The following is a 56760-nucleotide window of genomic DNA, read 5'->3' as shown; positions in this document are numbered from 1 at the left end:
GGACCCGGCATCCACCGGAATGACCTCCGCGCCGTGCAGGCGCATGCGGTACACGTTGGGCTGCTGGCGGGCGACGTCCTTGGCACCCATGTAGATGACACAGTCGAGCCCGAGCAGAGCACACACGAGCGCGGTTGCCGTGCCGTGCTGGCCGGCGCCCGTCTCGGCGATGATGCGGGTCTTGCCCATCTGCTTGGCCAGCAGCGCCTGACCGATGACCTGGTTGGTCTTGTGTGCGCCGCCGTGGACGAGGTCTTCGCGCTTGAGGAAGATGCGGGCGTTATCGCCGGTGACCGCGTTGCGCACCTCGGTCAATGGCGTGGGGCGGCCGAGGTAATCCTTGAGCAGGCGTCGGAACTCGGTCATGAACTCCTCGCTGGCCCAGGCGTCGATGAACGCCTGCTCCAGCTGGTCCAGGGCCGGGATGAGGGATTCGGGCACGAACTGCCCGCCGAACTCCCCGAAATAGGCGGGGAGTTTCGGCTGGCCGCCGATGCCGTCGTACGTGGGTGAGGTGTCGGTCATGATTGTCCTTTAGTAGGAGAACTGTCGGATGGTCTGGAAGATGTCGGTGAGGGCGCCCGTGTCCTTGTGCCCGGCCCAGGCGCCCGCCCCGGCGGGGTACTCGACGCCCGAGTTGAGGTCGACCCCGGCGCATCCCGCGGCGAGCGCGTCCCGGATGTTCCCCGGGGAGATCCCGCCGGCGAGCAGCGACATGGTCTTCACCTCGGCCGGGATGGTGTTCCAGTCGAAGGAGGTACCCGTTCCGCCGTCCCCGGCGTCGAGCACAAGCCGGGTTACTGCACCAGATTCAGCGAGATGCTTGGCGACGTCCGGCCCCTGCTCCCCCGTCATGGACACCGCGCGCCAGATTTCCACGCCCTCGCCGACCTGCTGGCGCACGTTGGCGATGAGCTTGAGTTCGGCGTCGATAGATCCCTGGTAGGGGGAATGGATCTGGAGCGCGTGGATGCCATCAACGAGCCGCTCCGCCCAGCCCGATGTTTCACGTGAAACAGCCACGTATGCGAGATCTGGTTCGCGGGCGATAATCGACGCCGCTGTTTCACGTGAAACATTGCGACGCGAGGACGGGTCGAAGATCAGGCCTCCGTAGACCGCGCCTGCGGCCCGGGCTGCCTGCGCGGCGGACCAGGATGTGAGGCCGCAGACCTTGTTCGGGCCGTAGACCAGCTCGCGGGCAGCCCGGTCCACGTCCGGTTGACCGGTGAGCTGGGAGCCGACCAGGAATCCGTTGGAGTGCCCGCCGAGACGGCGCACCGTTTCCGAATCGCGGATCCCCGACTCGGACACGACGACGACATCGTCGGGGATATTGACAGTGAGGGTCTTCGAGCGGGACAGGTCGATGGAGAGATCGTGCAGGTTGCGGTGGTTGATGCCCACGATCTTCGGCCCGAGTCGCAGGGCGCGCTGGACCTCCTCCTCGGTGATCGCCTCGGTGAGCACGTCCATGCCCAGGCGGGTCGCCTCGTCCGACAGCGAGCGGTACTCCTCGTCGGAGACGACGGAGAGCATAAGCAGGATGGCGTCGGCGCCGAAGTACCGTGCGGCATGCACCTGGATCTCGTCGACGATGAAGTCCTTGCACAGCACGGGCAGGTGGGTTGAGTTGGCCACGGTGGCGAGGTGGTCGTAGTCGCCGCCGAAGCGGTCCGGCTCGCAGAGCACGGAGATGCCGGAGGCGTAGCGGGAGTAAACCCGGGCGATCGCTCCCGGCTCGTAGTGCTCGCGGATCATCCCCAGGGACGGGGAAGAAGACTTGCACTCCATGATGAACCGGTTGAGCCCCCGCCCCTCTCCCCCGCCGAGGGAGTCATAGAGCGAGCGGGTGGACACGGGCAACGTGGCGGGATCGACGTGGGCGATGCGCTCGCGGATCTCCGCGAGGTGTCCCCGCCGGCCTTCGACGATGCCCTCCAGAACGGTGGGCAGGGAGCTACTCGCCATAGTTGGCCTCCTCGTGGGTGCGCAGCCATTCGGCGACGACGCGGGCGTCGATGAGTTCCCGGGCCTGGTCGGCGCCCTCGCGGAAGGAAGGTGCCTTGCCGTAGAGATAGAACATCGCGCCAGTCGTGGCGATGATGGCGTCGCGGTGCGCGGGTTTGCCGCGGCCCTCGAACACGTCGTAGAGCAGGCGCGCGTTCTTCTGGCCGTCGCCGCCCTCGAGGTCGGCGAACGTGTGGGTGCCCACGCCGAAGTCGTCCGGCGTGAGTTCGTAGTGCTGGATTTCGCCGTCGCGGGTGAGCTCCCAGACGAGGGTGCGGCCGGTGACGGCGATCTCGTCGGAGCCGTCGCCATGCACGACCAGCGCGCGGCCGCGCCCGAGCTCCCGGAAGGTCTCGGCGATCATCTGGCCCTGCTCCGGCCGGGCAACGCCCATGATCTGGAACTCCGGGCGGGCGGGCGAGAGGATGGGGCCGAGGGTGTTGAAGATCGTGGGGAACTTCAGCCCCCGGCGCACCGGCTGCACGTGGCCGATTGCGGGGTTGTAGGCCGGGGCGAAGAGGAAGGTGAAGTTCGAGGCCTCGAACTGGCGCACCGCGCGCTCCGGGTCGAGGTCGAGGGGGATCTTCATGCTCTCCAGCACGTCGGCCGAACCGGACTTGGAAGAGACGGAGCGGTTGCCGCACTTGACCATCTTCACGCCGCCCGCGGCAGCGGTGAGGGAGGCCGCGGTGGTGATGTTGATGGTGTTCTTGCCGTCTCCACCCGTGCCCGCGGTGTCCATGATGCCCTTGCCGGTGATGGGGAACGGCCGGCCGGCCTTGAGGAAGGCGTGGGCGGCGCCGAGGAGATCGTTGGCCGTCTCCCCGCGGACCTTCACGGCGGTAAGCAGCGCCGCGATGTGGATGTCGTCGTAGTCGCCCACCGTCAGCGGGGTGAACGCCGCGGTGACCTCCTCGACGCTGGGTGCCGGGTTGTCGATGAACTGCACCAGATTCTTCAGGGTGTCCGTGCTGGTCATAATCCTGGGCTCCTTCTTTGATCTATCGGGTCAATAGTTGGTCGATGCAACGGCTGAGCATGATCGGCCCGGCGGGCGTGAGGATCGACTCCGGGTGGTACTGCAGGCCGAGCGCCCGGCCGTCGATAGTTTCCGCCGCCATGACCACGTCGCCGATCTCCGTAGGCGCGGTGGCCAGGAACACCATGGATTCCGGAACCCGCGCGCACCCGAGAGAGTGGTAGCGCGCCACGGGAACCTCGCGGCCGGGACGATCCGGGTGAGCGGGATCAGCGTCGATCGCGAGGCCGGCGAAGACGGGGTGGCGGGTGCCGACGTCGGTGAGCGTCATCGGCAGCGACTTCCCGTGCTCGGGGCCGCAGGCCACGACGGAGCCGCCGTGGTGCTCGAGCAGCGCCTGGAAGCCGAGGCAGATGCCCAGGATCGGGGTGGTGGGCAGGCAGGCGTCGATAAGCGCCATCATGTTGCCGGCCTCCCTGGGGTGGCTGGGTCCGGGAGAAAGGATGATGAGGTCGGGTTCGGTCTTGAGGACCGATTCGACGGGGACCGTGTTGCGGAAGACCGTGAGATCGTGGCCGGTCTGCGCGGCGGCGTCGACAAGGTTGTAGACGAAGCTGTCGTGGTTGTCGATCAGTACGATGCGGGACATCAGCGCACCACCTCCAGGTCGGCGCCCGCCGCGAGGGCGATGGCGTGAAGAACGGCATAGGCCTTGTGCAGGGTTTCGTCGGCCTCGGCCTGCGGGCTGGAGTCGCGGACGACGCCGGCGCCTGCTTGCACCGCGGCCACTCCCCTGCTGACGTAGGCGGAGCGGATGACGATGCAGTTGTCCATGAGACCGTCGCCACGCAGATAGCCGACCGCGCCGCCGTAGGACCCGCGACGTGTCATCTCCACGCCGCGCAGCAGCTCCACCGCCTTGAGCTTCGGGGCTCCGGTGAGGGTGCCCATGTTCATGCAGGCGCGGTAGGCGTCGAGCGCGTCGAGATCCTCGGCGAGGGTGGCCGTCACCCGCGATACCAGGTGCATGACCCGGGAGTAGCGGTCCACCTGCAGCAGATCCGCCACCTTGCGAGTCCCGGGAACAGCGACGCGGGCGAGGTCGTTGCGGGCCAGGTCGACGAGCATGGTGTGCTCGGCGATCTCCTTGGCGTCCGTGCGCATGGCCAGCTCCATGCGGATGTCCAGCTCGTCGTCGACTGAGCCGTCGGGACGCAGACCGCGCGGGCGGGTGCCCGCGATGGGATACAGCTGGATCTCCCGGTCGCGGGGGTCGAACTTGAGGTTGGACTCCGGGGAGGCACCGAAGAGCTCGTAACCCTCCCCGTCGCGGTCGAGCCCTCGGGCGTAGAACATGTACGGGCTCGGATTGGTCTCACGCAGCTGCCGGTAGGCCGCAAATGCATCCGGACACGGCGCAGTGAAGGTGCGGGCAGGCACCACCTGATAAACGTCACCGTTACGAATATGGTGTTTGAGGTCCTCGACCTGCGAGCGGAACTTGTCGTCGGTGATGTCCACCTCGACGGTCAGTGTTGACGACTCGGTGGGGGTCGGCTCATAGGCGTGCTCGGCGCCGGGCTCTGCCGCGGCGATGGCGTCGACCAGAGTGTCGAGACGCGAAGACAGCGTATCGACGCCGTTTCCAGCCGCTACGCCGTGGAGCTTCGCCGTCCGCTCCTGATGGTTGATGGTCAGCACCACCTCGGCGAGGACAAACTGGAAATCGGGGTAGGTGTTGATGCTCTCCCCCACCGCCGGGAGCTCCTCGAAGGTGGCCAGGTAGTCGAACGCGAACCCGCCGGCCAGCATCGGCAGCACATTGGCCTCGCCTGCGTATTCGGCGCCCGTGGTCAGCGCGCGCAGCACCTCGACGCTGGAGACGGCGGACAACCGCGCTCGCTCATCCGCCGCGTCGGAGGGCGGGAACGTGAAGCGGCCGGAGCCCTCGTGGAACTCGGCGAGCTGGGACGCAAGGCGCTCGGCGAAATAGTCGCCGCTCGGACTCAGGGGCTCGGCGGTCACGGTGTCGCCGTCGCAGGTCAGGCGCAGTGAGGACTCCAGCACCGCGACGGAGTTGAGGCCGGACTTGGTGGTGATGTCCGCGGACTCGAACAGCACCGAGTCGGTGGCGTCAGCGGCTCCGAGGTGGGCGAAGAGGCTGGACGCGTCCTCGTGATAGCGCACCGGACGGCTGAGCGTGACGGGGCGGGCAGTGGTCGGCATGAGAGGGGCGACTACCTTTCTTCTGCTGCGGGGCGGATCGGTGGGGCTTCGAGAGTCCTGCGCCGCGTGAGGGTAGTTGTCCTCTGCTGGGCCAAAGGAGAAGGCCCGCGACGCAGTCCTGTGGGTAAGGACGCTGGCGGGCCTAGATTCGGCAACAACTGCTGGGTGGCTCGCCTGTTAAGCGCGCCACCACCACTGGGAGTGCTTTGTGTTGCTCACAATACAGCAGCTTAGCCGCGCCTCGGGTGGGCGCGCAACCTGTCAGCGCTCTTCGTGCCGGTCAGCCTGGGAGGCGGCGCGGCGAAGCGCCTCGAGATCCACGGCGGGCGCGGGAGCTGCGGGCTGGCTCTTCTTCTCCAGCTCCTCTGCCACGTCGATGGTGGCCGCGGCGCGGGCACCGGCGTTGGCCCCGGCCCCGACGGCGATGAGGGCGACCAGGACGGTCGCGGCGGGGATCAGCCACATCGACCCCTCGGCGCGGAAGGCCACCAGCGCGCCGAATACCAGTGCCACGCCACCGACGAGCCAGAACATGCCGGCCACGTGGTGGGCGGCGTCCCAGATTTTCCGGGACTTGCGGACCTCGGCCACGCGGATACCCACGACGGAGTTACCCGGAAGTTTCCTGGCCGCGGCCAGCCCCCCGACGATGAGCAGGACGACGGCGAGCAGGGCCAGGATGGTGCCGAAGACGATCATGGTTAGAGAGTCTATCGGGCCGGCTTTGCAGCCGGACGAGGGAGCCACGACTGGGGGACCGGATGGAACCGGGGCGAAAACTGCCACACACGTCCAGGCTTTGTTAGGTAAAACACTTTGGGCCGGTGTAATTTTAGTGGGTACTTTGTGTGAGCCTCCGGCCGCGTCCGCGCCGCGCTGACCCGTCAAATCTAGAAAGCAGTACACCATGACAACTAAGGGACTACTGAACTCCCTGCTGGCGCGGATCGTCGTCGCCATCATCCTGGGCATCATCTGCAGCTTCTTCTTCCCCGAGTGGCTCGCCCGCATCTTCACCACCTTCAACGGGCTGTTCGGCAACTTCCTCGGGTTCTTCGTGCCCGTGCTCATCTTCGCGCTCATCACCCCGGCCATCGCCGGCCTGGGACGCGGCGCCGGCAAGTGGCTGGCCATCACCATGGGCATCGCCTACGGCTCGACCATCGTCGCCGGCACCGTCGCCTACCTCGTCGCGCGCGCGCTCTACCCGTCCATGCTGGGTGGCCAGAGCATCGGCGGCGTCGCCGACATCTCCGAGGGCGCGCTGCCCCCCTACTTCGACCTGGAGATGGAGCCGCCGTTCGCGGTGATGACCGCGCTTCTGCTGGCCTTCTGCGTGGGCGTGGCGATGACCGTCGTCAAGTCCGACACCCTCTACGCGGCGTCGCGCGAGCTCGAAGCGGTGATCATGAAGATCATCGAGAAATTTGTCATCCCGCTGCTGCCGATCTACATCTTCGGCACCTTCCTCGACCTGGGCATGAATGGCAACCTCGCGGACGTGCTGGTCACGTTCGGCAAGGTGCTCGTCCTGGCGATCGTGCTCACCATCCTCTTCATCGTGGTGCAGTACCTCATCGCCGGCGCGATCGGCGGGAAGAACCCCCTCTCCTCGCTGAGGAACATGCTGCCGGCGTACTTCACGGCACTGGGCACCTCGTCCTCCGCGGCGACGATCCCCGTCACCCTCGAGGCGACCCGGACCAACAACGTGAGCAAGAACGTCGCCGGTTTTGTCATTCCCCTGTGTGCGACCATGCACCTCTCCGGCTCGATGATCAAGATCACACTGTTCGCCTTCGCCATCGTGTTCATGTCCGGCATGGAGGTCTCCGTCGGCCTGGCCATCGGCTTCCTGCTCATGCTGGGCATCACCATGGTCGCGGCCCCCGGCGTTCCGGGTGGCGCCATCATGGCGGCCGTGGGCCTGCTGGGGTCGATGCTCGGATTCGATGAGTCGATGATCGCCCTCATGATCGCCGCCTACATCTCCATCGACTCCTTCGGTACCGCTGCCAACGTCACCGGCGACGGCGCGATCGCCATCATCGTGGATCGTTTCGCCAAGGATTCCATGGGATCACGCGAGGAGCAGGACGCGGAGGAGGCAGCGCTTGTCGACGCCGGTTCCACCGCCTCCTCTGAAACCAACCTGGAGCGCTAACCCGACCCAGCGACGCCGACAGCCCCGCCCCAGAAATTCTGGGTGCGGGGCTGTTTCACGTGAAACATTGCAGTTTCTAGTTGGCGTAGAGCATGTCCTCCGCGCCGCAGATACGGAGCGATTCCTTCCCCTCGGGCGGAACCGGCGCGTGAGCGTCGATGGTTTCCCGCAGGTAGCAGTCCTCCGCCAGTCCCTGCGCCTGGGAGCGGCCGTCTGCCTCCAGCCACTGCCAGCGATCATCCACGCGCACCGCCCAGCTGTTCACGCCGGTGGACTGGAGGGCCACGTTGGCCCAGTGACCGTCGCAGGACTCGAGTACCATCTGGTCCTGTATGGGCTGCTCGCCGACGTCGGCGGCGATGGTGTCCACGCTGCACTCGGCGGCGGGGGCCGTCTGCTCACCGGGAGATGCGGATGCCCCGGGAGCGGGAGCTACCGGGGCCTCGCCCGGTCGGTCGATCGTCGAGGTGGGCTCTTCGCTGGTCCAGGGCCGGTCGCTCTCGCTGGGCTGAACCACGGAAGACGGGGTGGTGGATTCCGCGGCCTGCGGCTGGGTCGTGCCCACGGCACCGTCGCTGTTGTCCGAGCTGCAAGCGGTGAGGGTGGCGGCCGACAGCGCGGCGGCAGCGGTGAGCGCGAGGAATCGGGAGGTCATGCTCCCGACTTTAGCCCGGCCTTCAGCTTTTGCGCAGGCAGGTCGCGAGCAGAACCTGGATGTCCTTCAGTGCCTCGTTGTCCCGGATCTCCATCGTCAGGATCGGGGTGATTGAGGACGAAATGTAGATGTAGAGTTCGCTGTCGCGGTCCAGGTTTCCGGCGGTCTCCACCGAGAATCGACTGATGGAGGAGTAGGGAATGGTCTGGTACGACTTCTTCTTACCGGTCAGGCCCTGCACGTCCACGGAGATGATTCGCCAGTCGGTGAAGACAACCAGGTCGCGGAAGAGGTTGAACGCGTTGAAGACCTGCTCGTCCGGAAGGAGGACACGATCCTCCGCGAGCCTGCGCACGACCTCGCGGGGATCGACGTTCGTGGCGTTGCCCAGCATGTTGTCGAACAGTCCCATCGTGACCGCCCCTTCTCTTGGTTGTGTACGCGGTAGGTCCCGGTATCACAGCGGAGTCTATCCCGGTCACGCCGTATTGGGGCAGGTTCTCACTCCCTAACCAAGAACCTGGTTGAACACCTCGGAAGTGCTGGGATGGGTGTAGATTCCGTCCCCCAACTCGGCGGCGGAAACTCCGTGTCGCATGGCCACAGCCACGGTGTTGATCAGCTCCTGGGAGTCCACGCAGAACAGCGTCGCGCCGAGGATGAGTCCAGTCTGTGTGTCCACGATGAACTTCGCCATCCCGTCGGTCTCCCCCACGATTTTCGGCCGCGGCACGATGGGCATGTCCTTGATGAGGCCTTGGCGAACCTCGATGTCGTAACCCGCGTCAATGGCCTCCTGTTCGCCAAGACCGATGGTGGACAGCGGCGGTTCGAGGAAGGTTGTCGTGGGGAAGATCCGCTCGTCGGTGGAGTGGCCCTCGCGGTCCGCCAACTGCGCGAGCACGATGCGGTGGTCGTCATAGGAGATGTAAGTGAACTGCGGGCCGCCCGTGACGTCCCCGACCGCCCAGACCCCGTCGACGGAGGTGCGCAGATGCGTGTCGACGACCACCTCGCCCCGCTCCCCCACCTCGATGCCTGCGTCCTCGAGCCCCAGGCCGGCGGTGGCCGGGTGCCGGCCGATGGCGACGAGGGCGGCGTCGACAAGCGTCTTTTCCTCGCCGTAGCTGACCTCGAGGCCGGAGCCGGTGTCGGAGAAGCCGCTGACGCGGGCGCCGGTGACGATGTCCACGCCGCGCTCGCGCAGCAGGTCCGCGCCGAGCGCGGCGACGTCCTGGTCGAAGGCACCGAGCGGGCGGTCGCCGGAGTCGAGGACCGTGACGCGGGCGCCCTGGCCGGAGAACAGCGTGGCGAACTCCAGCCCGATCGGGCCGCCGCCGACGATGGCGAGGTGCCGCGGGGTCGGGGTGATGTGCTGGATGGAGGTGGAGTCGTAGACGCGGGGGCTGTCGATACCGGGTATGTCCGGCCAGTTCGGGGCGGATCCGGTGTTGATGATCACCCGGTCGGCGGTAAGCCGCAGCTCGTCGTCGCCGGCGGAGACCGAGATCTCCTTCGCGGCGAGGAAGCGCGCGTCGCCGGTGATGACGGTGACCCCGGCGTCTTCGGCAAGCTTCAGGTTGGCGGCGTTGAGGGTGCCGATCAGCGTGTCGCGCGCCTCGACGGCCGCGGGGAAGTCTGCGCCGGAGGCCGTCTCAAAGAGCAGCTTCTTCGTGGGCACGCAGCCGATGTTGATGCAGGTGCCGCCGTACATCGTGGGATCGCGCTCGATGAGCGCCACGGAGTCACCTGCCGTGGCCCGTTTCATGGCGATCGTCTTGCCGGCTTTTCCGAATCCGACGACGATGAGGTCGAAGCTTTTCTCCATGAGTTCCCTGCGTTTCCTTGTCGTTTGAGCACTGAGCTGTGAACGTCGACGCCAGGCTAGTCGTGTCCACCCCACCTACTAGACTTGGCGGACATGACGAACCCGAGCTCCACCCAGGGCCCCGAGCACCGCTACACCGCGCAGGTGGCCAACACCATCGAGAACCAGTGGCAGAAATACTGGCTCGACAACGGCACCTTCCACGCCCCTAACCCCGTCGGCGACCTCGCCCCAGCGGCGGGCGAGACCCTGCCCGAGGACAAGCTCTTTGTCCAGGACATGTTCCCCTACCCCTCCGGCGCGGGCCTGCACGTGGGCCACCCGCTCGGTTACATCGCCACGGACGTCTACGCGCGCTACAACCGCATGCTGGGTAAGAACGTCCTGCACACGCTGGGTTATGACTCCTTCGGCCTGCCCGCCGAGCAGTACGCGATCCAGACGGGAACGCATCCGCGCACGACCACGATGGCCAACATCGAGAACATGCGCCGTCAGCTCGGCGCCCTCGGCCTCGGCCACGACGAGCGCCGCTCGGTGGCCACCACGGACCGTGAGTTCTATCGCTGGACCCAGTGGATCTTCCTGCAGATCTACAACTCCTGGTTCGATGAGGACCAGCAGAAGGCTCGCCCGATCAGTGAGCTTATCGACGAACTGCGCACCGGTTCGCGGAAAACCAGGGACGGGCGCGACTACAACTCCCTGAGCCCGGCGGAGCAGCAGGAGGCCGTCAACGACTTCCGCCTGGTCTACCGCTCGAACTCCATGGTCAACTGGTGCCCGGGCCTGGGCACCGTCCTGGCCAACGAGGAGGTCACCGCCGACGGCCGATCGGAGCGCGGCAACTTCCCCGTCTTCCGCAAGAAACTCTCCCAGTGGATGATGCGCATCACCGCGTACTCGGACCGCCTGGTCGATGACCTGGACAAGCTGGACTGGCCGGACAAGGTCAAGTCCATGCAGCGCAACTGGATCGGCCGCTCCCGCGGTGCCGAGGTGACGTTTACCGCCGGAGACGTGCCCATCACGGTGTTCACCACCCGCGCGGACACCCTTTTCGGTGCGACCTTCATGGCCGTGGCCCCGGAGGCGGAGATCGCGGAGCGGCTGGTTTCGGACGAGGAGTACGGAGCGGACGTCGATAAGCGCTGGACGATGGGCGAATCCTCGCCCCGTGCCGCGCTGGCGAAATACCGCCGCAGCATCGCCGCGAAGTCGGACGTGGAACGCCAGGAGAACAAGGAGAAGACCGGCGTCTTCCTGGGCACCTACGCCACCAACCCCGTCAACGGCGCGCAGATCCCCGTGTTCGCCGCGGACTACGTCCTGGCCGGTTACGGCACAGGCGCGCTCATGGCCGTGCCCGCGCACGACGAGCGCGACTACGAATTCGCCCGCGACTTCGGCATCGACATCATCCCGGTGCTCGACGGCGACGTCTCCGAGTCCGCCTTCACCGAGGACGCCCCGCACATCAACTCCGCCAACGATCATGGCCTGGACCTGGACGGTCTGGGCAAGCAGGAGGCCATCGACGCCACCATCGACTGGCTGGTCGTCGGCGGGCACGGCGTGGGCAAGATCCAGTACAAGCTGCGCGACTGGCTCTTCGCCCGCCAGCGCTACTGGGGCGAGCCCTTCCCCATCGTCTACGACGAGGACGGCAACGCCCACGCCCTGCCGGAGGAGATGCTCCTCGTGGAGCTGCCGGAGGTGGATGACTACGCGCCCGTCGCCGTCGACCCGGACGACGCCGACTCCGAGCCGCAGCCGCCGCTGGCGAAGGTCACCGACTGGGTCAACGTCGAGCTCGACCTCGGCGACGGCCCGAAGACCTACAAGCGTGACACCAACGTCATGCCGCAGTGGGCCGGTTCCTCCTGGTACCAGCTGCGTTACGTGGATCCGACCAACTCCGAGAAGTTCGTCGACCTGGAGAACGAGCGCTACTGGACCGGACCGCAGTCCCCCGGCGACGTCGGCGGCGTGGACCTCTACGTCGGCGGTGTCGAGCACGCCGTGCTGCACCTGCTCTACTCGCGTTTCTGGCACAAGGTGCTCTTCGACCTCGGCCACGTCACCTCGTCCGAGCCCTACCGCCGCCTGTACAACCAGGGGTACATCCAGGCCTTCGCCTACACCGACGCCCGCGGCATCTACGTCCCGGCCGAGGAGGTCGAGGAGAAGGACGGAAAATTCTTCTACCAGGGCGAAGAGGTCACCCAGGAGTACGGCAAGATGGGCAAGTCCCTGAAGAACGCCGTCGCCCCCGACGACATCGTGCGCGACTTCGGCGCCGACACCCTGCGCGTGTACGAGATGGCCATGGGCCCGCTCGACACCTCCCGTCCCTGGGCGACCAAGGACGTCATCGGCTCGCACCGCTTCCTCCAGCGGCTGTGGCGCCTGGTGGTCAACGAGGAGACCGGCGAGGTCGTCGTCACCGACGCCGAGCCCACCGACGACGACCTGAAGGCCCTGCACCGCACCATCGCGGGCGTGCGCGAGGACTACGCCGCGCTGCGCGACAACACCGTGGTGGCCAAGCTCATCGAGTACGTCAACTACCTCACCAAGGCCTACCCCGCCGGCGCCCCGCGCGTGGCTGTCGAGCCCCTGGCACTCATGGTCTCCCCCATCGCCCCGCACATCACGGAGGAGCTGTGGACCCGACTGGGCCACGACGGCACCATCACCTTTGCGGCGTTCCCCACGCACGAGGAGAAATGGCTTGTCGACGACGAGGTCGAACTCCCCGTCCAGATCAACGGCAAGGTCCGCGCCCGCATCCTCGTCCCGGCCGACGCGGCGCAGGCGGACATCATCGCCGTCGCCCTGGCCGACGAGAAGGTGGCCGCGCAGCTCGAGGGCAGGAACCTGATCAAGCAGATCGTTGTCCCGGGCCGCATGGTCAACCTGGTGGTGAAGTAGGCCGGGCAGAACCAGACACCACCTCCTAGACTGTGCCGCGTGACTGAGAAGAGAACCTGGCTGGCCCGCACGCTGTTTCCGGACGGCACCGAGCCCGATCCCAGGTTCACCCTGGCCAACGAGCGCACGTTCCTCGCCTGGGTGCGCACCTCGCTGGCGTTTCTCGCGGGCGGGATCGCGCTGCAGGCCTTCGACATCCCGTCCCTGTCCACGAGGGTGCAGCACTTCGGTGCGCTCGTCGTGGTCGCGGTCGCCCTGCTCATCGCCGTGATCTCCGCCGCGAGGTGGGTCAACGTCGAGCGGGCCATGAGGCACGGGCGGCCCCTGCCGGCCCCGTCGCTCGTCCCGATCCTCGTGGTCGCCCTGATCATCGGGTGCACGATCGTTCTGGTGGGCCTGCTGCAGTGAGCACCGCCCACCACACCGATCCTGGGCTGCAGCCCGAGCGCACCACGCTGAGCTGGACCAGGACCGTGCTGTCCCTGGTGGTCTGTTCGCTGACCATGCTGCGCTGGGGCCACGCCTATCCGGGCGCGATCTACGCGCTCGCCGTGGTGATGGTGCTCGTCGGCGCCGCGGTGGTGGCGAGCACCCGGCGCAGGTACGCCGAGCAGGACGAGGGGCTCGCCGCGGAGAAACTGCCCCCCGCGCCGGGCGCGGTGTTCCTGCTCGCCGGCTCCCTGGCGCTGTTCGCGGCCTCCGAGCTGGTGCTGATTCTGGTGAGTAGTTAGGCCGACTAAACTCCCCAGTCATGTCGGAGAAAAAGATCCCCACGATGTCCATTCCGCTCGAGGACTCACGCGCGCCGTACGTCCTCGGCCTGGACGTCGGATCAACCGCCTCCCGCGGTGGGCTTTACGACGACTCCGGCCGGCCGGTCAAGGGTTCCAAGCAGCGCATTTCCCACGATTTCACCACCGCGGCCGACGGCACGTCCGCCATCGGCGCCGACCAGGTCGCCGAGGAATGCCGGGAGGTCGTCTCCGAGATCGTGGGCTTCGCCCGGGACAATGACCTGGAGATCGCCGCGGTGGCCATTGACTCCTTCGCGTCGTCGTTTGTGCTTGTGGACGCCTCCGGCAACGCCCTCGGCAGGGCCCTTACCTACGCCGACTCCCGGTCCCCCCCTACGTCACCCGGTTGCGGGACCAGATCGACGAGGTCGAATACCACGCGCGCACCGGCGTGCGCCTGCACACCTCCTACCACCCGGCGAAGCTCGCCTGGGTGCAGGCGGAGCATCCGGAACTGTGGGCGCAGACCGAGACGGTGATGACCATCGGCGAGTACGTCTACCTCAGGCTCGCGGGCATCCGTGGCCTGGCCACCTCCACCGCGGCGTGGTCCGGGGTGTGTGACCTGCGCACGGGGGAGCTGGATGAAGGAATTCTGGCTGCGGTAGGCGTCGATAAGCGGTACTTCTCCGAGCTGCGGGATCCTTCCGAGCCCGCCTTCCCGGGAGACACCCAGTGGGCCGAGGTGAACGATAAACCCTGGCTGCACGCGATTCCGGATGGCTGGCCCTCGGACGTCGGGCCGGGTGCCGTGGACGAGATGACCGTGGCGGTGGCGGCGGCGACCTCGGGCGCGATGCGGGTGATCCTGGCCGAATGCCCGGACCGCGTCCCAGAGGGTTTGTGGTGCTACCGGCTCTCGGCGAAGCAGTGGATCGTCGGTGGCGCGCTCAACGACGTCGGGCGGGGTGTGTCCTGGCTGGAGCGGGTGCTCGCGCCGGTGGAGGCGGGGGAACTCGCGGGCGTGCTGGCCGCGGCGCCGTCACAGGACACGCCCGCGGTGCTGCCGTTCTTCTCCGGGGAGCGGGCCACCGGGTGGGCGGCGGACGCGAAGGCGTCGTTTGTCGGTGTCACGGACGACACCTCGGCGCTCGACCTGTGGCGCGGGGTGATCGAGGCGCTGGCGTTCTCCTATCAGCGTGTGTGGAACCAGGTCGACGACACCCCGGCAGATCCGCGGCGGGTGGTGGCCTCCGGCCGGGTGACCACCGATCACCCCGACTGGCTGCGCATTCTCGCCGACAGCCTGCAGACCCCCGTCATTCCCTTGGCGATGAAACGGGCCACCCTGCGCGGCACCGCGCTCATCGCGCTGGAGGTCATCGACGCAGGTGGCGAGCGTGCCACTCCCCCGTTCGGCGAGGCGCTCAAGCCGCGTCCCGAGCACGCGGGGTACTACGCGGAGCTGGGCGAGCGGTTCGAGAGGTTGTGCGCGCAGCTGGTGTGACTAGCGGTGGCTGGGCTGGCGCCCGCAGGAGGAGGCGAACTGCGCGCTTGCTTCCTGGTCAGCGCGGTAGAAGCCGTGCATCCAGTTGACCACCCAGGCGGTGGCGAGGGCGAAGAACACCAGCGCGAACAGTCCCTACGGCATGAAACCGGTGACCAGGAGAAGGACCGGCATCACCGCAAGCGTGGCGATGATCAACTGTCGTCTTCCCGGCCACCCGTCAGTTACTCGTTCCGTATCCATGCCCTACACCCTAGGACTCCCTCGACGGGGTGCGGGGACGAAAAGGCAAGATGTGACGGCATCGTCATGAGAGTACCTTTAATCCCGAAGCAACCCGGGGTTATTCCGCAGGTAACCGCGACGTGATCCGTTTCGCCACCTGGCGGGCAAACGGACCCACGCCGGTGATCGTCGCCGAGCCCGCGCCGGTCCAGTCGCCGTAGCCGACGAGGTGCAGGTTTTCCACGGTGGGTTGGCGGGAGTCGTCGAGAAGCTCGCTCACCGGGCCGAGCGCGGGGCGGTAGCCGGTGGCCCAGATGAGGTGGTCGACGTCGAGTTCGTCGAGCGAATCCGGGACGTCTCGCCAGGTCAGACGGCCTTCCTCGCGGGCGCGTCGGATCGCATCGGTGACGATGATGTCCCCCAGTTCGCCGACGGAGGTTTCGGAGATCTCCTCCCCGCGCAGCTCCTGCAGCGCGCGGCGTTTGCTGCGGCGAAAGAGCTCGGTGCCGTCGATCTCGTCGGGCATGAAGTTCGGCTCGGCGCGCACAAGCCAGGTCACTTCCGCCACCTCGGAGAGCTCCGCCGCCAGCTGCGCGCCGGAGTTGCCCGCTCCCACGACCGCGACCTTCTTTCCCCGGAAGGTGTCCGCGCCGGGGTAGTTGGCGGTGTGCCAGTACTGGCCGAGGATGCTCCCGGGAATCGAGGGCACGAACGGCCGCGACTGCGTTCCCGTGGCCATGACCACGTGTTTCGCCAGGTAAGTCTCCCCGTCCGTGGTGATGCGGAAGTGCCCGTCCTCGTGGGTGACCTTGTCCACGCTCACGGGGCGGCGGATGTCGAACCCGTAGCGCTGCTCGTAGGCGCCGAAGTACTCCCGGACGTCCGCGGGGTGCAGCTCACCGCCGTGGGAGCGCATCTGCATCCCCGGCAGCGAGGACAACTCGGCGGTGGAAAACAGCGTCAGCGAATCCCACACCTGGTTCCACGATCCGCCGGGGCGCACCGCGTTATCCAGAATGAGCGTCTCGACGCCCCATTTCCGCAGGTAGTAGGCCGTGGCTAACCCCGCCTGACCGCCGCCGATGATGATCGCCTGGTGAATGTCCACCGGGTCCAGTATAACGATGTGCTTTCATGGTCACCATGGAACTTCCGGAGATCCGCGCCCGCCGGCTCATCGCCCAGCGTCTCAGCCCCACCGCGGCGCTGGAGCCGCTGCGTACCCCGATGGAGGCGGCGTCCTGGATGACGGCGACGCAGGGCCAGACCTACCGGGCCGGCATCCGGGCGCTGGCGCTTCGGTGCGGTTGCGCGGACGAGGAGGTGGACGGGGCCGTCGAAAAGCGGGAGATCGTGCGCTGCTGGCCGCAGCGCGGGACGCTGCACTTCACCGCCGCGGTGGATGCGCGCTGGCTCATGCGGCTGGGTAACCCCCGGGTCGCGGCGCAGGCGGCTAATCGACGCCCCGGGCTCGGCCTCACTCCAGACAACGTAGAGACCGCTCGCCGGACGCTGCACGACGCCCTGCTGCAGTCGGACGAGCCCATCGCCCGGCCGGACTGTTACGCCCTCTTCGCCGCCGCCGGGGTCGACCCGACCGAGGGCCGCGGGCCGCACCTCATGCGTGCGCTCGGCGGCGAGGGAGAGGTCGTGCAGGGGCCGCAGCAGAGCCGCCACGACACGTTCTTCCACGCCGATCAGTTGCCCGAGCCGCACGCCGAGCCGAGCGATCCGGCAGCCGAGTCCGCGCGACGTTACACCCTCTCCCACGGGCCGGTGACGGTGAAGGACTTTGTCTGGTGGTCGGGCCTGACGGTGGCCGCCGCGAAGAAAGCCCTGGCCAGCGCCGCCATGACGGATGACGTTATAGAGCAGGACGGCATGTACCTCGGGGCCTGGCAGTCCGGTGTGACGCAGGAGGAGATGGCTGCGGCGCTGGCGGCCGAGTACCACCTGCCGGCCTTCGACGAGTACCTCCTCGGCTACAGCGACAAGTCCTTCGCGCTCGCCGACGAGCTGCGCCCGCGGGTGCTCACCAAGAACGGGATCAGCTGGGACTTCGTCGTGCGAGACGGCGTGGCCACCGGCCGCGAGGGCGACTGACCCCGTCCTCGGTCAGGACCGGCCGCGCAGCCGCGCGTAGGCCCGGGGCACGGCCTCGCCGATTCGGCTTGCCGACGTCGGTGCCGGCCCGTCCGGGGTCTGCGCCGAGAGCCACGCGGCCATGGCCTGGAGCGCGACGGCGTCCGGAAGCGCCAGGTACTCGACCCGGAAGGACTCGTCGGAGTTGTCGGAGTTGTCGTAGCGCCCGCTCACCCAGGCGAGCAGGGCGCCGATGATGCCCGAGAGCACGTCACCGGAGCCGGGAGTCGCGGCCCACGAGGAGCCGGTGTCCACGATCGTCGCGCCGACCTTTTCCCCCGACGGGTAGGCCACCACGGTCGCCCGGCCCTTGTGCAGCACACCCGCCTGCAGCTCCCCGGCCAGCAGGCAGGTCGCCTCGACCTTGTTCAGGCCCTCGGTGTCGAGCTCCATCGCCTCGCACAGCCGGGCGAACTCCCCGGAGTGCGGGGAGAGGACCGTGGCGGGGCGTCGCGTGCGCACCTTCTCGCGCAGTTCGGGGTGCTTCGCCAGGAGGGTGAGGCCGTCGGCGTCGATGAGCACGGGCAGGTCCGTGTCCAGCAGCCCGGCGAGATCGTCGGGTGAGTCGGTGCCCGCGCCGGGGCCGTAGACCCAGGCCTGCACACGACCCGCGTCCGCGATGGACTCCGTGGCGATGACCTCCGGGTGCGCGCGCACCACCTCCAGCGCCTGCGCGCCCGCATAACGAACCATGGAGTTGGTCGCCCGGACCGCGCCGAGCGTGCACAGCACCGCCGCACCGGGATAGGTGTCCGAGCCGGCCGCGATGCCCACCACTCCCCCGGAGTACTTGTCGTCGTCCGCGCCCGGCTCAAGGCCCGGCAGGGGCTGCGGCGTGAGCCCGACGATGTTCGCCGGCCACTCGCGGGGAGTACGCACCGGCACGGGCTCGATCCACACCAGGCGGTGTTGCCCGGCGTTCCTGATGAGCTCCTCCGACAGCCTGCCCGTGTGAGTCTGCGCCTCCACCATGACCACCTCGCCGCAGTGCGGGCTCAGGCCGTGGGCGTAGCGCAGCCCGCCAAACGTCACAGTGACGTCTGCGGCAAGGAAGCGCTCGGGCGTCACGCCGTCATCGGCGCCGATCCCGGACGGCACGTCGACGGCGAGTACCGTGCTGTTTCTGGCGGGTTGGATCGCCTCGCTCACCTCCTCGCTCAGCCCCCCGCTGCCACCGAGGCCGAGGATGCCGTCGATCACCAGATCCACGCTTGTCGACGGCCACCCGTCCACCACCTCTCCCCCGGCGGCGACAAACGCATCGAGCGCCGGCTGATGCACCTTGCCGTCGCGCCCGAGCAGCAGCGCCTCGACCACGATTCCTCCCGCCGTCAGCAGACCCGCCCCGGCGTAGAGCGCGTCCCCGCCGTTTCCGCCGGAGCCGACGAGCAGCAGCACCCGCCTCTCCCCCGGGCCCAACATGGCGCGGGCGACGTCGGCCACCCCGCGGGCGGCGGAGAGCATGAGCTCGTCGGGGTGGGAGGCGGCGTCGATGAGTGTCTTCTCCGCAGCGCGAATGGCGTCGGCGGTATGGGCGTGCTGGATGAGAGGCATGCCCTCGAGGTTAACCCCGATCGGCCGGGCGGGGTGACAGTATTCTGTGGGCACCCTGACCCGCCACCCCGAGGAACTTCATGCCCGTCACCCCTCTGACCTCGATCCCCGTCACGCCCGAGCTGCTCATCGGCGTCGCCGAGCTCGAGCCCACCGACCGGGGTCTGCAGCCGCACCGGCTCCCCTCTTTCGCGCGTCGGCAGAACTCCGACCCGCAGATGGCCATGGTGGAGGCGCAGCCCGCGGGCGCTCGCCTGGTGTTGCGCACCGCGGCCACACGCATCGACCTCGTGGTGTTGCGGTCCCGGCCGATGTACGGCGGGACGGTGGGACGACCCGACGGAATCTACGACCTCGTGATCGACGGCGAGCTCAGCGGTCACGCGACCTCCTCGGGCGGCGACCGCCTGATCCTGGACCCGGCCACCGGTTTCTCGCACTCGGAGCCCGGGCCGGAAGCGACGATCTCCTTCACCGGCCTGCCCGCGCGCGACAAGACCGTGGAGATCTGGTTTCCCCACAATGAGCTGACCCGGATCGTCGATCTGCGTGTCGACGCCCCGGTCCAGCCCGTCCCCCGCGACCGGCCGCGCTGGGTGCACCACGGCAGCTCCGTCAGCCACGGCTCCAACGCCAGCAACCCCACCGGAACCTGGCCGGTGGTGGCCGCGCGGCTCGCGGGCATGGATCTGCACAACCTGGGATTCGGCGGCGGCGCGCTCCTCGACCCGTTCGTCGCACGCACCATCGCGGGATTGCCCGCGGATCTGATCAGCGTGAAACTCGGCATCAACCTGGTCAACAGCGATCTCTTCCGCCGGCGCGCGCTCGGGCCGGCTGTGCACGGGTTCCTGGACATCATCCGGGAAGCCCACCCGGAGACGCCGCTGCTGGTCGTCTCCTCGGTCTATTGCCCGATCCAGGAGAGCACGCCCGGGCCGGTGGACCCCGAACTCAGCGACGGGCAGCTCAGCTTCGTCGCCACGGGAGACCCCGCCGAGGTCCGCGCCGGGAAGTTGACGCTCGAGGTGATCCGCGAGGAGCTGGCGGCCCTCGTGGAGCAGCGGGCGCAGGAGGATGCGCACCTGCGTTACCTCGACGGGCTGGAGCTGTGGGGTCCGGAGGACGTGGCGCGGCACCCGTACCCGGACAACCTGCACCCCTCCCCCGAGGCGCACCGCCTCATGGGCGAGAGGTTCGCCGGCTACCTGGCGGACTGAGCCCGGATCAGCCCAGTGCCGCTGCGACCTCGGCGCCCTGGAGGATCGCGCGTTTGGCGTCGAGCTCGGCCGCGACGTCCGCGCCGCCGACGACGTGCACGTTCACCCCGGCCGCGGTGAGCGGATCGACGAGGTCGCGCACGGACTCCTGCCCGGCGCAGAGCACGACGTTGTCCACGGCCAGAACCCGCGTCTCGCCGTCCTCGAGACGAATGTGCAGGCCGGCGTCGTCGATACGCTCGTACGTCGCACCTGAGATCTGTTCGACGCCGTTCATCTTCACCGTCGCGCGGTGCACCCAGCCGGTCGTCTTGCCCAGCGTCTTGCCCTGTCGGCCCGGCTTGCGCTGCACCATGAAGACCTCGCGCGCCGGCGCCGGGGCGTGGGGTTTGGTGACAAACCCGGGGAACTCGTCGTCCACGCCCCACTCCTGCTCCCATTTCTCCAGGTCAAGGGTGGGAGATTTGGTGACGGTGAGGAACTCGGAAATGTCGAAACCGATGCCGCCGGCGCCGATGACCGCTACTCGACGCCCGATCTCGCGCCTGCCCAGGACGGCCTCGGCGTAGGTCATCACACTGGGATGGTCGACGCCGTCGATCTCCGGGATGCGCGGAGTGACGCCGGTGGCGATGATGACCTCGTCGAAGTCCTTGAGGTCTTCGGCGCTGACGCGGGTGTTCAGGCGCAGGTCGACTCCCGTGACCTCGATCTGGCGCTGGAAGTAGCGCAGCGATTCCGCGAACTCCTCCTTGCCGGGGATGCGCGAGGCGATGGAGAACTGGCCACCGATGGAGTCGTTGGACTCGAAGAGTGTGACCTTGTGGCCGCGCTGGGCGGCGGAGACCGCAGAGGACAGCCCGGCGGGTCCGGCACCGACGACGGCGACCCTCAGCGCGTGGCGGGTGGGCCCGAGGATGAGGGTGGTTTCCCGGCCGGCGCGCGGGTTGACCAGGCAGGAGGCCTTCTTGCCCTCGAAGACGTGGTCCAGGCAGGCCTGGTTGCAGGCGATGCACGTGTTGATCTCGTCGGGGCGGCCCTCGGCGGCCTTGTTGACGAACTCGGGGTCCGCCAGCAGCGGACGGGCCATGGACACGGCGTCGACAAGCCCGCGCGCGAGGATCTCCTCGGCGACCTCCGGGGTGTTTATGCGGTTGGAGGTGATGAGCGGGACGCTGGCAACCTCGCGCAGGCGCTCGGTGTACTTGACGAAGGCCGCCCGCGGCACCGAGGTGACAATCGTCGGCACCTTGGCCTCGTGCCAGCCGATGTCCGTGTTGATCGCGTCGACGCCCTCGGCCTCGGCCTTCCGCGCCATCGACTCGATCTCCTCCCACGTCTGGCCGCCGCTGACCAGGTCGGCGATGGACTGGCGCAGGATGACGGGGAAGTCGCGCGGCACGCGGCGGCGGATGTCCCTGATGACTTCCACGAGGAAACGCTGCCGGTTCTCCGTGCCGCCGCCCCACTGGTCCGTGCGGTCGTTGGTGCGCTCGCAGAGGAACTGGTTGATGAGGTAACCCTCGCCGCCCATGATCTCCACGGCGTCGTAGCCCGAGGCATGTGCGAGGGCAGCGGCGCGGCCGAAAGCCTTGATCTCCTGGCGGATCATGAAGTCCGTCATCCGGATGTGTTTGAACGGGTGAATCGGCGACGGCTCGGTGCCGGGCGCGGTCTTGTACGGGGTGACCCCGTAACGGCCGGCGTGCAGCAGCTGCAGGGCGATCTTTCCGCCGGCCTTGTGCACCGCGCGGGTGACCCGACGGTGGCGCGGGATCTGCAGGGGCGTGGCCAGAGTGCTGGCTGCGGGGGAAAGCTGTCCGGTCACCGACGGGGAGAAACCGCCGGTGACGATCAGGCCGACCCCGCCCGCGGCGCGCTCGGCGTAGTACGCGGCGAGCTTGTCGGTGTTCCACACCCGGTCCTCGAGCCCGGTGTGCATCGATCCCATGACCACCCGGTTGCGCAGCGTCATGCCGCCGATCGTGAGGGGTTCCAGGAGCAGCGGAAACTGAGTGCTGTCGGTCATTGCGGTCCTAACGGAGGCGTCGGCAGAGGCGTGTGGGTCGGATCACAGTGTATCGCGGGGGTACCGGGCCGCGGGGGCGCGGGGGCGCGGGCACCTACGAAAGACAAACCGCGAAAGGAGCCCTTTCGGGCCGGACAGGTGTCGAAAGGCCGGGCCTCTCGTCACCTGCCTTTCGCGCGGGCCCCGCGCACACGAACCTCAGCTCTTGCGGTACAGCCGCTTCTTCCAGTACTTCGGCTCCGAGGTGACCAGCACTCCCAGGTTTCGGAAGATGTCCTCGTCGACCGAGCCGAGGATGGTGGAGGTGTGCACGTTGCAGCCGGCGAGCCCGCGGACCTGCGCCAGCGCGTTGCGCGCATCCTGCGAGTGCGATGCGGAGACCGACAGGGCGATGAGCACCTCGTCGGTGTGCAGGCGCGGGTTGGTGGAGCCCAGGTGCCGGGTCTTCAGCGTCTGGATCGGCTCGATGGCCTCGGGGCTGAGCAGATGGACCTCGGGGTCGATGCCCGCGAGGTGCTTGAGCGCGTTGAGCAGCATGGCGGCGGAGCAGCCGAGCAGGTCGGAGGTCTTGCCGGTGATGATGGTGCCGTCGTGGAGCTGCATCGCCGCGCCGGGCAGGCCGTCGGTGGCGGCTTCGACCTCGAGGGCGGGGGCGACGACGGGGCGGTCGGCGGTGGAGCAGCCGGCCTTGGACATGACCACGGCGGCGCGGTCGGACTGCGTGGTGTCGGTGGTGGCCGACTTCGCCTCGGTGACCAGCTCCTTGTAGTAGCGGCGGATGATCTCCTGGATGCTGGCGTCGCGACAGACCTGGTCGTCGGTGATGCACATGCCCACCATGTTCACGCCCATGTCCGTGGGTGACTGGTAGGGCTCGGTGCCGGTGACCCGGGCGAGCATGGTCTTGAGCATGGGGAACGCGTCCACGTCGCGGTTGTAGTTCACGGTGGATTCACCGTGCGCGCGCAGGTGGTAATGGTCGATGACGTTGGAGTCGTTGAGGTCCACGGTCGCGGCCTCATAGGCGAGGTTCACGGGGTGCTCGAGCGGCAGGTTCCACACGGGGAAGGTCTCGAACTTGGCGTAACCTGCGCGAATGCCCAGCTTGTTGTCCTGGTACACCTGGCTCAGCGCAGTGGCGAGCTTGCCGGATCCCGGCCCCGGGGCGGTGACGACGATGAGATCGCGTGTGGTCTCCACGTGCTCGTTGCGGCCGAAGCCGTCCTCGGAGACGATGCGGTCGACGTTCGCGGGGTACCCCTCGATGATGAAGTGGCGTTTGACGGTGAGCCCGAGGTTCTCGAGGCGGTCCTTGAACTCCCAGGCGCGCTGGTTGGAGTCCTCGAAGTGGGTCATCACCACGTTCTGCGCAAGGAAACCACGGTCGCGGAAGACGTCGATAAGCCGCAGGACGTCCTCGTCGTAGGTGATTCCCAGGTCGGCGCGGACCTTGCCGCGTTCGAGGTCGCGGGAGTTGATACACACGATGATCTCGACATCGTTCTTGATGTGCTCGAGCATGGCGATCTTGTTGTCCGGCGTGAAGCCGGGGAGGATGCGCGCGGCGTGGTTGTCGTCGAAGAGTTTGCCGCCCATCTCCAGGTAGAGCTTGCCCCCGATCTCGTCCCTGCGCTGCTGGATGTGCTCCGACTGCAGCTCGATGTACTTCTCGCGGTCGAAACCGATTGCCTGCGTCATGCGTATTGCCCCTCAAAGAATCCGGCGTTGCCTACTCTGGGAAAGTATGCCGGAAGGACACATCATTCACCGCCTCGCGGGTCACCTCAACGACGATTTCCGCGACGGTCCCCTCCAGATCACCAGTCCGCAGGGGCGTTTCTCCGCGTCGGCGTCGCTTATCGACGGTCGTGACCTGCAGTTCGCCGAAGCCGTGGGCAAACACCTCTTCGTGCACTTTGATGAGGCTGATGAATCTGTGGGGCCGGAGAACATCCTCTACGTCCACCTCGGGCTCATCGGCTCCCTGCGGTTCGAGCCCGTGGATGACGTGTGGGGGCAGATCCGCCTGCGCATCGTCAACCATGAGCAGTCGGTGGCGGCCAACCTGCGTGGCCCGCAGTTCTGCCAGCTCATCAGCCCGACCGAGTACGAGAAGAAACGGGCGAAGGCCGGGGAGGATCCGCTGCGTGACGACGCGGACCCCGACCTGCTGTGGCCGGTGGTGCACCGCACCGGGCGGTCGATCGGCTCGCTGCTCATGGACCAGGCGCTGTTTGCCGGGGTGGGCAACATCTACCGCGCGGAAACACTGTTTCGCCTGGGCATCTCCCCCTTCCTGCCCGGCAAGGAACTCACCCGGGCGCAGTTCGACTCCATCTGGGCGGACCTGGTGGGGCTCATGCGCGTCGGCGTGGAACACGGGCGGATCGACACGGTGCGTGACGAACACCTGCCGGAGGCGATGGGGCGGGAGCCGCGCAAGGACGACCACGGCGGCGAGGTCTACGTGTACCGGCGCGAGGGCCAGGACTGCTACGTATGCGGGAGCTCGATCCGCTTCCAGGTGATGCAGGGGCGCAACCTGTTCTGGTGCCCGGGCTGCCAGAACGGCTGAAGTGGATACGAAAGTTACCGAATCAGATACCTTAGTATCCCCTAACGCGCAGCTGCTTGTTTCCTGAAAATGCCTGGATAGAGTTCCTGGAGTCAGCTCAACCACCGGACACCAGAACGGAAAAAGGCACCCACCAATGTCACGCATCTCTCGTTCCCTCACCGCCGCGGCACTCACCGCCATGACCCTCGCCACCGCAGGAGTCGGCATCGCCGGCGCCGACACCGTCGAGCACTCCTACCCGGAGACCCCGAAGCTCAACCCGGCCCTGCCCATCGTGCACACCTACCACGGCTCGGACCACATCAAGGCCAACATCCTGAACCCGAACCCGGAGTGCAACTCGGCCGAGGACTTCCGTACCACCGTGTACAAGGTCACCGACGACTTCACGCCCATGGGCACGATCTCCACGACCAACACCACCAGCGGCACCATCCCGCTGACCCAGAACCTGTCCAAGACGCAGACCGTCAGCCTCTCGGTCAAGGGTGGCTACTCCGAGACCACCACCGCCAACCTCGGCGGCACGGCCTCGGCTGAGGGTGGCAGCGGCACCGCAGGCATCTCCCACCAGATCGCCCGCAACCTCGGTGCAGACTTCTCCTACTCCCTCGCCTGGACCGCCGGCCAGACCATCGGCCCGTACCAGATCCCCGCAGGCCACACCGGTGAGGCCACCTACGGCTTCCGCGTGCTCAACATGAGCGGCCAGCAGCAGTACTGCAAGCCCAACGGCACCTGGTCCACCCCGACCGCCTGGACCTCCCTCGCTCCCATGAAGAACGAAGTCAAGGTCTCCGTGTACGACGACCCGGCTGACGCTCCCCGCGATAAGGGTGGGGAAGAGAACCCCAACTACAACAAGGTTCAGCCGGTCCGCGGCCAGGCCCGCCCCGAGGTCGACCCCGCCACCGCCAACCCGGCACTCGACCTCGCACCGCGCCTGACCACCACCGTCGGCAAGGCCGAGGGCTTCGCAGGCATCGTCGCAGTGCGTGTCAAGAACACCGGCACCGAGCGTTACGACGCCTCCAAGACCCCGATCCGCTTCCGCGTCGAGGTCGGCACCGTCGACGGCCCCCAGGGCGTCGACCGCCTGATCACCCCGGGCCGCTTCAACGGCGCCTCGGTCCGTGACCTCGGTTTCGACAAGGCCTCCTCCACCCGCGTCTTCGAGGTCACCCTCTCCAACTCCATCAACGCCGGTGACGAAGTCCTGCTGGGCAACCTCCAGTTCGGCGACGGCAACACCAAGGCCGGCCGCCTGGTCAACGACATCACCGTCACCCAGATCGGCCGCGCCAACGGCGACGTCTCCTTCGACAACGACTGGAACGTCAACTCCGCCACCATCACCCAGTCCGATGGCGGCAAGGCACTCCCGGGCCGCTTCTAAACTCCACCGCTGCACCTCTCAACAGATGGGCCGACAAATTTTTGTCGGCCCATCGGCCTGTGCGGGGTATAGTCACGGCGGAACTTTTCCGATCGCAGAAGTCTGGTTGCTCCCATGAGAGATCTATCCGCCTCGACCGTTTCCGTCATCGCCTGGTCAGCGGGCGCGGTGCTCCTCTGCGCGCTGGGGTTGATCTCCGGTGCTCCCGTGCCGGGGCTGGTGGCCACACTTGTGCTGATGGGGGCACTCATCGCCGCTCGCAGAGTGCCGATCATCGCCAGCGTGGTGTTTGTCGCAGGGTTCGTGTTCGTCTCCAGCACCCCAGGGCTTCTGGGGTTCATCGACGCCATTCTGGCACTGGCTTTTTGCGCGTGGATGGCTTACCGACGCCCGGCGCTCCACGTCGGCATTCTCGTCGTGGTACTCGGCCTTGCCGGGCTTTTCGACCCTACTGCCGGCAGGTTTACCTCAGACTATTCTGCTGCGGTTATCTGGATGACTCAGCTCATCTCGGTCGCACTCATCGGCTGGGGGATTCAACGCTGGCAGCGGGCGCGCCGGGAGATGATCGAGGATCTCCGCCGCCGTCGCCGAGAGATTGCGCGCACCCTTCATGACTCGGTGGCTGCCTCGTTGACTTCAGTGGTGATCAAAGCCGAGGTTCTGGGCCTCGCGCAGGATGACGACGACACCGAGATGTCCCGCCAGCTGCGTGATATCGCCGAGGACAGTCGCAGGTCGATGCGTCAGGTGCGCCAGCTCATCACCATCCTGGATAGCGAGGAGCGCGATGACCTCGTGGCATCCATCGAGTCGCTCTCGTCGGTGCTGGACAAGGGCCGGGAGAGGTTCGAGGCGAAGGGCTTCCATGTCACGCCGGCAGATTTCGGCGGGTCCGAACTACCGGTCGCTCTGGATCCCCCGTGTGTAGAACTGGTAGACAAATTCCTCGCAGAAGTGGCGACCAACGCCCTGAAATACGCCCCCGCCCGGTCCACGTTGGTGGTCGAGCGTCGTTACGCGGACGGTAATTACGAGCTCAGCGTTTCTAACGATCTAGGGCCTCGTTCGCCCGCCGGCGTCATGTCGTCCGGGCTGGGGCTGCGCAATCTTTCCGCCGATGCTGAGAGATTAGGCGGAGAGTTGCTCGCAGGTGCGTCCGAGGACCGGTGGCGTACGACACTGCGCCTACCGGCGTAGACGCGGAGAGGTAACTTTCGTATCCTCTTTATGGTCCCGGCTGTGATCCGCGTCGAGGTAAGCGCATACTAAGGCTATTCACAGCACGACCGCAGCACGGAATGAGGAACCCCCATGAACACAGCTCGTCGAATCTCCGCCGGCATCGGTGCCGCCGCCATGATGATCACGCTCTCCCCCGCTGCTCATGCAGGCTCGGTGAAGGAGGAGCCCGTCACGGTGGTCAAGTACCAGGCAGCGGCCGACTACTTCGGTTGCCGCTACCACGACAACGTTCTCTGCTGGAGGAAGAAGTAAGCCCAATGACCAGCCCCATCCGTCTGTTCATCGTCGACGATGACCAGCGAGTCCGTGACGGATTCCTGGCGTATTTCTCCTACGTCGACGACATCACGGTGGTGGGCACCGCCAAGGACGGGTCGGAGGCCCTGGATACGCTGCGCCGGGTCCCCGTCGACGTGGTGCTCTCGGACATCAACATGCCCCGCATGGGAGGCATCGAACTTCTCGCCGAGGTGAAGAAGTTCCCGAAGCCGCCGACGTTCGTGGCCATCACATCGCTGGACACGGATGATTCCATGCTGCGCATGATCGGCGGAGGCGCCGCGGGTTACGTGGTCAAGAGCGAGGCGCCGGCGAAGATCATCGACGCTGTGCGTGACGCGTTCAACGGCGGCACCACGGTGTCGCCGGAGGCGCTGTCCCGGCTGGTGGACTATGTCCCGCGGGTGGATCCGCGCACGAATGAGACCACCCGGCGGATCGAGTCCCTCTCTCCGGCGGAGCGTACGATTCTCGACCTGCTCTGCCAGGGGTTGTCCAACTCGGAGATCGCCCGCCGCTCGTTCTACGCTGAATCGACCGTCAAGAAGCATGTTTCTCACCTGATCAGCTACTTCGAGGCGTCCTCCCGCCTGGAGCTCGTGGTCCAGGTGCTGGAGTCGAGGGGTTCGGCGGCGCGTCGTTAGATGAGGCGTCGCTCCCGGGCGACGGTGACGGCCGCGGTGCGGTTGTCCACCCCGAGCTTCTGATAGATGTGGATCAGGTGAGTCTTCACCGTGGCCTCGGAGATGAACAACTTCGAGGCCAGCTCCCTGTTTGAGGCGCCGGAGGCGAGCGCCTCGAGCAGCTCGATCTCGCGCCCGCTGAGGGTCTCCATCGGCCGGGTGACCCGCTCGGCAAGCACGACCGCGACCTCGGGAGACAGCGTGCGTTTGCCGGCGGCCGTGGCCAGGACCGCGGCGTGCAGCTGCTCCTCCGGCGCGTCCTTGAGCAGGTAACCCAGCGCGCCCGCCTCCAGAGCCGAGACGATGTTGGACTGCGTGTCGAAGGTGGTCAGCACCAGGACCGGCGGCCCGCCCGCGGCCACGAGGCGACGGGTGGCCTCCACTCCGTCGACCTCGGGCATCTGCAGGTCACAGACCACCACATCCACGCCCTCCGGCATCTCGTCGACGGCGGAGCCGTTGGCACCCACCGCGACGACGGTGACGTCGTCGAAGGAATCGAGGATCGCGCGCAGGCCGGCGCGGACGACGGGGTGGTCGTCGATAAGCATGACACCGATCATGAGAGCTCTCCTGCCAGGGGAAACCGGGCCGCAATCGCGGTTCCCGAACCGGGTGCCGACTCTACCGCGAGGACCCCGCCGAGTTCCCGCACCCGCGCGCGCAGGCCGGGGAGGCCGTAGCCCGAGGTGTCGGTGGGGTCGAAACCGCGGCCGTCGTCGACGATGTCCACCGTGGCGGCGTCCGGCCACACGCCGTAGGTGATCACCACGCGGCGGGCACGGGCGTGGCGCAGCGCGTTGGTGCTGGCCTCCTGCGCAACGCGGATGACCGCGGCTGCGACGTCATCCGGCACGGCCCGGCCGGAATCGCCGGTGTAGGACAGCTCCAGGTCGGTGGACTCCCCCAGCGCAGCCTGCTGGCGGCGATGCTTATCGACGAGCGCTGCCAACGCATCCGGCACCGAATCCAGCATCGCCGGCGAGGTCAGTCCGGCGACGAACCGGCGGGCCTCGGCAAGGTTGTCCGCGGCCGTGCGGTTGATGGTGCGCACCTGCTCGGCGGCGGTCTCCGCATCCGTGGCCAGGGACTTCTCGGCGGCGCGCGAGAGCAGGACTATCGAACTCAGCCCCTGCGCGAGGGTGTCGTGGATCTCGCGGGCGAGGCGCTCACGCTCCGAGAGGCGACCGGCCTCGCGCTCGGAGCTGACCAGCTGCTCCTGCGTGGCACGCAGGCGGATCGCGGTGCCTCGCTGGGTGATCACCTCCTGGCTGAGAGCCCGGTAGAAGAGGAACGCGGTCAGCGCGGCGAGCGTGCCGATGGCCGGGCCGACCACTCCCCCGACCGAGAACTCCGACTGGCCCGTGAGCACCGGAAGGCCCACGGCGACAAGTAACCCGACGAGGGTCACCGCCACCGCGGGGATCCACGGCAGGACGGAGGGGATGAGGAACACCAGGGGGAATAGCAGCCACACGAAGGAGCCGGACTGGCACACCAGCGCGGCCCAGAGGAGGAGGATAGCCAGCAGCCAGGCCACGGCCGGCGCGGAGTGCGCCGACGCGCGCCCCCTCTTTTCCGCGAGCGTGCCCGCGAAGTACACGCCGGCCAGCAGCAACGCCAGCGCTCCCACCAGCCACGTCAGCTGACCGGCGGCCTTCGCGGCGACGACGGCGACGGCCAGCAGGACGGCAAAAAGCACGTGCAGCGTCACCCGCAGCGAGGTGAGAATCCGGGGCAGGGCAAAAGAATCTTCCACGAGCGCCCACCGTAGTTCCCCGCGCAGCGACGGGTAATCAACCGGACGGTTGACTGGGGTTTCACCTGCCAGGTCGATGGTTATGCGCTGCGCAAACACAAAACTATGAGTCATGTTCCTAGCACTCAGAGATATTGCCGCAGCCCGCGGCCGATTCGCCCTCATTGCCGGCGTTGTCGGCCTGATCACCCTCCTCGTTGTCATGCTCTCCGGCCTCACCGGTGGCCTGGGGAAACAGAACACCTCCGCGCTCGAGTCCCTGAATCCCGACCGCTTCGCACTCTCATCCTCGGATGAGGGGTACAGCTTCACCTCCTCTTCGGTGACTGACCGCGATGCGGATGAATGGGCGTCGATAAGCGGCGTTTCCTCCGTCACCCCGCTCGGCACCGCTCAGGGCGTGATGAGCACCGCCGACACCACCACGTCCGTGGCCATCCTCGGCCTCCCCACCGGCACTGAACTGCCCGTCGGCGGCGAGGTGCCGCAGACCGGCGCCGTGGCCAGCCAGGGGTTGGAGGTTTCCGCAGGTGACCAGGTCACCCTCGCGGGCACCGACGTCACCGTCGTGGACACCACGGCGGACGACTACTTCGCCCACTCCCCCGTCGTCTGGGTCTCCACCGACACCTGGCGCGACGTGGCCCACGCGCAGCCCGACGTCGTGGGCACGGCACTGCTTCTCGACGGCGGCCTCTCCAGCGATTCCTGGAAGGCCGCCGGCGACGACACCTCCGCGCTGACCATGGGCGAAGCCTTCAACGCCCTGCCCGCCTACAAGTCCGAGAACGGCTCGCTGATGATGATGCAGGGGTTCCTCTACGCCATCTCCGCGCTGGTCACGGTCTCATTCCTCACCGTCTGGACCATCCAGCGCACCCGCGACCTCGCCGTCCTGCGTGCCCTCGGAGCGTCGCCGCGCTACCTGCTTCGCGATTCCCTCGGCCAGGCGCTCATCATCCTGCTCGCGGGCGTCGGCCTGGGTTCGCTCGCCGGAGCGGGCCTTGGCGCGCTGGCCATCGGCACCGTCCCCTTCCAGCTCGACCTCACCACGACCCTGCTTCCGGCCGTCGGCATCCTCGTCCTCGGCCTGGCGGGCGCCCTGCTGGCCACCCGCCGCGTGACCAAGATCGACCCGCTCACCGCACTCAGTACTGTCTAATAAGGAGAACACCATGCTCGCCATTTCCGACTGCACCGTCACCTACCCCGACGGCACCTCCACCGTCACCGCCCTCGACGGCGCCAACCTCCAGGTCGGCCCCGGCGAACTGCACGCGGTCGTCGGCGAATCCGGCTCCGGCAAGTCCACCCTCCTCGCCGTGGCCGGCGGCCTCACGGTCCCCGTCAGCGGGCTTATCGACGTCGCTGGCCAAGCACTCGCCGGAGCCGACGACAAGGAGCGCACCCGCATCCGCCGCGACTACATCGGGTTTGTCTTCCAGACCCCCAACATGCTCCCCGCCCTAACCGTCCGAGACCAGCTCCTGCTCACCGACCACGTCCGCGGCCAGAAGCGCCGGCCCAGCCGTGCCGACGAGCTACTCGAGCGTGTTGGTCTCGGCGGCCTGGGCGACCGGAAGATCGGCCAGCTCTCCGGTGGCCAGAAGCAGCGCGTCGGCATCGCCCGCGCGATGATGGGTGAGCCCAAGCTCCTGCTTGCCGACGAACCTACCTCCGCCCTCGACGCCGACAACTCCCGCTCCGTGGTGGAGATGCTGTCTCAGCTGGTCAAGGAATCGGGCATTGCCGGCGTGCTGGTCACCCACGACCGCTCCCAGCTCGAGGTCTGCGACGGTGTCACCGAGATGAAGGACGGACGGACGCGGTTGGTTTCTGGGGAGCTGGCTGGGGCGCGTCGATAAGCGTCGGGGGTTGCTCAGTATGCAGCCGCATACCGGGGCGCCCCCATTTCACTCCAAACTAGCCCTCGTAGTGCTGCCCGGCCTCGGTCAGTGCCTCGTCGATGATCTGCAGGCCGCGGCGCAGCTCCTCCTCGGAGACCGTGAGCGGCGGGGCGATCTGGATGCGGTTGCCGCCGACGATGACCAGCAGCCCGGCCTTCTTGCAGGCCGCACCGATGGCGGCCATGGGAGCGTTGTCCTCACCCTTGGCGGCGAAGGGGACCAGGGGCTCGCGGGTCTCGCGGTTCTTCACCAGCTCGAGTGCCCAGAACATGCCCAGGCCCCGCACCTCGCCGATGATGTCGTGCTTCGCGGCAAGCTCCACGAGGGCCGGCTGGATGACGCGGTCGGCGAGTTCGTTGACGCGGTCCAGGATCTTCTCTTCCTCGAAGATCTTGAAGGTCTCCACACCGGCGCCGCAGGCCAGGGGGTGTCCGGAGTAAGTCAGGCCGCCCGGGTAGGCGCGGTGGGCGAAGGTGTTGCGCACGTCGGTGGTCATGATGACACCGCCGAGAGGGACGTAACCGGAGTTGACGCCCTTGGCGAAGGTGAGCAGGTCCGGTGTGGCGTCGAAGTTCTCCACCGCGAACATCTTGCCGGTGCGGCCGAAGCCCACCATGACCTCGTCGGCGATCCACACGATGCCGTACGTGTCGCACAGTTCGCGCAGGCCCTTGAGGTAGCCCGGCGGCGGGACGAGGACGCCGTTGGTGCCCACGACGGTTTCGAGGATGACCGCGGCGATGGTGTCCGCGCCCTCGAGGATGATGCTCTGCTCGAGGTGCTCCAGGGCACGCTCGGTCTCCTGCTCCGGGGAGTCGGAGTGGAAGGGGGAGCGGTAGGAGTACGGGCCGAAGAAGCGGCCGACGTGGGCGTCGAGGTTGTCGTTGGCCCAGCGACGCGGTTCACCGGTCAGGGTCATCGCGGTGGCGGTGGCGCCGTGGTACGAGCGGTACGCGGACAGCACCTTCTTGCGGCCGGTGTGGAAACGGGCCATGCGCACGGCGTGTTCGTTGGCCTCGGCGCCCGAGTTGGTGAAGAAGACGTAGTTGAGGCCACCCGGGGCGGCGTCGGCAATGCGTCCGGCCAGCTCGGTACGGGTGGCGTTCTTGTAGGCCGGCGCGATGACCGCGAGCTTGTCAGCCTGGTCCTTGATCGCCTGGATCAGGCGTGGGTTCTGATGCCCGAGGTTGGTGAACACCAGCTGGGAGGTGAAGTCGAGGAACGTGTTCCCGTCCGCGTCGGTGATGGTGGAGCCCTCGCTGCTCACGATCTCGACGGGGTTGATCTCGTCCTGGGCGGACCAGGAGTAGAAGACGTGGTCGTTGGTCTCGGTCATTCGTGAAGCTCCTCAGAGAAAGCGTTGGGTTTTCCGTAGGTCACCCACCCTATGTGATGCAGGTCCCTCCCGTGGGCGGAATCGAGGCCCGCGCGTGCCGGGTAGCGTTGAGGAATGGACGATGACCAGCGGCTCTCCGAGCTTTCGCGCCGGGCAGGCGAACTCGATGCCGAGATCCAGCGGCTGAGCAACCTCCGTCGTGAAGTAGCCTTGGAAGCCGAGACGATCACCGCTGCCCAGCTCCGTGCGGTGCCCGAGCCGCGCCCGGGCAAGACACTCGACGCTGGGCGCCTCGCGGTGGCCATCGAAAGAAAGTGCAAGCACCTGCTCGAGTCAGAGAACCTCATCGCTCTTGACGGGCTGCTTCGGAATCCGTGCATCAGGCCCGGTCTGACTCCCGTGCTGGTCAGCGACGACGGGCAACGCACGACGGTGGTCATCCACATCGACGCCCACCTGTTCCGCGGCCTGGTGGGTGTGGTGGCGCGCACCTCCGCGGGCGAGGTGGAGGAGGACGTGGCCACCGATCTGGTGGTGGATCTCATGGGGGAGTACATCATCAATCTGGCCAGGGATACCCGGCGGGGGGAGATCGGCTGGTGGGACAACAGCACCGGCCCGCTCACGCTCGACGCGCTGCGCCGGCAACTTCCCGCCGAGCAGACGTGGCTTCATCCCCGAATCGACGACCTCTAAGCTGATCAACCGTGGCTCTCTCCAAAATTCTCCTCTACTACACCTTCACGCCCATCGCCGATCCGACGGCGGTGATGCTCTGGCAGCGCGACCTCTGCGAATCCCTGGGGCTGAAGGGGCGCATCATCATCTCCGAGCACGGGATCAACGGAACCGTCGGCGGGGAGATGGCCGCGTGCAAGAAGTACGTGCGCAAGACCCGCGAGTACCCCGGGTTCAAGGGCATGGAGTTCAAGTGGTCCGAGGGCGGGGCGGAGGATTTCCCCAAGCTGTCGGTGAAGGTCCGCGACGAGATCGTGTCCTTCGGCGCGCGGGGGGAGCTCAAGGTCGATGAGAACGGCGTGGTCGGCGGGGGACAGCACCTGAAGCCCGGAGAGGTGCATGAGCTCGTCGAGAAGCGAGGCGAGGACGTCGTGTTTTTTGACGGCCGCAACGCGATGGAGGCGCAGATCGGCAAGTTCCGCGACGCCGTCGTCCCGGACGTGGACACGACCCACGACTTCATCGCGGAGCTCGAGTCCGGCAAATACGACTGGATGAAGGACAAACCCGTGGTGAGCTACTGCACCGGCGGCATCCGCTGCGAGGTGCTCTCCAGCCTCATGAAAAACCGCGGGTTCTCGGAGGTCTACCAGCTCGACGGTGGCATCGTGCGCTACGGCGAAAAATACGGCAACCAGGGACTCTGGGAGGGCTCGCTCTACGTCTTCGACAAACGCATGCACGTCGAATTCGGCGAGGACGCCGCCGAGCTCGGCCACTGCGTGCTGTGCGGCAACCCCAGCAACACCTTCGTCAACTGCGTCAACGAGGACACCTGCAGGAGGCAGGTTCTGCTTTGCGACGACTGTTCCTCACACATCGCCACGTCACACTGCGGCCGACCTGACTGTGCCGCGGTCGCAGCCGAGCTCGCCGCGTCCTAGAGCGCCGGGCCCTTGCTCAGCCACACCTGCACGGTGATGGTGATGACCCACATGGTGAAAAGGACCTCCACCCAGAAGACCCCCATCCACGGCCGCCAGCGAACAAAGCCGTAGACCTTCCTGGTGAGGATGACCATGGAGCCGAGCAGGAAGGCGATCGGCGGGAGGGACACCAAGACGGCCCAGGTCTTCTGCAGACCGGGCGTGCAGAGCAGTCGCCCGCCGACCTCGTCACACGTGTCCGCGCCGGCCACGAACCGGAAGATGACCCCCAGGATCAAGGCGAACGCCAGCGACCCGCCGATCGAGAGCAGGAGGTACTGCCAGGCCTGTTTCGAGGACTTCCGGTTGCGAGCCGCGACGACCGCGGGATCTTCCTGGTCAGCGAGGTCGTCGATGCTCTCCGGGGCTGGACGGTAGAGATTGGCGTAGTCCGCGTCATCGGACAGGTCGTTCTCGGGATGGTCGCCGCGAGTGGTGTCAGGCATGCCTCCACTCTAATGCCGAAGATTTACGGTTGTTTCGGAGCGGGGAGGACAATCACCGGGACGCTGACATGCTGGAGGAACTGCGCCTCCGTGGATCCGAGAAACACCCGCTCGAAGGAGCCGCGGATCGTGGATCCCATGCACAGCAGGTCACCCTTCTTCCACTTCAGCGCGTCCACCGCGCCGGGCCAGCCCGCGCCGGAGCCCAGGGCGGTGTGAACGTCGAGGTCGGGCAGTGTCTCCATGGTGAGATCGCGGGCCCGGTCGAGCATCCCCAGGGCGTGTTCGTACCATTCGTCGGACAGCTCGCGGCTGAGATCGATCCGGTCGTCCAGGCCGTTGTGGGTGAGGCCGGTGGGGGAGAAGGCCACCAGGCGCAGCGGCACCCCCAGGCGCTGGGCCAGCTGGCCGCCGAAATGCAGCGCCTCCTGAACCTCTTCCGATTTGGTGCTGAGGTAGGCGACGTTGACGCGGGTGACTCCCCGCTTGGACAGCTTCACCGAGCGCGGGGCGAGGAGCAGGGGAGTGGTGGCGGAGTGCAGCAATGCGTCGGTGGTGGTCCCGGAGAGGAAACGCCCCTTGGCGGCGGTGGGGCGGGAGCCGACCACGAGCAGGTCCGCGTCATAGTCCGTGGCGGCCTCGTTGAGCAGGGTCGACTCGTTGGGGCCGTCGGCCACCACGGCCACGTCGCTGTCCCAGTGGGATTCGTCGATGCCCGCACGGCTGAAGGCGTCCCGCACCCGGGCGGTGTAGGCCTTGGTCTGCTTGCTCATCCACTTGTCGTAGCGGGAGCCGAGCTTGCTCAGCGAGGTAGTCGGCCAGAAACGCAGGAGAGTGGTGACGGCGCGGATGCGGGAGGGCATTGCCTTGGCCAGCCAGGCCGCGGTGTCAACGGCCTCGTCCCCGGCGACTCCGGGCTGCCACGCGACGAGGATGCGGAGACGCGAGCCTTCCGGTCGAGTGAGGAACTCGCCGGAGCGAGGATCCGCCGGGCGGAGCTCAGCCGTTGTGTCGTCCTTCTTCGGCATACCATTTCGCGAGGGTAGGGGTCAGTGTCACCCGCGGGATTCGTACCCGGAAGAGGGTACGAAAGTTCCCGACGGGGGGATCTGTCTGAGACTCTACTTCGCGGTGTCCCCGAGGGGTGAATCTTCGGTTACCCCGTACTGGGTGGCGAGGCGGTTGATCACGTCAGCGAAGTCCTCGCACTTGCGCTGGTCCTCCTCGCTGAGGGTGGCGATCATGTCCGCCAGGTAGTTCTCGCGTTCCTCGCCCACCCGGCGCAGCTCGCTGGCTCCGAGGGAGGTGAGTTCGACCCGGACGCCGCGACGGTCATGCTCATCGCGGATCCGCTCGACGAGCTGGCGGCGTTCCAGCTGGTGGAGAGCGTTTGACGCGGTGGGCATCCGGATGCCCTCCTCTTTGGCGATCTGGCTGATACGCAGAGCACCGTTCTCCCGGAGGCGGGACATGATGGACAGCTGAGGGCCGGTGAGGTCCGACTGCTCGGCGATGCGGAAGTACATGACGTACAACTTCGTCATCGCGGGGCGGATCTTCTTCGCGATGTCCATGGGTTTCGGGGTCGACATAATTACCATCCTAAGACAGTTTCCCGGTTGAAAGCGACACAGTGACCCCCGACGGTCGGGGACGGGGCCGGGGATGCGGCCGGGAACCGGGCATAGGATGGGCCGCAATGATCACCTATCGCAACGTCATCTCCCACCGGTGGGCCCGCGCCCAGACTATGCGGCAGCTGGAGGCCGGCCACATTTCCGCCGAGGGGCTGTGCGACGCGGACTTTTTGCTTGTGACGGCGGCGACCTACCACGGCCGGGAGGTGGACCGCTCCTGCCCGGTGTGCGCGAGGGAGAATCTGCGGGAGGTGAGGTGGATCTACGGGGACACCCTCGGCTCCCGCTCGGGGACCGCACGCAGCGAGGAGGAGATCGCCGCGATAGTGGAGGAACTGGCCGGTCAACGGGTGCCCCGGGGTAAGGACGGGGAGGTGGCCGTGCACCTCGTGGAGGTTTGTCCGGCCTGCCGGTGGAATCATCTGCTCACCACAGGTGTGGCGGAACTCGCATAAATCCGTTTTCACCCCAGGGTATGAGGCAGTATTGTCACTCGTAATCGGACTATGCGGACCTGTCAGCATCCTGTGACGCCGCACGGTCGGAAACCATATCCAGTCTCTATTACAGAACACGGGTCAAGACAATGGTGTCTCATTCTCTCACGACCAACGACGCCCAGCGCGCCTCCTCCGGCCGCCGGGGAATCCTCAAGTGGTTTCTCATCGCCCTCGCGGTGATCATCGCGCTGCCGCTCATCGGCTTCGCGGTGTACTACTCGCGGATCCACGTCCCCGAGCCCAACGAGGTGTCGACGTTCCAGGTGTCCAACATCTACGCGTCCGACAGCTCGACCGAACTGGCACGCATCGTCCCCCCGGAGGGGAACCGCAGCCAGATCCCGCTGAGCGAGGTGCCGGTCCCGGTCCAGGACGCCGTCCTGGCGGCCGAGGACCGGGAGTTCTGGACCAACCAGGGTTTCTCCTACATCGGATTTCTCCGTGCCGTGATCGGCCAGGTCACCGGCAATGAATCCGCCGGCGGCGGCTCCACCATCACGCAGCAGTACGTGAAGAACGTCCTGGTCGGCGACGAGCGGTCCATCGAGCGCAAGCTCAAGGAGCTGGTCTACTCGGTGAAGATGACCAACGAGTGGGACAAGGAGACGATCCTCGAGGCCTACCTCAACACCGTCTACTTCGGCCGCAACGCCTACGGCATCCAGGCCGCCTCGAACGCCTACTTCAACAAGCCCGCGTCCGAGCTGACGCCCGAGGAGGGTGCGGTCCTCGCCGCCACCATCCAGCTGCCCAGCCAGATGGACCCCTGGGTCAACCCGGAGATGGCGGAGCAGCGTTGGAACTACGTGCTCGACGGCATGGTGGAGATGGGTTCGCTTGACGCTGCCCAGCGCGCGGCCACGGCGTACCCGCCGACCCGCGATCCGGCGGAGTACTCCGCCTACACCGAGGCCTCGGGCACCAATGGTCTGATCCGTCAGCACGTCGTCGAGGAGCTGGCCACCCTGGGCATCTCCGAGGAGGACATCACCACGCGTGGTCTGCAGATCACCACGACCATCGACATGCAGACACAGAACGCCACGCTCGACTCCGTCAACGAGAACCTGTCCTACCTCGCCGACGACGCCCGCGCGGCCGTCGTCTCCATTGACCCGCGCAACGGCGCCATCCGCGGTTACTACGGCGGCGAGGAGGCCAGCGGCTGGGACTACGCCAACGCGGCCCTGCAGACCGGCTCGATCTTCAAGGTCGTGGGCCTGGCGGCCGCCCTCCAGCAGGGCATCCCGCTGAGCGCGCAGTACTCCTCCGCCCCGGTCACGCTGCCCGGCGGCATCACCGTGGGCAACGTCACGGGCACCTGTGGCTCGTGTTCCATCGAGAACGCGCTGCTCAACTCCTACAACACCTCCTTCATCCGGCTGCAGGACGACCTGGCCAACACCACGCAGGACACCGCGGACATGGGGCATGCCCTGGGTATCGCGCGCTCCCTGCCGGGCGTGCCGGAGACCCTGACGGAGGACGGCGAGCAGCCCTACGAGGGCATCATTCTGGGCCAGTACGTCTCCCGCCCACTGGACATGGCCGTGGCCATGGCCACCCTGGCCAACCGGGGTGTCTGGCACCAGCCGCACTTCGTCGAGCGGGTGGAGACGTATAACGGAGAGGTCCTCTTCGAGTTCGATCCCGGCGAGGGCGAGCGACGGGTCTCGGCCCAGGTCGCCGACAACGTGCTCCACGCCATGGGCCCGGTCGCGGCCTTCTCCCGCGGCAACACCCTCGCCGGTGGCCGCCCCTCCGCCTCGAAGACCGGTACCGCTCAGTTCGGCGACACCGGGCTGAACAAGGACGCCTGGATGCTCGGCGGCACGCCGCAGCTGGTCACCGCCGTGTGGATGGGCACCGCCGAGAACACCTCCGCGATCTTCGACGCGGGCGGCGGCAGCATGTACGGTTCCGGCACCCCGGCGACCATCTGGAAGGAGACCCTCGACGCGGCCCTGGCCAACCAGGAGGTGATGTACTTCGCGGACCCGGTCCCCGTGCAGTACGGCGGCTTCGAGAGCCCCTACCCGTACTCCGGCGGTGGCGTCCCCAACTACACCTATGCCCCGAGTCCGGGAACCAACAGCAACCCGGCGCCGACGTACAGCGCGCCGCCCGTCGAGCCCTCCGAGCCCCAGCGCGCCCCGGAGCCCGCCCCGGAGCCCTCCCCGGTTCCGGAACCCGCGCCCGCGCCCGCCCCCGAGCCGGTGCCGGCTCCGGCCCCGGCGCCGAACCCCATCGAGGACGGCCTCGAGCAGTTGCTGGGCAACCTCTAGCGCCTCGATGAGCACCCCCGTCTCCCGCCTCCTCGACAGCGGTCACCCCGCCCTGCGGGTGTCGCCGGGCCGCACCGAGCCCCTGGCCCGGGGAGTCATCGACTTCCTCGGCGGCCCGGTCGGCAGGTACGCCGCAATCGGCCGTTCCCGGTGGTGGACTCCTCTACGGGTGCTCATATCCGTCGCGCTCGTGTTCCTCTCCTTCGCGTACGCGCAGAAGGCCGCGTGCCTCGGTGGAACGGTGGGCGAGGACGGAACCGTCGGCCTCAACTGGGCGGGAAACCGCCAGTACGCCGCGGCCTGTTACAACGACATTCTCCCGCTCTACGCCGGCCGCGGACTGAACGCCGGGGGATTCCCCTACGCGTTCTCCTGGCAGGAGGGCGATCTCACCCGCTACATGGAGTACCCCGTGCTGGCGGGTCTGTTCCAGGGTGGGGTCGGCTGGCTCGCGCGTCACACCTACGGGCTTATCGACGCCCTGCCCGGCGCCATCCCCGAAGCAAGCTGGTACTTCACCCTGACGGCCCTGATCATCTCGGGCCTCTGGATCCTCACCATCCGCATGCTGGTCTCGCTGGCCGGAAACCGAGTCTGGGATGTCGTGCTCGTGGCCGCCAGCCCGTTGCTCATCGTGCACGGCTTCACCAACTGGGACCTGCCGTCCGTCACCTTCGTCGTGGCGGCGCTGCTGCTGGTGGCCCGGAAACGACCCGCCTGGGCCGGCGTGATGGTCGGCCTGGGCATGTCCTTCAAGCTGTGGCCGCTGTATATCCTCGGGGCCTACTTTGTCCTCGCCGCCCGGTCGCGGAGGTGGGCGCCGTTCCTGACGATGTGCGCCACGGCGATCGTCAGCTGGCTGGCGGCCAACCTGCCGGTGATGATCACCTACCCGGACGCCTGGCGGGAATTTTTCCGGCTGAACTCCGAACGGAGCTGGGAGTGGACCACGGTCTACGCCCTGGTCTCCCGGATGACGGGCTGGCCGGGATTTGATGCACCGGGAGGGGAACCCGTCATCCTCAACGCGGTGAGCCTCCTGCTCTTCGTCGGCCTGTGCGCGGGCATCGCGTGGTTCGGGCTGATCGTGGAGCGCCGCCCCCGCGTCGCCGAGCTGGTCACGCTGATCGTGGTGGCCTTCCTGCTCGTCAACAAGGTGTGGTCCCCGCAGTACTCGCTGTGGCTGCTCGTCCCGGCCGTCCTCGCGCTGCCGAACTGGCGGCTGATCTTCACCTGGGGTGTCGTGGACATGATGCTGTGGCCGGTGCTCATGTGGCACATGATGGGCACCGAAAATAAGGGAGCGCCCGACTGGCTGCTCAACGTTTTTGTCCTGGGTCGCGACGGCCTCATTATCGCCATCGCCGTGCTGGTCCTCCGGCAGATGCTGGGAAGGAGCGTCGATAAGGTGCGTCTGGCGCACGCCGGTGAGGACCCGCTGGCCGGGAGCTTCGGCCAGCACGATCACGTAGAAAGTGCGGTCTGACATGCTCATCACCATTCTTGGGATCATCTCCATCGCCGTCGGGCTCGGATCCTTCGCCCAGTCCTACCTCGCGGTGATGAAGGGGCGTCCGGCGAAGATCGCCTGGGCGTGGGGGATCGTCGGGGTCCTGTGCCTGACGCTGATCCCGGTCGTGCTGGCCGTGTTCTTCGCCGCCCCCATGTCGCGCTGAGGCGGGCGGTATTTCGCCTGGACAATTCCGTGCGGTACGCTGGTCGGGTTGCTTGACGCAACGACCCTCCTGCCACGTCCGCAAAGGTGACGTGGCCGAAAATTTACTAGACCATAGGAGGTGATGAGGTCCGTGCGTCACTACGAAACCATGATCATCCTGCATCCCACTCAGGATGAGCGCACTGTTGCCCCGTCCCTGGACAAGTACCTGGACATCATCCGCAAGGATGGCGGCACCGTCGACAAGGTTGATGTGTGGGGTAAGCGTCGTCTTGCCTACCCGATCAACAAGCAGGAAGAGGGCATCTACATCGTCCTCGATCTGCACTGCGAGTCCGAGTCCGTCAAGGAACTCGACCGCGTGCTCAATCTCAGTGAGACTGTGCTCCGCACCAAGGTGCTGCGCAACGACAAGTAGGAACGATCACGGACGGGGTTCCTGCCTGGTAAAAAGGGCAGCAAAAGGAAACTCGTCCGGCTCGCGTCAGAAGTCGAACGCATCAATCGCACATCAGTCAGGAAGGCAGTAACACCATGGCACAGGGAGATACCCCGATCACCGTCGTCGGAAACGTCGTCGCTGACCCGGAACTTCGATTCATCCCGTCCGGTGCGGCAGTGGCAAACTTCCGCATCGCGTCCACGCCCCGCAAGTTCAACTCACAGACGAATCAGTGGGAAGACGGCGAGGCACTGTTCCTTACCTGCAATGTGTGGCGTCAGGCTGCCGAGAACGTCGCGGAGACCATCTCCAAGGGTATGCGCGTCATCGTCACCGGCAAGCTGCGTCAGCGTTCGTACCAGACGAAGGAAGGCGAGACCCGCCAGTCCTTCGAAGTTGAGGTCGATGAGGTCGGACCGTCCCTGAAGTACGCCTCCGCACAGGTCACCCGCAATCCGCGTGAGGGCGGTAGCGGCAACTTTGGCGGAGGAAACTCCCAGGGCGGCAACTTTGGGGGCAACCAGCAGGGAGGATTCGGTGGCGGTCAGTCCGCCGGCGGATTCTCCGGTGGCCAGCAGCAGGGGCAGCAGGGTTCCCAGAACCAGCAGTCCCAGTCCAACCAGCAGCCGAACAATGACCCCTGGTCCTCCGCTCCGCCTGCCGGCGGATTCAGCGGCGGCGACGACGAGCCCCCGTTCTAAAAGTTCAGTCACCCCACACATTCACCTACTCCCGCCACGTACGGCCACACCGGCCGGCGGGGGACAATCCAACGAAAGGCAGGGATCATGAAGCTGATCCTCACCGCTGCCGTTGAGAATCTCGGCGTTCCTGGTGACATCGTCGAGGTCAAGAACGGTTATGGACGCAATTACCTGCTTCCGCGTGGACTGGCGATCACCGCCACCCGGGCAGCAGAAAAGCAGATCGACGAGATCAAGCGTGCACAGGATGCCCGCGCGGTCCGCGACGTCGAGCATGCACACGAACTTCGCCAGAAGCTCGACACCCTCGAGAACGTGACCGTCAAGGTCCGCACCTCCGAGTCCGGGAAGCTCTTCGGCTCCGTGACCACCTCCGACATCGTCGAGGCCGTTCGCGCCGCCGGCGGTCCGGTTCTGGACAAGCGGAACATCGAGCTCGCCAAGGGCCTGATCCAGAAGACCGGTAACTACCAGGTCGAGGTCAAGCTCCACCCCGAGGTTCTCGGCAAGGTCAACTTCTCGGTCGTGTCCGCCTAACACCTAGGCGCACGACGGGCCCCACCGATGTGTGGCCCCACCGACAACAGCAGGCCTCCGGCCCCCATCCCTGAACAGGGAAGGGGGCCGGAGGTTTTTTATGTGTACTTCGTCCACCGGGCTTATCGACGCTCTTTTCAACCCCTTGTGGATAAGCCCGGGGAATTTACTCCCACGTAACCTCCCTGTTCTCGGGTGGACACCGCCAGGGGCGGGTGTCTCCCCGGCTATCCGGAGAAAATCGTGACCTGCACTTATGGTTGTCCACTGATTGTTCCTCGTTGTCCACAGGGGGTAATTATAGGTGTGACCAGCGGGTATGCGGGGAGAGCCTGGGGGAGGGGGCCGAGTTGTCCACAACTTATCCACAGGGGTGCGCGGCCCGACACGCCGAGCGAGCTTGCGTTACGGGAGATATCCACAGAAGGTGGGGATAGATCAGGGTGACATCGCTGCACAAGCCCGCGGGGGAGGCGACGTTATCTGCGTGTCCGGGGGGCTGTCTACACTGTGGGAAACGTTGCGCAGTGCAACTTTTCGCTTCAACATGAAGTAAGGATGGGCCATGGCCTCCACCGACGAATCCGGTGCCAGCAACTTCGACGACGACTTCTCCGTCCCGCCCGAGCCGCTGGAGGAACCGGGTCCCCCGGAGTTCGACGACAACGGCAGATCCGGGCAGGGCAGCCGCCGCTACCAGCGCAAGCGCGACGAGCGGCCGCAGAGCTTCGACGAGTACCGCCAGCCTCCCCACGACCGGGAGGCCGAGCAGGGCGTCCTCGGCGCCATGCTGCTCAGCCCCAACACCGTCATGGAGGTGGTGGAGGAGCTGAGCCCGGAGGACTTCTACTACCCGGCTCACCACCTCATCTACAAGGCGATCCTGGATCTCTACGCCGGCGGCACGGACATCGACCCGCTGATCGTCGGCGGCCGCCTCGACCGGATGAATGAGCTCGAGCGCGCCGGCGGCGCGCCGTACCTGCACACCCTGATCTCCACGGTGCCCACGGCCGCCAACGCGCGCTACTACGCGGAGATCGTGGCGGAGAAGGCCGTCCTGCGCCGGCTCGTCGATGCCGGCACCAGGGTCGTGCAGCTGGGTTACGAGGGTACCGAGGGCGCCGAGGTGGAGTCCCTGGTCGACCGCGCCCAGCAGGAGATCTTCGCCGTAGCCAACCAGCGCTCCTCCGAGGACTACCGCCTGCTCGAGGACCTCATCAGCCCCACCGTCGACGAACTCATCGCCATCCAGCGCGACGGCGGGCTCGAGTCCGGCGTTCCCACGGGGTTCATCGAGCTGGATCAGCTGACCAACGGCCTCCACGGCGGTCAGATGGTCATCGTCGCGGCGCGCCCGGGCGTGGGCAAGTCCACCATCGCCCTGGACTTCATGCGCTCCTGCTCCATCAACAACAACAAGACCTCGGTGATCTTCTCGCTGGAGATGAGCGCGCAGGAGATCGTCCTGCGCCTGCTCTCCGCGGAGACCGAGGTCAAGCTGCAGGACATGCGCTCCGGTCGGATGCAGCACGCCGACTGGGAGAAACTCACCGACCGGCTCAGCCAGATCCAGAAGTCCCCGATCTTCATCGACGATTCCCCGAACCTCACCATGATGGAGATCCGTTCCAAGGCCCGGCGCATCAAACAGCAGCACGGGCTGGACCTCGTGGTGCTGGACTACCTGCAGCTCATGAGCTCGGGCAAGCAGGTTGAATCCCGTCAGCAGGAGGTCTCAGAGTTCTCCCGCCAGCTGAAGCTGCTGGCCAAGGAGCTCGAGGTCCCCGTAATCGCCATCTCCCAGCTCAACCGTGGACCCGAGGCTCGAACGGACAAACGCCCCCAGGTCGCGGACCTGCGTGAGTCCGGCTCGCTCGAGCAGGACGCCGACATGGTCATGCTGCTCTACCGCCCGGACTCACAGGACCAGGACAATGAACGCGCCGGCGAGGCGGACGTCATCCTGGCCAAGCACCGCGGTGGTCCGATCGGCACCGTGACGCTGGCGCACCAGCTGCACTACTCCCGGTTCGTCAACATGGCGCGCAGCTGACTTCAGTTGATCACCTTGCCGCGCTGCTCCGGAAGGAAGAACGCGGCCGCGGCGGCCACGGCGAAGGCGGTGGCGAAGATGGAGAACAGCGCGATGGGGCCGGCCCCGGCCATGAGCAGGGGGACGATGAGCGGCGCGATGATCGAGGCCAGGCGCCCGAAGGACGCTGCCGCTCCGGTGCCCGTCGCCCGGATCGACGTGGGGTAGAGCTCCGGCCCGATGGCGTAGAGCGCTCCCCAGGCGCCGAGGTTGAAGAAGGACAGCAGACAGCCGGCGGCGATGATCTGCCACGGGGCGTTAGCGAAGCCGTAGAGCATCGCCGCACCCGCCGAGCCGGCGAGGAAACTCACCAGGGTGGCGCGCCGCCCCCAGGCCTCGATGAGCCAGGCCGCCGCGGCGTAACCCGGCAGCTGAGCCAGGGTGATGATCAGCGTGAAGGAGAACGAACGCACGAGGGTGAAGCCGTCGGCCACCAGCAGCGAGGGGATCCAGGTGAACACCCCGTAGTAGGAGAGGGAGACGCCGAACCACACGATCCACAGGGCGGCGGTGCGCCCGATGAAGGGGCGGCTGAAGATGGAGTGCGCCTCTTCGTCAGCGGTTGTGGTGGTGGCCACGCTGGCGGAGGCGTGGCGTTCTGCGTCGATACGCGCGAGTTCCCCGGGATCGGCCGCCTCCTCGAAGGAGCGGACCACGGCCTCGGCCTCGTCGGTGCGGTTCCTGCTCTCGAGGAAACGGACGGATTCGGGCATCTTCCAGCGGATGACCAGCGCGTAGAGGGCCGGGACGGCGCCGAGCGCGAGGCCCCAGCGCCAGCCGTTGTCCGACCCGGCGACCACGAAGGTGCCGATCACCGCGGCGAGCACCCACCCGACGGCCCAGAACGCCTCGAGCTGAACCACCATGCGCCCGCGGATCTTTCGGGGGGCGAACTCGGAGATGAAGGTGGAGGCGACCGGCAGCTCGGCACCCAGGCCGAGGCCGATGACCAGGCGCAGCGCGATGAGCATGGCCAGGCCGGTGGAGAGGGCGGCAGCGCCCGTCGCCAGGCCGTAGACCAGCAGCGTCAGCGCAAAGACCTGGCGGCGGCCGATGCGGTCGGCCAGCAGCCCACCCAGGGAGGCGCCGATGGCCATGCCGACGAACCCGGCGGAGGCGATCCACGACGCCTGGGTGGGCTCGAGCTGCCACTGCACCGCGAGCGCCGCGATGATGAAGGACACCAGGCCGACGTCCATGGCGTCGAGCGCCCAGCCGACGCCGGAGCCCCACAGCAGTTTCCGGTGACGGCTGGTCACCGGAAGGCGGTCGAGGCGTTCGTTGCGTGTCAGGGTAGGCACCGGGAAAGTCCCGCTTTCTCTCGTGGGAAGGTTGGAGAAAGCATAACCAAACCCGGTGCCTACGGGGGCTAAATCGCGGTGGGTGTGAACCGGCGCAGCAGCAGGGAGTTGGAGACGACAAACACCGAGCTGAAGGCCATGGCCACGCCCGCCAGTGCGGGGTTGAGCAGGCCGAACATGGCCACGGGGATGAGGACCACGTTGTAGGCGAACGCCCAGAAGAGGTTGCCCTTGATGGTGCGCAGGGTGCGTCGGGAAAGCCGGATGGCGTCGGCCGCGCTGACCAGGTTGTTGTTCATCAGCGTGATGTCGGAGGCCTCGATGGCCACGTCGGTGCCCGCTCCCATGGCCAGTCCGAGATCGGCCCTGGCCAGCGCGGCGGCGTCGTTGACCCCGTCACCGACCATGGCGACCTTCCGGCCCTCGGCCTCGAGCTTCTCGACGACAGAGACCTTGTCCTCCGGCATGACGTCCGCGAACACGTTGTCCGCGTCGATGCCGACCTCCCGGGCCACGGCGGCTGCGGCGGTGGCATTGTCACCGGTGAGCAGGTACGGGGTCAGGCCCAGCTCCCAGAGCTTGGCGACGGCCGCCGCCGACGTCTCCTTGACAGTGTCGCGCACGGTGACGACCCCGGCGGGCTCACCGTCGACCTCAACGACCACCGGGGTGGCGCCGGCTTCCTGGCCGGCGGAGAATGCGTCGGAGAGGGCTCGGGGGAGCTCCGCTCCCGGGCGGCCGACCCGGATTTCCCGGCCGGTGACATTGGCCTGGATGCCCTGGCCGGCGGTGGTGCGGAAGTCCCGCGCCTCGGGCAGGTTCTCCGGGGACACCGCGGCAACGATCGCCTTGGCGATGGGGTGTTCGGAGCCGGACTCGGCGGCGGCGGCGAGGGAGAGGATCTCCTGCTCGAGGAATCCCTCCCCGGCGACCGTCCCGGTGACCGCCATGGAACCGGACGTGACGGTGCCCGTCTTGTCCATGACCACGGTGTCGATCTGCCGGGTGGACTCCAGCACCTCGGGGCCCTTGATGAGCAGGCCGAACTGCGCACCCCGGGACGTGCCCACGAGCAGGGCGGTGGGGGTGGCCAGGCCGAGGGCACACGGGCACGCGATGATGAGCACGGCGACTGCGGCGGAGAATGCCCAGTTGACCCCGTTGCCCAGCAGCAGGTGCGTGGCCAGGGTGATCAGCGACAGGACAATCACGGTGGGCACGAAGACGGCGGAGATCCTGTCGACGAGCCGCTGGACCGGGGCCTTCTTCTGCTGGGCCTCGGACACGAGACGCCCCATCTGGGCGAGCGTCGAATCCTCTCCCACCCGGGTGACCTCGACGAGGAGGCGGCCGGAGAGATTGATGGTCGCGCCGGTCACGCTCGTGCCGGGAGTGGCCTCGACGGGGACGGACTCGCCGGTGAGCATGGATTCGTCGACCGCGGAGTTGCCCTCGCGGATGATGCCGTCCGCCGCGATCTTCTCGCCCGGGCGGACCACGATGATGTCGCCGGCCTGCAGCCGACTCACCGGGGTGAGGGTCTCGGTGCCGTCCTTGAGCACGGCGGCGTTCTTGGCGCCCAGATCCAGCAGCGAGCGCAGGGCCTCGGACGATGCACCCTTGGCACGGACCTCGAACCAGCGGCCGAGGAGGAGGAACGTGATCACCACCGCCACGGACTCGAGGTAGATCTCGTCCATGTCGCCGTCCGACGGCAGGAGGGACATCTCCATGGTCATTCCCGGCATGCCGGCGTTGCCCAGGAACAGTGCCCACAGGCTCCAGAGGTAGGCGGCGGTGGTGCCCAGGGAGACGAGGGTGTCCATCGTCGTGGAGCCGTGACGAAGGTTGGTCCAGGTGGCCCGGTGGAAGGGGGCGCCGCCTACGACGTAGATGAGGGTGGTCATGGCGAGCACGGCCCACTGCCAGTTCATGAACTGCAGCGCCGGGATCATGGAGACGGCCACGGTGGGAACGGCGAGGATCGCGGAGAGGACCAACCGGTGCAGCAAGTCCTTCGCCTCGAGCTGGCGGGCCTGTTCGTGCCGGTCGACGGGCTCCTCCTGCCCGCCCGACTGTTTCTCGGTGTCGTCGGACGCGGCCGCCGCGGTGAAGGCGTCGTATCCGGCGCCGCGGACGATCTCGATGAGCTGGTCCGGGTCGGTCTTCGACGGGTCGTAGTTGACCGAGGCCGACTCCGTGGCGTAGTTCACGGTGGCGTCGACACCGTCGGCCTTGTTGAGCTTGCGTTCGATCCGGGAGGAACAGGAGGTACAGGTCATCCCGGTGATGCCGAGGTCGAGCTGCGTGAGCGCGGTGGCGTCAGGGGCACCGGAGGCGGTGTTGGTGGGGGACGTGGTCATGGGAGGAGATCACACCTTTCTTGATACGACCCCACCATATACCCTCTGGGGGTATAAGTTCAAGGCTTGGGCAGCAAAAAGGCGAGGGCCGGGAGCCCTCGCCACAAGTCTGCTGTGGTGAATCTATGAGGTGACGGAGTAGCCGGCTTCCTCGACGGCGGCGCGCACCTGGTCGTCGTCAAAGCCCTCGCCGGTGACGGTCACGGCGCCGGTCTCGTGCGAGGCGGTGACATCGGTGACGCCGGAGATCTCGCCGACCTCCTCCTTCACGGAGGCCTCGCAGTGTCCGCAGGTCATTCCCTCGACGGTGTAGTTGCTGGTGTTGGCCATGATGATGCTCCTTCGCGATAGGGGGTGAACGGGTTCCGATGCCCAGGATATACCCCCATGGGGTAACTGGCAACGATTCCGGCCACCGCCCCCGGAATACTCGCGGCGTCGGTAGGGTTGGACAGAGACGAAGCACAGAACCAAAAACTTAGGAGTGAACAGACCATGGCTACCATCACCGTGACCGAGCAGAACTTTGAAGAGACCGTGTCCGCCGACGGCATCACCATCGTCGACGCGTGGGCCGAGTGGTGCGGACCCTGCAAGCAGTTCGCCCCCACCTTCGAGAAGGCCTCGGACAACCACGAGGACGTCACCTTCGCCAAGCTGGACACCGAGGCCAACGAGCAGCTCGCCTCCGCCCTGCAGATCCAGGCCATCCCCACCCTGATGGTCTTCCGCGACGGCATCCTGGTCTACCGCGAGGCCGGCGCGCTGCCTCCTGCCGCGTTCGAGGATCTCATCGGCCAGGTCAAGGGCCTGGACATGGACGACGTGCGCAAGCAGGTTGAAGAGCAGAACCAGGCCGCCGGCAACCAGGGTGAGACCGAGTAACTCCCCGGCCCGATCCGTGCCGATGCCCGGCGTGACCCCCGTACCGGGGTCGCGCCGGGCATCATCGCTTTCCCGGCGTGCCCGGCACTGCACGGGGAATGCCCGTAAACTCGGGTCGACAAAACCGCAGCAACCAATCATCATCGGATCCCTCGGCGCTCCCGTGCCCCGTGGGGCCGACCGGAAGGGTGGAGACCATCATGGCTAATCCGTTCAGCAAGGGCTGGAAGTACCTCATGGCTTCCGCCGACCAGAAGATCGACAACAACGCCGACCCCAAGGTGCAGATCCAGCAGGCCGCCGAGGCCGCGAAGAAGCAGCACCGGGACATCACCCAGCAGGCGGCGTCGATCATCGGCAACAAGAAGCAGCTGGAGCTGCAGATGGACCGCCTCCTCAAGTCCCAGGCCGAGTACCAGCAGAAGGCGCGCACGGCCCTGCAGGTCGCGGACCAGGCGCAGGCGGAAGGGGACTCCGAGCGGGCAAGCCAGTACATGAACACCGCGGAGGTCATCGCCTCCCAGCTCGTCGCCGTGGAGTCCGAGCTGGAGAACACCAAGCAGATGCACGCGCAGGCCAGCCAGGCGGCCGAGCAGGCCCAGGAGCAGCAGCGCCAGTCCGAGGCACGCCTGACGCAGCAGCTCGGCGAGGTGGATGAGCTGATGAACCAGGCCGATCAGGCCGACATGCAGCAGAAGACCACCCAGGCGATGGACACCATCAACCAGTTCGGCGGCGACGACAGCGTTCCCACCCTCGACGGGGTGCGCGACAAGATCGAGCGCCGCTACGCCGACGCGCTCGGCGCCCAGGAACTCACGCAGAGCACCGTGCAGGAGCGCATGGTGGAGATCTCCTCCGCAGGCTCCGACGTCGCGGCGACGAGCAAGCTCGATGAGATCCGCGCGTCCATGAAGGCGGACTCGGACAAGGCCATCACGGAGAAGGCCACCACCTCCGAGGATGTCCTCGACGAGAAGTAGCTTCCCGCGCCACAGGAGGGGCCGTGACCGGTGAGGTCACGGCCCCTTCCGGCTTCTCGACGTCAGTTCAGGCGTCGAACGCTGATGAGCACACCCCGGATGCCGGAGTGGAAGCCGTCGCGCAGGCTCACCCGCTGGCTCTCACTGAGCGTGTACTCGTGGAGGGTCTCACAGGCGAACTGCAGCAGCGGGCGGTCGATCTCCGGGGGCAGGCCGCCGCCCGAGAGCTGGTGGGCGGAGTCGCGTTGCTCCACGGTGGCGGCGTTCTCGAACCACCAGGTGGCGTACTGCTGGCCGACGTCGAAAGGCGTCTGGAACCCGGCAGAGGACCAGACCTCTTCCGGCAGGGGCACGTACCGGGAACGCAGCTTGCGCCGCGAGGCCATCATCGACGGCTTCGGGGCTGATGGGGTCCGTCCACCGGCGGGTGCGTCCTTGGCGGGTTTTCCCTGGTCCTGCGGGTGCTTGGCCATGGCGCTGGTCACCTCGCTGGTGGCCTCGCTGGCCGCCTCCGTGGACCGTTCCGACTGCTCGGAGTCCGCGCCGGGCTCCGCGTCGTCCCCCGTGGGGGTGAGCGGGGCGTAGGGCCGCTCGGCCGGGCGGGGCGCCTGGCTCTCCGCCGGGTTCTGGAGGGGGCGGCCGCCGGGCACGGGGGTCATGCCGCCCTGCTCGTCGGGCACCCCGTCGGCGATGGGCCGTTCGCGGATGGACGGAGGAAGCGGCCCTTCCAGCACCTGGAGCTGCATCGCGTCGGCGAAGTCCTCGCGCGGGTCGAGGATCGTGGTCGTGTCGCAGGAGTGGCGCAGCGCGGCGGACATGGAGTCCCAGCCGAAGCCGTAGAGGTGCACCCGCACCCCGTTATCCGAGGCCTCCTGCACGCCGGGGATCATGTCGGCGTCGCCGGAGACGAGGACAAAGTCGGACACCTCCCGGCGATGCCCGGCCACCACCATGTCCGCGACCAGGCGGGTGTCCACGCCCTTCTGCGTCCGCCGGTCCCCCCATTCGATGAGCTGGCCGGTGCGTAGCTGGACCCCGTCGCAGGAGCGCAGCGAACGTTGGTAGCGGTGCGGGCCCGAGTCGGGGATGCCGTCGTACCAGAACTGGCGATGGATCGGCTGGCCGAGCTGATCCTTGATCATGTTGCCGAGGATGGCCACGACCTCGGGCAGGTCAATCTCTAATTGTGAGCGTGCCCCGGTCTCCCACGAGTTGTAGAAACTCGCGAGGAGGTAGGACGTATCGACGTAAACAATCGTGCGTTCAAGCATGGCTCCTGTATCCCGTATCTGTTTGATTCTAAGTTGATTTCTTCACCCGCAAGCATGCCTGAAAACACGTCCCACGTCACTGTTTGCAGGTAGTCGGCACGGGATAATCACCGACGGGCGGTTGCGCTGCCGAACGGGTAGGTTCGTTACTCAACTAACTAACCGATCCGGGCAGGCCAACGCATGAACAACGAGCAGGAACCCCTCTACCGGCAGATCGCCACCCTCATCGAGGACATGCTCGTCGACGGCACACTCCTCGAGGGCGACCGCGCCCCGTCAACCAACGAGCTCGCCGCCTTCCACGCGGTGAACCCGGCCACGGCAAGACGCGGACTCGGACTGCTCGTCGACGGCGGCGTCCTCCACCGCCGACGCGGAGTGGGCATGTTCGTCTCGCCCGGGGCACTGGAGCTGGTCCGGCACCGTAGGAGGGGAGTCTTCGCCTCCGGGTTGGTGGCACCGCTTATCGACGAAGCCCTGCGCCTCAACGTCGGGCGCGCCGAGCTCCATGACCTGGTGGACCGGGTGGCGGAGAGCCGCGGAATGTACCGGTGACCGCCGAGCGAACTTTTGGTGAGACCTACGTGAAATCCGGGCCAACAAGAACACCCGAAAACATGCATTGTGGTGGGAGTTTGTGTTTTGTCGGGGTGGTGGGTAACTTAGTTTAGGTCAGCGAGACCGACAGCGCCCCACCGGGACAGAGAACGACAGTCCCCGGATGTGCGGCGAGAGGAAAACACCCGCTGGTGACATCGCCGGACCATTGATGGTTGTCGGTGATGTGGAAGAAAAATCTTTGGTCGGCAGTGCGATCATCGCCGTGTGCGGTGTGAGTGTGGTGACCGGTGTTGTGTGAGAACTCGATAGTGTGCCAATGTACTTTATTTGTTTTTTCTTACCACGGCACCGCTTCCGTTGTGCGGGGTGGTGTGGGGTGGGTGCATGGCGTGTGGTTGACCATGAATGTTCGTGTGGTTGCCCCACCGACTGATGTTGTCCCTTCTGTCACGGGGTTTGGTTGGTGGTTGGTGATACATGGATGGTTGATCATGTTCTGTGATGCGCCTACCACTCTCGGGCTTTTGGCCCGGGGTGTGGTGTAGCGGTTCGTGTGGGGGTTTGTCTCGTCGATTCATCCCTGCGTGGATTGTGGGCGTGGATCATGTTTGGTGGTTCATGTTTTGTTTTTTGTTTTATTTTGTCAGTTGTTTGGACTCTTTGATGCGTCTGAATGTTTCTGCATTCTTTTGTGGAGAGTTTGATCCTGGCTCAGGATGAACGCTGGCGGCGTGCTTAACACATGCAAGTCGAACGATGATGCCCAGCTTGCTGGGTGGATTAGTGGCGAACGGGTGAGTAACACGTGGGTGATCTGCCTCGTACTTCGGGATAAGCCTGGGAAACTGGGTCTAATACCGGATAGGACTGCATCGTAAGGGTGTGGTGGAAAGTTTTTTCGGTACGAGATGAGCCTGCGGCCTATCAGCTTGTTGGTGGGGTAATGGCCTACCAAGGCGTCGACGGGTATCCGGCCTGAGAGGGTGTACGGACACATTGGGACTGAGATACGGCCCAGACTCCTACGGGAGGCAGCAGTGGGGAATATTGCACAATGGGCGAAAGCCTGATGCAGCGACGCCGCGTGGGGGATGACGGCCTTCGGGTTGTAAACTCCTTTCGTCAGGGACGAAGCCCTTCGGGGTGACGGTACCTGGATAAGAAGCACCGGCTAACTACGTGCCAGCAGCCGCGGTAATACGTAGGGTGCGAGCGTTGTCCGGAATTACTGGGCGTAAAGAGCTCGTAGGTGGTTTGTCGCGTCGTCTGTGAAATTCCGGGGCTCAACTCCGGATGGGCAGGCGATACGGGCATAACTTGAGTGCTGTAGGGGAGACTGGAATTCCTGGTGTAGCGGTGAAATGCGCAGATATCAGGAGGAACACCGATGGCGAAGGCAGGTCTCTGGGCAGTTACTGACGCTGAGGAGCGAAAGCATGGGTAGCGAACAGGATTAGATACCCTGGTAGTCCATGCCGTAAACGGTGGGCGCTAGGTGTAGGGGGCTTCCACGTCTTCTGTGCCGTAGCTAACGCATTAAGCGCCCCGCCTGGGGAGTACGGCCGCAAGGCTAAAACTCAAAGGAATTGACGGGGGCCCGCACAAGCGGCGGAGCATGTGGATTAATTCGATGCAACGCGAAGAACCTTACCTGGGCTTGACATACACCGGACCGGGCCAGAGATGGCCTTTCCCTTTGTGGTCGGTGTACAGGTGGTGCATGGTTGTCGTCAGCTCGTGTCGTGAGATGTTGGGTTAAGTCCCGCAACGAGCGCAACCCTTGTCTTATGTTGCCAGCACGTGATGGTGGGGACTCATGAGAGACTGCCGGGGTTAACTCGGAGGAAGGTGGGGATGACGTCAAATCATCATGCCCCTTATGTCCAGGGCTTCACACATGCTACAATGGTCGGTACAACAGGTTGCGATGCAGTGATGTTCAGCTAATCCTTAAAGCCGGCCTTAGTTCGGATTGGGGTCTGCAACTCGACCCCATGAAGTCGGAGTCGCTAGTAATCGTAGATCAGCAACGCTGCGGTGAATACGTTCCCGGGCCTTGTACACACCGCCCGTCACGTCATGAAAGTTGGTAACACCCGAAGCCCATGGCCCAACCAGTTTACTGGGGGGAGTGGTCGAAGGTGGGATCGGCGATTGGGACGAAGTCGTAACAAGGTAGCCGTACCGGAAGGTGCGGCTGGATCACCTCCTTTCTAAGGAGATTTTTGAGATAGTGTTTTTCCCCATGGGTCGGGTAGTTTCCCGGCTGGTGTGGGGTGTGGTTGAGGTTGCCGAGTGTGCACCTGCCACAGGTTTTATCTGGCAGTGGAAGCTTCACGAACGGTTCTGACCGTGTGTGGTGCGCCTGCCCCGGTGGTGTGAGGAAACAAGTAGTTTGAACGGTGCGTTGGCATGCTGTTGGGTGTCTGGGACAACACGTTTTGTGTTCCCGTGGACCGTGCCGTCGGTTGCTGCTCTGTGGAGCGATCCTCCTTGGTGGGGTGGTGGCTTGGTGGTGGGGTGTGTTGTGTGAGAACTGTATAGTGGACGCGAGCATTTCATTGATTGGCATCTGCCACCTGTGTGTGGTGGGTGTGGTTGGTGTGTGTTTTTTTCTGTTCTTTTTGTGTGATTTTTTGTGTGTGTTGCCCGAACAGTTTTTGTGTTTGTTCGTTAAGGGCGCATGGTGGATGCCTTGGCATGCTGAGCCGATGAAGGACGTGTGAGGCTGCGTTATGCCTCGGGGAGTTGCCAACTGAGCGTTGATCCGAGGATGTCCGAATGGGGAAACCCGGCACCTGTTATGGGGTGTCACCGTTCCATGAATTCATAGTGGTTCGGGGGTTACGCGGGGAAGTGAAACATCTCAGTACCCGTAGGAAGAGAAAATAATAATGATTCCGCTAGTAGCGGCGAGCGAACGTGGATCAGGCTAAACCGCGTGTGTGTGATTACCTGGGTAGGGGTTGCATGCGTGGTGTTGTGGGGAGCATTGTTCACCGGTTACCCGACGGTGTGCCCTTTTTTTTGCGCGTGGTTAGTGGAAATGGTCTGGGATGGCCTACGGAACAGGGTGAGAGTCCCGTACATGAAGGCCAGGTGTGGGGGGTTGGTGTTTACCCGAGTAGCAGCGGGCTCGTGGAATCTGCTGTGAATCTGCCGGGACCACCCGGTAAGCCTAAATACTCAGTGTGACCGATAGCGGATTAGTACCGTGAGGGAATGGTGAAAAGTACCCCGGGAGGGGAGTGAAATAGTTCCTGAAACCATGTGCTTGCAATCCGTCAGAGCACCTCTTGTGTGTGATGGCGTGCCTTTTGAAGAATGAGCCTGCGAGTCAGCGGCATGTCGCGAGGTTAACCCGTTGTGGGGTAGTCGTAGCGAAAGCGAATACTAACTAGTGTGTTTGAGTGGCATGTCCTGGACCCGAAGCGGAGTGATCTACCCATGGCCAGTGTGAAGCAGCTGTAAGAGGTTGTGGAGGCGCGAACCCACTTAGGTTGAAAACTGAGGGGATGAGTTGTGGGTAGGGGTGAAAGGCCAATCAAACTCCGTGATAGCTGGTTCTCCCCGAAATGCATTTAGGTGCAGCGTCGTATGAGCTTGCCGGAGGTAGAGCTACTGGTTGATTGAGCGGGACTACCATCTTAGCAATGTCAGCCAAACTCCGAATGCCGGTGTAAGTGTTGTACGGCAGTGAGACTGTGGGGGATAAGCTTCATGGTCGAGAGGGAAACAGCCCAGATCGCCGGCTAAGGCCCCTAAGGGTGTACTAAGTGGAAAAGGATGTGTGATCGCGAAGACAGCCAGGAGGTTGGCTTAGAAGCAGCCACCCTTGAAAGAGTGCGTAATAGCTCACTGGTCGAGTGGTTGTGCGCCGACAATGTAGTGGGGCTCAAGTACACCGCCGAAGCCGCGGCATCACACCAAAGGTGTGATGGGTAGGGGAGCGTCGTGCATGGGGTGAAGCCTGACCGTGAGGGCGGGTGGACTGTGTGCGAGTGAGAATGCAGGC

Annotated in this window: 49 protein-coding genes, 2 rRNA genes and 1 pseudogene (2 of these 52 cut by a window edge); 29 read left to right on the top strand and 23 right to left on the bottom strand. The window is 66.2% G+C overall.

Features of this window, described 5'->3' with window-relative positions; genetic code table 11:
- From trpB to CDOO_RS12840, 6 genes are all read right to left on the bottom strand, one after another.
- On the bottom strand, positions 1-525 hold the start of the coding sequence (gene trpB, locus CDOO_RS12865) for a tryptophan synthase subunit beta (protein WP_038573449.1). It extends 750 nt beyond the left edge of the window; the window shows 525 of its 1275 coding nt (coding positions 1-525); its start codon is at positions 523-525; its stop codon lies off the left edge, out of view.
- A 9-nt stretch (positions 526-534) separates the two neighbouring features.
- Positions 535-1971 (bottom strand): bifunctional indole-3-glycerol-phosphate synthase TrpC/phosphoribosylanthranilate isomerase TrpF, encoded by a 1437-nt coding sequence (gene trpCF / locus CDOO_RS12860; RefSeq protein ID WP_018022400.1) that lies wholly within the window; start codon positions 1969-1971, stop codon positions 535-537.
- Positions 1961-2989 (bottom strand): anthranilate phosphoribosyltransferase, encoded by a 1029-nt coding sequence (gene trpD, locus CDOO_RS12855; RefSeq protein WP_018022401.1) that lies wholly within the window; start codon positions 2987-2989, stop codon positions 1961-1963. Before trpD ends, trpCF begins: the two co-directional genes overlap by 11 nt.
- Positions 2990-3011: 22 nt before the next feature.
- Entirely contained in the window at positions 3012-3638 is a 627-nt protein-coding gene (locus CDOO_RS12850) for an anthranilate synthase component II (RefSeq protein WP_018022402.1), read from the bottom strand.
- Positions 3638-5215, bottom strand: coding sequence for an anthranilate synthase component 1 (locus tag CDOO_RS12845; protein WP_018022403.1), 1578 nt, complete (start codon positions 5213-5215; stop codon positions 3638-3640). Before CDOO_RS12845 ends, CDOO_RS12850 begins: the two co-directional genes overlap by 1 nt.
- Positions 5216-5476: 261 nt before the next feature.
- Entirely contained in the window at positions 5477-5914 is a 438-nt protein-coding gene (locus tag CDOO_RS12840) for an SdpI family protein (protein WP_018022404.1), read from the bottom strand.
- Positions 5915-6122: 208 nt separating this feature from the next.
- Here CDOO_RS12840 and CDOO_RS12835 point away from each other — a divergent pair, with 208 nt between their 5' ends.
- Positions 6123-7379: a dicarboxylate/amino acid:cation symporter gene (locus tag CDOO_RS12835; RefSeq protein ID WP_018022405.1), complete on the top strand. Its 1257-nt coding sequence runs from the start codon at positions 6123-6125 to the stop codon at positions 7377-7379.
- A gap of 76 nt (positions 7380-7455) precedes the next feature.
- Here the strand turns inward: CDOO_RS12835 and CDOO_RS12830 are convergent, their stop codons facing one another.
- From CDOO_RS12830 to CDOO_RS12820, 3 genes are all read right to left on the bottom strand, one after another.
- The gene (locus tag CDOO_RS12830; protein ID WP_018022406.1) at positions 7456-8034 is read right to left on the bottom strand and encodes a hypothetical protein; all 579 of its coding nucleotides are present in this window, start codon (positions 8032-8034) and stop codon (positions 7456-7458) included.
- Between the two features lie 22 nt (positions 8035-8056).
- The gene (locus CDOO_RS12825) at positions 8057-8446 is read right to left on the bottom strand and encodes a PH domain-containing protein (RefSeq protein ID WP_018022407.1); all 390 of its coding nucleotides are present in this window, start codon (positions 8444-8446) and stop codon (positions 8057-8059) included.
- 96 nt (positions 8447-8542) lie between these two features.
- Positions 8543-9862 carry an FAD-dependent oxidoreductase gene (locus CDOO_RS12820; RefSeq protein ID WP_018022408.1) on the bottom strand — a complete coding sequence of 440 codons (1320 nt, stop codon included), beginning with the start codon at positions 9860-9862 and terminating at the stop codon, positions 8543-8545.
- A 93-nt stretch (positions 9863-9955) separates the two neighbouring features.
- On the opposite strand from CDOO_RS12820, the gene leuS reads away from it, so the two are divergent.
- From leuS to CDOO_RS12800, 4 genes and pseudogenes are all read left to right on the top strand, one after another.
- Positions 9956-12796 (top strand): leucine--tRNA ligase, encoded by a 2841-nt coding sequence (leuS, locus tag CDOO_RS12815; protein WP_018022409.1) that lies wholly within the window; start codon positions 9956-9958, stop codon positions 12794-12796.
- 39 nt (positions 12797-12835) lie between these two features.
- A complete protein-coding gene (locus CDOO_RS12810; RefSeq protein ID WP_018022410.1) occupies positions 12836-13204 on the top strand; it encodes a YidH family protein in 369 nt (122 codons plus the stop codon).
- A complete protein-coding gene (locus CDOO_RS12805; RefSeq protein ID WP_018022411.1) occupies positions 13201-13527 on the top strand; it encodes a DUF202 domain-containing protein in 327 nt (108 codons plus the stop codon). The genes CDOO_RS12810 and CDOO_RS12805 overlap by 4 nt, the downstream gene beginning before the upstream one ends.
- Positions 13528-13547: 20 nt before the next feature.
- Positions 13548-15037, top strand: a pseudogene (locus CDOO_RS12800) (FGGY family carbohydrate kinase).
- Positions 15038-15380: 343 nt separating this feature from the next.
- Here the strand turns inward: CDOO_RS12800 and CDOO_RS12795 are convergent.
- Entirely contained in the window at positions 15381-16370 is a 990-nt protein-coding gene (locus CDOO_RS12795) for an NAD(P)-binding domain-containing protein (protein WP_018022415.1), read from the bottom strand.
- A gap of 26 nt (positions 16371-16396) precedes the next feature.
- Here CDOO_RS12795 and CDOO_RS12790 point away from each other — a divergent pair, with 26 nt between their 5' ends.
- Positions 16397-17365, top strand: a complete 969-nt coding sequence (locus tag CDOO_RS12790; RefSeq protein ID WP_018022416.1) for a DNA glycosylase AlkZ-like family protein — start codon at positions 16397-16399, stop codon at positions 17363-17365.
- Between the two features lie 12 nt (positions 17366-17377).
- Here the strand turns inward: CDOO_RS12790 and CDOO_RS12785 are convergent, their stop codons facing one another.
- Positions 17378-18958 carry a bifunctional ADP-dependent NAD(P)H-hydrate dehydratase/NAD(P)H-hydrate epimerase gene (locus tag CDOO_RS12785; RefSeq protein ID WP_018022417.1) on the bottom strand — a complete coding sequence of 527 codons (1581 nt, stop codon included), beginning with the start codon at positions 18956-18958 and terminating at the stop codon, positions 17378-17380.
- A gap of 80 nt (positions 18959-19038) precedes the next feature.
- On the opposite strand from CDOO_RS12785, the gene CDOO_RS12780 reads away from it, so the two are divergent.
- Positions 19039-20178, top strand: coding sequence for a GDSL-type esterase/lipase family protein (locus CDOO_RS12780; protein WP_018022418.1), 1140 nt, complete (start codon positions 19039-19041; stop codon positions 20176-20178).
- A gap of 7 nt (positions 20179-20185) precedes the next feature.
- Here the strand turns inward: CDOO_RS12780 and CDOO_RS12775 are convergent, their stop codons facing one another.
- Together CDOO_RS12775 and CDOO_RS12770 are read right to left on the bottom strand one after the other, a co-directional pair.
- Entirely contained in the window at positions 20186-22207 is a 2022-nt protein-coding gene (locus tag CDOO_RS12775) for an NADPH-dependent 2,4-dienoyl-CoA reductase (RefSeq protein ID WP_018022419.1), read from the bottom strand.
- 198 nt (positions 22208-22405) lie between these two features.
- Positions 22406-23905 carry a DUF1846 domain-containing protein gene (locus tag CDOO_RS12770; RefSeq protein ID WP_018022420.1) on the bottom strand — a complete coding sequence of 500 codons (1500 nt, stop codon included), beginning with the start codon at positions 23903-23905 and terminating at the stop codon, positions 22406-22408.
- A gap of 46 nt (positions 23906-23951) precedes the next feature.
- Here CDOO_RS12770 and CDOO_RS12765 point away from each other — a divergent pair, with 46 nt between their 5' ends.
- The 5 genes from CDOO_RS12765 (at position 23952) to CDOO_RS12745 (ending at position 28349) form a co-directional block, all read left to right on the top strand.
- Positions 23952-24782, top strand: coding sequence for an Fpg/Nei family DNA glycosylase (locus CDOO_RS12765; protein ID WP_018022421.1), 831 nt, complete (start codon positions 23952-23954; stop codon positions 24780-24782).
- Positions 24783-24918: 136 nt separating this feature from the next.
- The gene (locus tag CDOO_RS12760) at positions 24919-26181 is read left to right on the top strand and encodes a hypothetical protein (protein WP_018022422.1); all 1263 of its coding nucleotides are present in this window, start codon (positions 24919-24921) and stop codon (positions 26179-26181) included.
- A 114-nt stretch (positions 26182-26295) separates the two neighbouring features.
- On the top strand, positions 26296-27381 hold the full coding sequence (locus CDOO_RS12755; protein ID WP_018022423.1) for a sensor histidine kinase: 1086 nt from the start codon (positions 26296-26298) through the stop codon (positions 27379-27381).
- Between the two features lie 114 nt (positions 27382-27495).
- Positions 27496-27678: a hypothetical protein gene (locus tag CDOO_RS12750; RefSeq protein WP_018022424.1), complete on the top strand. Its 183-nt coding sequence runs from the start codon at positions 27496-27498 to the stop codon at positions 27676-27678.
- A gap of 5 nt (positions 27679-27683) precedes the next feature.
- Positions 27684-28349 carry a response regulator gene (locus CDOO_RS12745; RefSeq protein WP_018022425.1) on the top strand — a complete coding sequence of 222 codons (666 nt, stop codon included), beginning with the start codon at positions 27684-27686 and terminating at the stop codon, positions 28347-28349.
- Here the strand turns inward: CDOO_RS12745 and CDOO_RS12740 are convergent.
- On the bottom strand, positions 28346-28951 hold the full coding sequence (locus tag CDOO_RS12740) for a response regulator (RefSeq protein WP_018022426.1): 606 nt from the start codon (positions 28949-28951) through the stop codon (positions 28346-28348). The genes CDOO_RS12745 and CDOO_RS12740 overlap by 4 nt on opposite strands.
- Positions 28948-30261, bottom strand: a complete 1314-nt coding sequence (locus CDOO_RS12735; protein WP_162179680.1) for a sensor histidine kinase — start codon at positions 30259-30261, stop codon at positions 28948-28950. Before CDOO_RS12735 ends, CDOO_RS12740 begins: the two co-directional genes overlap by 4 nt.
- On the opposite strand from CDOO_RS12735, the gene CDOO_RS12730 reads away from it, so the two are divergent.
- A complete protein-coding gene (locus CDOO_RS12730) occupies positions 30260-31309 on the top strand; it encodes an ABC transporter permease (protein ID WP_018022428.1) in 1050 nt (349 codons plus the stop codon). The two genes, CDOO_RS12735 and CDOO_RS12730, sit on opposite strands and share 2 nt — an antisense overlap.
- Before the next feature lie 13 nt (positions 31310-31322).
- Complete coding sequence (locus CDOO_RS12725) at positions 31323-32012, top strand: ABC transporter ATP-binding protein (RefSeq protein ID WP_018022429.1); 690 nt, start codon at positions 31323-31325, stop codon at positions 32010-32012.
- A 58-nt stretch (positions 32013-32070) separates the two neighbouring features.
- Here CDOO_RS12725 and CDOO_RS12720 read toward each other — a convergent pair whose 3' ends face one another.
- Positions 32071-33390 carry an aspartate aminotransferase family protein gene (locus CDOO_RS12720; protein WP_018022430.1) on the bottom strand — a complete coding sequence of 440 codons (1320 nt, stop codon included), beginning with the start codon at positions 33388-33390 and terminating at the stop codon, positions 32071-32073.
- A 114-nt stretch (positions 33391-33504) separates the two neighbouring features.
- On the opposite strand from CDOO_RS12720, the gene CDOO_RS12715 reads away from it, so the two are divergent.
- Positions 33505-34086, top strand: coding sequence for a hypothetical protein (locus tag CDOO_RS12715; protein ID WP_018022431.1), 582 nt, complete (start codon positions 33505-33507; stop codon positions 34084-34086).
- Between the two features lie 11 nt (positions 34087-34097).
- Entirely contained in the window at positions 34098-35012 is a 915-nt protein-coding gene (gene trhO, locus CDOO_RS12710; protein WP_018022432.1) for an oxygen-dependent tRNA uridine(34) hydroxylase TrhO, read from the top strand.
- On the opposite strand, the gene CDOO_RS12705 is transcribed toward trhO, so the two are convergent.
- From CDOO_RS12705 to CDOO_RS12695, 3 genes are all read right to left on the bottom strand, one after another.
- Complete coding sequence (locus tag CDOO_RS12705) at positions 35009-35500, bottom strand: hypothetical protein (RefSeq protein WP_018022433.1); 492 nt, start codon at positions 35498-35500, stop codon at positions 35009-35011. The two genes, trhO and CDOO_RS12705, sit on opposite strands and share 4 nt — an antisense overlap.
- Positions 35501-35523: 23 nt before the next feature.
- Positions 35524-36528 (bottom strand): universal stress protein, encoded by a 1005-nt coding sequence (locus CDOO_RS12700; RefSeq protein WP_018022434.1) that lies wholly within the window; start codon positions 36526-36528, stop codon positions 35524-35526.
- A 93-nt stretch (positions 36529-36621) separates the two neighbouring features.
- Positions 36622-37092, bottom strand: a complete 471-nt coding sequence (locus tag CDOO_RS12695) for a MarR family winged helix-turn-helix transcriptional regulator (RefSeq protein WP_018022435.1) — start codon at positions 37090-37092, stop codon at positions 36622-36624.
- Between the two features lie 107 nt (positions 37093-37199).
- Between CDOO_RS12695 and CDOO_RS12690 the strand changes: the two genes are divergently transcribed.
- The 8 genes from CDOO_RS12690 to dnaB all read left to right on the top strand — a co-directional run bounded on the left by CDOO_RS12690 (position 37200) and on the right by dnaB (position 45339).
- Entirely contained in the window at positions 37200-37592 is a 393-nt protein-coding gene (locus tag CDOO_RS12690; RefSeq protein WP_018022436.1) for a DUF5318 family protein, read from the top strand.
- 131 nt (positions 37593-37723) lie between these two features.
- Positions 37724-39922, top strand: coding sequence for a transglycosylase domain-containing protein (locus tag CDOO_RS12685; protein ID WP_018022437.1), 2199 nt, complete (start codon positions 37724-37726; stop codon positions 39920-39922).
- Positions 39923-39929: 7 nt separating this feature from the next.
- Positions 39930-41408 carry a glycosyltransferase family 87 protein gene (locus CDOO_RS12680; RefSeq protein ID WP_018022438.1) on the top strand — a complete coding sequence of 493 codons (1479 nt, stop codon included), beginning with the start codon at positions 39930-39932 and terminating at the stop codon, positions 41406-41408.
- 1 nt (position 41409) lies between these two features.
- On the top strand, positions 41410-41598 hold the full coding sequence (locus CDOO_RS12675) for a hypothetical protein (protein ID WP_018022439.1): 189 nt from the start codon (positions 41410-41412) through the stop codon (positions 41596-41598).
- Positions 41599-41721: 123 nt separating this feature from the next.
- Positions 41722-42018, top strand: coding sequence for a 30S ribosomal protein S6 (gene rpsF, locus CDOO_RS12670; protein WP_018022440.1), 297 nt, complete (start codon positions 41722-41724; stop codon positions 42016-42018).
- 116 nt (positions 42019-42134) lie between these two features.
- Positions 42135-42743 (top strand): single-stranded DNA-binding protein, encoded by a 609-nt coding sequence (locus CDOO_RS12665; protein ID WP_018022441.1) that lies wholly within the window; start codon positions 42135-42137, stop codon positions 42741-42743.
- Positions 42744-42830: 87 nt separating this feature from the next.
- Entirely contained in the window at positions 42831-43283 is a 453-nt protein-coding gene (rplI, locus tag CDOO_RS12660) for a 50S ribosomal protein L9 (RefSeq protein WP_018022442.1), read from the top strand.
- A 565-nt stretch (positions 43284-43848) separates the two neighbouring features.
- Positions 43849-45339, top strand: a complete 1491-nt coding sequence (gene dnaB / locus CDOO_RS12655; protein ID WP_018022443.1) for a replicative DNA helicase — start codon at positions 43849-43851, stop codon at positions 45337-45339.
- A 2-nt stretch (positions 45340-45341) separates the two neighbouring features.
- Here the strand turns inward: dnaB and CDOO_RS12650 are convergent, their stop codons facing one another.
- The 3 genes from CDOO_RS12650 to CDOO_RS12640 all read right to left on the bottom strand — a co-directional run bounded on the left by CDOO_RS12650 (position 45342) and on the right by CDOO_RS12640 (position 49372).
- On the bottom strand, positions 45342-46679 hold the full coding sequence (locus tag CDOO_RS12650) for an MFS transporter (RefSeq protein WP_018022444.1): 1338 nt from the start codon (positions 46677-46679) through the stop codon (positions 45342-45344).
- 68 nt (positions 46680-46747) lie between these two features.
- A complete protein-coding gene (locus CDOO_RS12645; protein WP_018022445.1) occupies positions 46748-49042 on the bottom strand; it encodes a heavy metal translocating P-type ATPase in 2295 nt (764 codons plus the stop codon).
- A gap of 123 nt (positions 49043-49165) precedes the next feature.
- Positions 49166-49372, bottom strand: a complete 207-nt coding sequence (locus tag CDOO_RS12640) for a heavy-metal-associated domain-containing protein (RefSeq protein ID WP_018022446.1) — start codon at positions 49370-49372, stop codon at positions 49166-49168.
- 165 nt (positions 49373-49537) lie between these two features.
- Between CDOO_RS12640 and trxA the strand changes: the two genes are divergently transcribed.
- Together trxA and CDOO_RS12630 are read left to right on the top strand one after the other, a co-directional pair.
- The gene (gene trxA, locus CDOO_RS12635) at positions 49538-49927 is read left to right on the top strand and encodes a thioredoxin (protein WP_018022447.1); all 390 of its coding nucleotides are present in this window, start codon (positions 49538-49540) and stop codon (positions 49925-49927) included.
- A 200-nt stretch (positions 49928-50127) separates the two neighbouring features.
- The gene (locus CDOO_RS12630; protein WP_038574117.1) at positions 50128-50910 is read left to right on the top strand and encodes a PspA/IM30 family protein; all 783 of its coding nucleotides are present in this window, start codon (positions 50128-50130) and stop codon (positions 50908-50910) included.
- 62 nt (positions 50911-50972) lie between these two features.
- Here CDOO_RS12630 and CDOO_RS12625 read toward each other — a convergent pair whose 3' ends face one another.
- On the bottom strand, positions 50973-52181 hold the full coding sequence (locus CDOO_RS12625; protein WP_018022449.1) for an NYN domain-containing protein: 1209 nt from the start codon (positions 52179-52181) through the stop codon (positions 50973-50975).
- Between the two features lie 183 nt (positions 52182-52364).
- Here CDOO_RS12625 and CDOO_RS12620 point away from each other — a divergent pair, with 183 nt between their 5' ends.
- The 3 genes from CDOO_RS12620 to CDOO_RS12610 all read left to right on the top strand — a co-directional run.
- A complete protein-coding gene (locus tag CDOO_RS12620) occupies positions 52365-52739 on the top strand; it encodes a GntR family transcriptional regulator (protein ID WP_018022450.1) in 375 nt (124 codons plus the stop codon).
- Positions 52740-53433: 694 nt separating this feature from the next.
- Positions 53434-54958: ribosomal RNA gene (locus CDOO_RS12615) — 16S ribosomal RNA — on the top strand.
- 448 nt (positions 54959-55406) lie between these two features.
- A 23S ribosomal RNA gene (locus CDOO_RS12610) occupies positions 55407-56760 on the top strand (it continues 1741 nt past the right edge of the window).
- The 16S and 23S rRNA genes sit together here, the layout of an rRNA operon.

It is taken from the genome of Corynebacterium doosanense CAU 212 = DSM 45436 (assembly GCF_000767055.1).
In the GTDB taxonomy this organism is placed as follows: Bacteria; Actinomycetota; Actinomycetes; order Mycobacteriales; family Mycobacteriaceae; genus Corynebacterium; species Corynebacterium doosanense.
This window is presented reverse-complemented; position numbering and strand designations above follow the sequence as displayed.

Excerpts from the sequence above, each read along its gene's own strand:
- trxA (WP_018022447.1), top strand. The coding sequence starts at position 49,538 with ATGGCTACCATCACCGTGACCGAGCAGAACTTTGAAGAGACCGTGTCC.
- CDOO_RS12840 (WP_018022404.1), bottom strand. The coding sequence starts at position 5,914 with ATGATCGTCTTCGGCACCATCCTGGCCCTGCTCGCCGTCGTCCTGCTC.
- leuS (WP_018022409.1), top strand. The coding sequence starts at position 9,956 with ATGACGAACCCGAGCTCCACCCAGGGCCCCGAGCACCGCTACACCGCG.
- CDOO_RS12760 (WP_018022422.1), top strand. The coding sequence starts at position 24,919 with ATGTCACGCATCTCTCGTTCCCTCACCGCCGCGGCACTCACCGCCATG.
- CDOO_RS12640 (WP_018022446.1), bottom strand. The coding sequence starts at position 49,372 with ATGGCCAACACCAGCAACTACACCGTCGAGGGAATGACCTGCGGACAC.
- CDOO_RS12780 (WP_018022418.1), top strand. The coding sequence starts at position 19,039 with ATGCCCGTCACCCCTCTGACCTCGATCCCCGTCACGCCCGAGCTGCTC.
- CDOO_RS12790 (WP_018022416.1), top strand. The coding sequence starts at position 16,397 with ATGGTCACCATGGAACTTCCGGAGATCCGCGCCCGCCGGCTCATCGCC.
- dnaB (WP_018022443.1), top strand. The coding sequence starts at position 43,849 with ATGGCCTCCACCGACGAATCCGGTGCCAGCAACTTCGACGACGACTTC.
- CDOO_RS12755 (WP_018022423.1), top strand. The coding sequence starts at position 26,296 with ATGAGAGATCTATCCGCCTCGACCGTTTCCGTCATCGCCTGGTCAGCG.
- CDOO_RS12725 (WP_018022429.1), top strand. The coding sequence starts at position 31,323 with ATGCTCGCCATTTCCGACTGCACCGTCACCTACCCCGACGGCACCTCC.
- CDOO_RS12720 (WP_018022430.1), bottom strand. The coding sequence starts at position 33,390 with ATGACCGAGACCAACGACCACGTCTTCTACTCCTGGTCCGCCCAGGAC.
- CDOO_RS12645 (WP_018022445.1), bottom strand. The coding sequence starts at position 49,042 with ATGACCACGTCCCCCACCAACACCGCCTCCGGTGCCCCTGACGCCACC.
- CDOO_RS12690 (WP_018022436.1), top strand. The coding sequence starts at position 37,200 with ATGATCACCTATCGCAACGTCATCTCCCACCGGTGGGCCCGCGCCCAG.
- CDOO_RS12675 (WP_018022439.1), top strand. The coding sequence starts at position 41,410 with ATGCTCATCACCATTCTTGGGATCATCTCCATCGCCGTCGGGCTCGGA.
- CDOO_RS12770 (WP_018022420.1), bottom strand. The coding sequence starts at position 23,905 with ATGACGCAGGCAATCGGTTTCGACCGCGAGAAGTACATCGAGCTGCAG.
- CDOO_RS12765 (WP_018022421.1), top strand. The coding sequence starts at position 23,952 with ATGCCGGAAGGACACATCATTCACCGCCTCGCGGGTCACCTCAACGAC.
- CDOO_RS12700 (WP_018022434.1), bottom strand. The coding sequence starts at position 36,528 with ATGCCGAAGAAGGACGACACAACGGCTGAGCTCCGCCCGGCGGATCCT.
- CDOO_RS12715 (WP_018022431.1), top strand. The coding sequence starts at position 33,505 with ATGGACGATGACCAGCGGCTCTCCGAGCTTTCGCGCCGGGCAGGCGAA.
- CDOO_RS12705 (WP_018022433.1), bottom strand. The coding sequence starts at position 35,500 with ATGCCTGACACCACTCGCGGCGACCATCCCGAGAACGACCTGTCCGAT.
- CDOO_RS12825 (WP_018022407.1), bottom strand. The coding sequence starts at position 8,446 with ATGGGACTGTTCGACAACATGCTGGGCAACGCCACGAACGTCGATCCC.
- rpsF (WP_018022440.1), top strand. The coding sequence starts at position 41,722 with ATGAGGTCCGTGCGTCACTACGAAACCATGATCATCCTGCATCCCACT.
- CDOO_RS12850 (WP_018022402.1), bottom strand. The coding sequence starts at position 3,638 with ATGTCCCGCATCGTACTGATCGACAACCACGACAGCTTCGTCTACAAC.
- CDOO_RS12845 (WP_018022403.1), bottom strand. The coding sequence starts at position 5,215 with ATGCCGACCACTGCCCGCCCCGTCACGCTCAGCCGTCCGGTGCGCTAT.
- CDOO_RS12735 (WP_162179680.1), bottom strand. The coding sequence starts at position 30,261 with ATGACTCATAGTTTTGTGTTTGCGCAGCGCATAACCATCGACCTGGCA.
- trpD (WP_018022401.1), bottom strand. The coding sequence starts at position 2,989 with ATGACCAGCACGGACACCCTGAAGAATCTGGTGCAGTTCATCGACAAC.
- CDOO_RS12630 (WP_038574117.1), top strand. The coding sequence starts at position 50,128 with ATGGCTAATCCGTTCAGCAAGGGCTGGAAGTACCTCATGGCTTCCGCC.
- CDOO_RS12680 (WP_018022438.1), top strand. The coding sequence starts at position 39,930 with ATGAGCACCCCCGTCTCCCGCCTCCTCGACAGCGGTCACCCCGCCCTG.
- CDOO_RS12820 (WP_018022408.1), bottom strand. The coding sequence starts at position 9,862 with ATGGAGAAAAGCTTCGACCTCATCGTCGTCGGATTCGGAAAAGCCGGC.
- CDOO_RS12695 (WP_018022435.1), bottom strand. The coding sequence starts at position 37,092 with ATGTCGACCCCGAAACCCATGGACATCGCGAAGAAGATCCGCCCCGCG.
- CDOO_RS12665 (WP_018022441.1), top strand. The coding sequence starts at position 42,135 with ATGGCACAGGGAGATACCCCGATCACCGTCGTCGGAAACGTCGTCGCT.
- rplI (WP_018022442.1), top strand. The coding sequence starts at position 42,831 with ATGAAGCTGATCCTCACCGCTGCCGTTGAGAATCTCGGCGTTCCTGGT.
- CDOO_RS12625 (WP_018022449.1), bottom strand. The coding sequence starts at position 52,181 with ATGCTTGAACGCACGATTGTTTACGTCGATACGTCCTACCTCCTCGCG.
- CDOO_RS12775 (WP_018022419.1), bottom strand. The coding sequence starts at position 22,207 with ATGACCGACAGCACTCAGTTTCCGCTGCTCCTGGAACCCCTCACGATC.
- trpCF (WP_018022400.1), bottom strand. The coding sequence starts at position 1,971 with ATGGCGAGTAGCTCCCTGCCCACCGTTCTGGAGGGCATCGTCGAAGGC.
- CDOO_RS12750 (WP_018022424.1), top strand. The coding sequence starts at position 27,496 with ATGAACACAGCTCGTCGAATCTCCGCCGGCATCGGTGCCGCCGCCATG.
- CDOO_RS12685 (WP_018022437.1), top strand. The coding sequence starts at position 37,724 with ATGGTGTCTCATTCTCTCACGACCAACGACGCCCAGCGCGCCTCCTCC.
- CDOO_RS12745 (WP_018022425.1), top strand. The coding sequence starts at position 27,684 with ATGACCAGCCCCATCCGTCTGTTCATCGTCGACGATGACCAGCGAGTC.
- CDOO_RS12830 (WP_018022406.1), bottom strand. The coding sequence starts at position 8,034 with ATGACCTCCCGATTCCTCGCGCTCACCGCTGCCGCCGCGCTGTCGGCC.
- CDOO_RS12730 (WP_018022428.1), top strand. The coding sequence starts at position 30,260 with ATGTTCCTAGCACTCAGAGATATTGCCGCAGCCCGCGGCCGATTCGCC.
- CDOO_RS12785 (WP_018022417.1), bottom strand. The coding sequence starts at position 18,958 with ATGCCTCTCATCCAGCACGCCCATACCGCCGACGCCATTCGCGCTGCG.
- CDOO_RS12835 (WP_018022405.1), top strand. The coding sequence starts at position 6,123 with ATGACAACTAAGGGACTACTGAACTCCCTGCTGGCGCGGATCGTCGTC.
- CDOO_RS12620 (WP_018022450.1), top strand. The coding sequence starts at position 52,365 with ATGAACAACGAGCAGGAACCCCTCTACCGGCAGATCGCCACCCTCATC.
- CDOO_RS12740 (WP_018022426.1), bottom strand. The coding sequence starts at position 28,951 with ATGATCGGTGTCATGCTTATCGACGACCACCCCGTCGTCCGCGCCGGC.